41 protein-coding genes are annotated in these 43,359 nt (G+C 46.3%); 12 read left to right on the top strand and 29 right to left on the bottom strand.

What is annotated here, in order from left to right; translation table 11 throughout:
• From QZZ36_RS10210 to QZZ36_RS10250, 9 genes are all read left to right on the top strand, one after another.
• Positions 1-777: SH3 domain-containing protein (locus QZZ36_RS10210; protein ID WP_295081057.1), on the top strand; the 777-nt coding region annotated here is incomplete at its 5' end.
• Positions 778-1,937: 1,160 nt separating this feature from the next.
• Complete coding sequence (locus QZZ36_RS10215) at positions 1,938-3,212, top strand: DUF4143 domain-containing protein (protein WP_295081061.1); 1,275 nt, start codon at positions 1,938-1,940, stop codon at positions 3,210-3,212.
• A gap of 360 nt (positions 3,213-3,572) precedes the next feature.
• Positions 3,573-4,367, top strand: coding sequence for a hypothetical protein (locus QZZ36_RS10220; RefSeq protein WP_295081064.1), 795 nt, complete (start codon positions 3,573-3,575; stop codon positions 4,365-4,367).
• A 221-nt stretch (positions 4,368-4,588) separates the two neighbouring features.
• On the top strand, positions 4,589-5,836 hold the full coding sequence (locus QZZ36_RS10225; RefSeq protein ID WP_295081068.1) for a hypothetical protein: 1,248 nt from the start codon (positions 4,589-4,591) through the stop codon (positions 5,834-5,836).
• A 445-nt stretch (positions 5,837-6,281) separates the two neighbouring features.
• A complete protein-coding gene (locus QZZ36_RS10230; protein WP_295081071.1) occupies positions 6,282-6,485 on the top strand; it encodes an excisionase in 204 nt (67 codons plus the stop codon).
• Positions 6,486-6,570: 85 nt separating this feature from the next.
• A complete protein-coding gene (locus tag QZZ36_RS10235) occupies positions 6,571-7,776 on the top strand; it encodes a site-specific integrase (RefSeq protein WP_295081074.1) in 1,206 nt (401 codons plus the stop codon).
• A gap of 238 nt (positions 7,777-8,014) precedes the next feature.
• Positions 8,015-8,476 carry a low molecular weight protein-tyrosine-phosphatase gene (locus QZZ36_RS10240; protein ID WP_295081077.1) on the top strand — a complete coding sequence of 154 codons (462 nt, stop codon included), beginning with the start codon at positions 8,015-8,017 and terminating at the stop codon, positions 8,474-8,476.
• Positions 8,473-8,664, top strand: a complete 192-nt coding sequence (locus tag QZZ36_RS10245) for a hypothetical protein (RefSeq protein WP_295081080.1) — start codon at positions 8,473-8,475, stop codon at positions 8,662-8,664. The genes QZZ36_RS10240 and QZZ36_RS10245 overlap by 4 nt, the downstream gene beginning before the upstream one ends.
• Positions 8,665-8,666: 2 nt before the next feature.
• Positions 8,667-9,032, top strand: coding sequence for a C-GCAxxG-C-C family protein (locus QZZ36_RS10250; protein ID WP_295081083.1), 366 nt, complete (start codon positions 8,667-8,669; stop codon positions 9,030-9,032).
• A 38-nt stretch (positions 9,033-9,070) separates the two neighbouring features.
• Here QZZ36_RS10250 and QZZ36_RS10255 read toward each other — a convergent pair whose 3' ends face one another.
• The 7 genes from QZZ36_RS10255 to QZZ36_RS10285 form a co-directional block, all read right to left on the bottom strand.
• Positions 9,071-10,741, bottom strand: coding sequence for a bifunctional diguanylate cyclase/phosphodiesterase (locus QZZ36_RS10255; protein WP_295081087.1), 1,671 nt, complete (start codon positions 10,739-10,741; stop codon positions 9,071-9,073).
• Between the two features lie 268 nt (positions 10,742-11,009).
• Positions 11,010-11,507 (bottom strand): preQ(1) synthase, encoded by a 498-nt coding sequence (gene queF / locus QZZ36_RS10260; RefSeq protein ID WP_295081090.1) that lies wholly within the window; start codon positions 11,505-11,507, stop codon positions 11,010-11,012.
• A gap of 1 nt (position 11,508) precedes the next feature.
• A complete protein-coding gene (gene queC, locus QZZ36_RS10265) occupies positions 11,509-12,198 on the bottom strand; it encodes a 7-cyano-7-deazaguanine synthase QueC (protein WP_295081093.1) in 690 nt (229 codons plus the stop codon).
• A 13-nt stretch (positions 12,199-12,211) separates the two neighbouring features.
• Entirely contained in the window at positions 12,212-12,766 is a 555-nt protein-coding gene (gene folE / locus QZZ36_RS10270) for a GTP cyclohydrolase I (protein WP_295081096.1), read from the bottom strand.
• Between the two features lie 11 nt (positions 12,767-12,777).
• Entirely contained in the window at positions 12,778-13,440 is a 663-nt protein-coding gene (gene queE, locus QZZ36_RS10275) for a putative 7-carboxy-7-deazaguanine synthase QueE (protein WP_295081099.1), read from the bottom strand.
• The gene (queD, locus tag QZZ36_RS10280) at positions 13,437-13,862 is read right to left on the bottom strand and encodes a 6-carboxytetrahydropterin synthase QueD (protein ID WP_295081102.1); all 426 of its coding nucleotides are present in this window, start codon (positions 13,860-13,862) and stop codon (positions 13,437-13,439) included. The genes queE and queD overlap by 4 nt, the downstream gene beginning before the upstream one ends.
• 198 nt (positions 13,863-14,060) lie before the next feature.
• Positions 14,061-14,330 carry an acylphosphatase gene (locus tag QZZ36_RS10285; RefSeq protein ID WP_295081105.1) on the bottom strand — a complete coding sequence of 90 codons (270 nt, stop codon included), beginning with the start codon at positions 14,328-14,330 and terminating at the stop codon, positions 14,061-14,063.
• 227 nt (positions 14,331-14,557) lie between these two features.
• Between QZZ36_RS10285 and QZZ36_RS10290 the strand changes: the two genes are divergently transcribed.
• A complete protein-coding gene (locus tag QZZ36_RS10290) occupies positions 14,558-15,652 on the top strand; it encodes a TraB/GumN family protein (RefSeq protein WP_295081108.1) in 1,095 nt (364 codons plus the stop codon).
• A 140-nt stretch (positions 15,653-15,792) separates the two neighbouring features.
• Here QZZ36_RS10290 and fba read toward each other — a convergent pair whose 3' ends face one another.
• The 9 genes from fba to QZZ36_RS10335 all read right to left on the bottom strand — a co-directional run bounded on the left by fba (position 15,793) and on the right by QZZ36_RS10335 (position 26,685).
• On the bottom strand, positions 15,793-16,656 hold the full coding sequence (fba, locus tag QZZ36_RS10295; protein WP_295081111.1) for a class II fructose-1,6-bisphosphate aldolase: 864 nt from the start codon (positions 16,654-16,656) through the stop codon (positions 15,793-15,795).
• Positions 16,657-17,232: 576 nt separating this feature from the next.
• Entirely contained in the window at positions 17,233-17,544 is a 312-nt protein-coding gene (locus tag QZZ36_RS10300) for a hypothetical protein (RefSeq protein WP_295081114.1), read from the bottom strand.
• Between the two features lie 238 nt (positions 17,545-17,782).
• Positions 17,783-19,138, bottom strand: a complete 1,356-nt coding sequence (gene murD, locus QZZ36_RS10305; RefSeq protein WP_295081117.1) for a UDP-N-acetylmuramoyl-L-alanine--D-glutamate ligase — start codon at positions 19,136-19,138, stop codon at positions 17,783-17,785.
• Positions 19,135-20,517, bottom strand: a complete 1,383-nt coding sequence (locus tag QZZ36_RS10310) for a hypothetical protein (RefSeq protein WP_295081121.1) — start codon at positions 20,515-20,517, stop codon at positions 19,135-19,137. Before QZZ36_RS10310 ends, murD begins: the two co-directional genes overlap by 4 nt.
• Positions 20,518-20,550: 33 nt before the next feature.
• Complete coding sequence (locus QZZ36_RS10315; protein WP_295081124.1) at positions 20,551-20,928, bottom strand: metal-dependent transcriptional regulator; 378 nt, start codon at positions 20,926-20,928, stop codon at positions 20,551-20,553.
• 126 nt (positions 20,929-21,054) lie between these two features.
• Entirely contained in the window at positions 21,055-23,112 is a 2,058-nt protein-coding gene (locus tag QZZ36_RS10320; RefSeq protein WP_295081127.1) for an N-6 DNA methylase, read from the bottom strand.
• 49 nt (positions 23,113-23,161) lie between these two features.
• The gene (locus tag QZZ36_RS10325) at positions 23,162-23,662 is read right to left on the bottom strand and encodes a GNAT family N-acetyltransferase (RefSeq protein WP_295081130.1); all 501 of its coding nucleotides are present in this window, start codon (positions 23,660-23,662) and stop codon (positions 23,162-23,164) included.
• A complete protein-coding gene (gene xylB / locus QZZ36_RS10330) occupies positions 23,659-25,182 on the bottom strand; it encodes a xylulokinase (protein ID WP_295081133.1) in 1,524 nt (507 codons plus the stop codon). The genes QZZ36_RS10325 and xylB overlap by 4 nt, the downstream gene beginning before the upstream one ends.
• A 162-nt stretch (positions 25,183-25,344) precedes the next feature.
• Positions 25,345-26,685 carry a hypothetical protein gene (locus tag QZZ36_RS10335; protein WP_295081137.1) on the bottom strand — a complete coding sequence of 447 codons (1,341 nt, stop codon included), beginning with the start codon at positions 26,683-26,685 and terminating at the stop codon, positions 25,345-25,347.
• A 186-nt stretch (positions 26,686-26,871) separates the two neighbouring features.
• Here QZZ36_RS10335 and QZZ36_RS10340 point away from each other — a divergent pair, with 186 nt between their 5' ends.
• Positions 26,872-27,384, top strand: a complete 513-nt coding sequence (locus tag QZZ36_RS10340) for a VanZ family protein (protein WP_295081140.1) — start codon at positions 26,872-26,874, stop codon at positions 27,382-27,384.
• A gap of 51 nt (positions 27,385-27,435) precedes the next feature.
• On the opposite strand, the gene QZZ36_RS10345 is transcribed toward QZZ36_RS10340, so the two are convergent.
• From QZZ36_RS10345 to QZZ36_RS10400, 12 genes are all read right to left on the bottom strand, one after another.
• Positions 27,436-28,656 (bottom strand): winged helix-turn-helix transcriptional regulator, encoded by a 1,221-nt coding sequence (locus QZZ36_RS10345; protein ID WP_295081145.1) that lies wholly within the window; start codon positions 28,654-28,656, stop codon positions 27,436-27,438.
• Between the two features lie 234 nt (positions 28,657-28,890).
• Entirely contained in the window at positions 28,891-29,820 is a 930-nt protein-coding gene (locus QZZ36_RS10350) for an AEC family transporter (RefSeq protein WP_295081149.1), read from the bottom strand.
• Between the two features lies 1 nt (position 29,821).
• Positions 29,822-32,485, bottom strand: a complete 2,664-nt coding sequence (locus QZZ36_RS10355; protein WP_295081152.1) for a YfhO family protein — start codon at positions 32,483-32,485, stop codon at positions 29,822-29,824.
• Between the two features lie 109 nt (positions 32,486-32,594).
• A complete protein-coding gene (locus tag QZZ36_RS10360; RefSeq protein ID WP_295081155.1) occupies positions 32,595-33,521 on the bottom strand; it encodes a hypothetical protein in 927 nt (308 codons plus the stop codon).
• Positions 33,522-33,682: 161 nt separating this feature from the next.
• The gene (locus QZZ36_RS10365; RefSeq protein WP_295081158.1) at positions 33,683-34,168 is read right to left on the bottom strand and encodes a hypothetical protein; all 486 of its coding nucleotides are present in this window, start codon (positions 34,166-34,168) and stop codon (positions 33,683-33,685) included.
• A gap of 161 nt (positions 34,169-34,329) precedes the next feature.
• Complete coding sequence (locus QZZ36_RS10370; protein WP_295081162.1) at positions 34,330-34,746, bottom strand: Fur family transcriptional regulator; 417 nt, start codon at positions 34,744-34,746, stop codon at positions 34,330-34,332.
• 11 nt (positions 34,747-34,757) lie between these two features.
• Complete coding sequence (locus tag QZZ36_RS10375) at positions 34,758-35,312, bottom strand: hypothetical protein (RefSeq protein WP_295081165.1); 555 nt, start codon at positions 35,310-35,312, stop codon at positions 34,758-34,760.
• A 108-nt stretch (positions 35,313-35,420) separates the two neighbouring features.
• On the bottom strand, positions 35,421-36,062 hold the full coding sequence (locus QZZ36_RS10380) for a hypothetical protein (protein WP_295081168.1): 642 nt from the start codon (positions 36,060-36,062) through the stop codon (positions 35,421-35,423).
• A 10-nt stretch (positions 36,063-36,072) separates the two neighbouring features.
• Complete coding sequence (locus QZZ36_RS10385; protein ID WP_295081171.1) at positions 36,073-38,352, bottom strand: Tex family protein; 2,280 nt, start codon at positions 38,350-38,352, stop codon at positions 36,073-36,075.
• 47 nt (positions 38,353-38,399) lie between these two features.
• The gene (locus QZZ36_RS10390) at positions 38,400-39,404 is read right to left on the bottom strand and encodes an alpha/beta fold hydrolase (protein WP_295081173.1); all 1,005 of its coding nucleotides are present in this window, start codon (positions 39,402-39,404) and stop codon (positions 38,400-38,402) included.
• Positions 39,405-39,490: 86 nt separating this feature from the next.
• On the bottom strand, positions 39,491-40,258 hold the full coding sequence (locus QZZ36_RS10395) for an MmcQ/YjbR family DNA-binding protein (RefSeq protein ID WP_295081175.1): 768 nt from the start codon (positions 40,256-40,258) through the stop codon (positions 39,491-39,493).
• Between the two features lie 3 nt (positions 40,259-40,261).
• Positions 40,262-40,828 (bottom strand): 3'-5' exonuclease, encoded by a 567-nt coding sequence (locus QZZ36_RS10400; RefSeq protein WP_295081177.1) that lies wholly within the window; start codon positions 40,826-40,828, stop codon positions 40,262-40,264.
• Between the two features lie 288 nt (positions 40,829-41,116).
• On the opposite strand from QZZ36_RS10400, the gene QZZ36_RS10405 reads away from it, so the two are divergent.
• A complete protein-coding gene (locus QZZ36_RS10405) occupies positions 41,117-42,652 on the top strand; it encodes a dockerin type I repeat-containing protein (RefSeq protein ID WP_295081179.1) in 1,536 nt (511 codons plus the stop codon).
• A 45-nt stretch (positions 42,653-42,697) separates the two neighbouring features.
• Here QZZ36_RS10405 and QZZ36_RS10410 read toward each other — a convergent pair.
• A partial coding sequence (locus tag QZZ36_RS10410; protein WP_295081181.1) for an alpha/beta hydrolase-fold protein occupies positions 42,698-43,359 on the bottom strand: 662 nt, incomplete at its 5' end.

Genomic DNA, 43,359 nt, shown 5'->3' on the forward strand with positions numbered 1-43,359 from the left:
GGTACGCCGCTAATTGTTGTTGAAAACGGACTTGAACTTCGTCTTGGTCCTGATGAAAGCTATGAAGTTATAAATACTGTCCCTGCGCAGACACGACTTTATGAGAATGGATACAATAAGGATAACAACGATTGGCTGTTTACTTCATATAAAGGAAGGTATGGCTGGATTAGAACACATAAAAAAGACGATAATACGGCAACTATCCATTATGATGCTGTTGCGGCTAAGCCTGTTATCTACCTCTATCCCGAAGAGGAGACCGATGTTCATGTGGAGCTTGAACTGACAGAAGCAGAACTGTCAACAACTTACCCTAAGTATAATAATGGCTGGGACGTAACAGCTTCTCCCGACGGTTCGCTGACGAACAAGGCTGACGGTACACATCATAAATATCTCTTCTGGGACGCAGTAAACTGTCGTACAAGGTTTGACTTCTCCAATGGCTTCTGTGTTGCAGGCTGTGATACTGAGAGTTTTCTCAGAGAAAAACTCACCTATATGGGACTTACCGAAGAGGAGATGAACGAATTCATCGTATACTGGCTGCCTCTTATGGAGCATAACAAGTATAATCTCATATCTTTCCAAGGGGATGCCTATACTGATTCCGCAAAACTGAACATCACTCCCACACCTGACAGCCTGCTACGCATCTTCATGACATATGTTCCTCTTGAAGATGCAGTAGACATTCAGCCTCAGCAGCTTGAGACCTTTGAAAGAAAGGGTTTTACGGTTGTTGAATGGGGCGGCAGCAAGATCAAGTCATAAACATATCTGAAAAAAGAATAAAAACAAATTATTCGCCTGTATAATCAATTATATGGGCGGATTTTTTTGTTTGAAAAGCTGTTATGATATATTGTATTCGATATTTTCAACAGTACAGGCTAACGGTATGGACGGTGAAAATAGTCTGACAGACATATTTTCAAATCTGTCAGGCACGATACTTATACCGTGAAACAAACAACCTATTGAAAGAAATATAGCTGGTTAACCCTGTCTAATTCTTATTTACATTTTTCCCTCATATTCTCTGAGGCGATGATAGAAAGTGTTTGCCGAAGTCCAATTGTATTATTGATAAAGTTGTTGAAATTGAATTCAATTAGAAGAATACTATTTCATTAGTGATAAACGCATTCCACTCATTTATTCCACACGGAAATTATAAAAGGCTATAAATAGGCAAAAACAGTGCGTTACAAATATTCGAATCCCTCTCTGTCCGCTTTTCTGTTACCTACAGAAAACAGTTTCAAATGAATTTTTGAAGTTCCGTGTGCGCAAAAAACAGGTGAAATGCACATGAAATGCACACGACTGAAAGGTAGTATAACGATACGACAACAACAGCTCCCGAGTTGGGAGCTGTTGCTGTTAAATATGATAAATAAAGATTCTTTGCGCGGATTTCTTGAAATTTCAAGCCCTGAGGCACACGCACTGCTATGCGCTCGCATAGCGACCTTCGGGTTATGAGGGCAATGTGTTGATTATTATTGGGAATTACGTAGTATTATATAATACTGTTTAATCCGCATATAATCAGCAAAATTCAACCAGCCGCCGATAATCATGAAAAAATAATATAGTAACTTTATTAGGAAAATATTAGGAAATCGTCTGCTGTAGGTTTATGATTGACTTTTTCTCTTGACGGCCTGTTAGTTCTGAAAGTAGCAATCAAACAAATTATGTATATAGTAGTTTAAACATACGCATGAAAAACTATTTCTTCATATATTCTTAATCGAATACTTTGACCGTTTTAATATCATAATAATATAGCTTTGTCAAAGTATTTTTGTCAAAATGTGTCGGATTGAATTATAGAAATCTCTCGGATTGTATTTTGAAAATCTTTCGGATTGTACTTGCAAAATCTCACGGGTTGTGATATAATAATACCAAACGGAGGTGCTGTAATGAAAAACGAAAAATATATGCCGCGACTGATCGACAAAATAATAGATGAGTACCTTTCCGCTTTCGGAGCACTTTGCATAGAAGGTGCAAAATGGTGCGGAAAGACTTGCAGCTCGGCTTACCACTCCAACAGTGAGATACTGATAGGTGATCCTGCTAACAATTTTCAGAATCGCAAGCTTGCTGAAATGTCTCCGAGTATCGTACTGGAGGGAGAGGTTCCAAGACTTATCGACGAATGGCAGGAAGTTCCTCCACTATGGGACGCAGTAAGATTTGAAGTAGACAAGCGTTCATCAAAAGGACAATTCATTCTAACAGGCTCCGCTACACCAAACCACAAAGGAATAATGCACAGCGGTGCAGGCAGGATAGCAAGGCTCCGAATGAGGCCGATGTCACTTTACGAATCAAAGGACTCATCGGGCTTGGTCTCACTGAAAGATATGATAGACGGAAAATTTACTCCGCGTATGACGGGAGAAGTTGACCTGAGAAAGCTTATGCAGCTGATCGTTCGCGGCGGCTGGCCTGGCAATCTTGATACTCCTGAATCACAGGCACATCTTCTGCCGACACAGTATATTGATGCAGTTGTTGAAGATGATATCTTCAGACTCGACGGAATCAAACGCGACAGCAGAAAACTTAGGCTGCTGCTTCGTTCTCTTGCAAGAAATGAAAGCACAACAGTCACAAACAAAACCTTTAAAAAAGATATTAAAGAAATCGACGATGACGACATCAATATTGATACAGTAACTGAGTATCTTGATATCTTCAAAAGACTTTTTATAACTGATAATCTTCCCCCATTTTCTTCTAATATCCGTTCATCGGTAAGGCTCAAACAGTCGGAAAAGCGCCACTTTGCAGATCCGTCGCTTGCTTGTGCATTGCTCGGGGCAAATGCCGAGAGACTTATCGGTGATCTTGAGACAGCAGGTTTCATGTTTGAAGCGCTCTGCGAACGTGATCTCCGTATATATGCCGAGGCAAATGGTCTGAACGCATTTCATTATCAGGATTATAAGGATAAAGAGATCGACACCGTTCTTGAAGCTCCCGACGGCGAGTGGTACGCCTTTGAAATAAAACTCGGCGCAAATCAAATTGATGAAGCAGCGAACAATCTTATTGAAATAAGCCGCAGCATAGAAGCCGACAACGGACGTCCACCAAAGCTTTTGTGTGTTATATGCGGACTATCAAATGCAGCATACCAACGTGAAGACGGCGTTTTTGTCGTACCGATAACTGCACTGCGAAACTGAATATTTTTATCAAACACAGTATCACCAACTATCGCAAAATTTGCGATAGTTGAGCTGTTGCAATATTCGCAACAACTGAAAACAGCTCCGCCTGAATTATCCTCAGACGGAGCTTTCTCTTTGTGTATGTGTTACAATTCAGATACTGCTTCATGCGTGGAAAACAAATTCGCGCCCCAGTTTTACTGAGGCACGAATCTGGCTACGGGCACTCCCCGCTGGCGGTCGTACTGAAACTTGAACTCAGACATCGGAGTATTCCGATTACTCACAGTTTAGCAAACTGTTCTTTAATAATATACCTCCATTAAACTTTAAATTTCCTTCTTCATCTCAAATATTAATAAGATTTACTCTGCTTTGGGCGTAGAAGCTTGTGCCCCGTCAGTTGAGACAAAGAGTACGAATGCCAGACTTGACAAAATTGAAAGCGTTCTTGTAGATATCTCAAAGCAGCGTATAGAACATTCCGAGCGGCAGTCGGAAAAATCAACTGTGAAACGCACTATTATTCATGAAGAAATCACAAATACATCTGAGCAAGAGAGCACTACCACGATGGAAACTGAAACTGCTTCGTACAGGAGTCAGTTTGTCAAGTCGTTCGGAAACCGTATTTTTGAAGCCCATAAAGCTGCCGAAAAAGATACAAAAGAATTCCGATGTATCAAGGATTTACTTAGACTGCTCAATTCATATGTGTACCACCGCTTCAGAAAACAGTCCCCTCAAATAGGGTTTTACACGTATGGCATAGAGCAAATGGAGCAATTCACAACTATTATTATCTTAAAGTATGCGACTGAGTACAGCAAAAGCCCATACAATGCAAAGTCATTTGTAAAAGAAATGCAGGAATGGATTTCAAAGATCGGGGTAGACGAACAAGTCACGTTACACGAATCGCTGCCTAAATGTCTGCATAAGTTTGAGATTGAACGTGATGTGCAGATCACTCCAACTGTCATGTACATATGCTGGCTGATAACAGATAAATTAAGAAACGCTAAACGTACACAAAATGAAACTATAAATTTCGATGAACTTTTTAACTATGACTATTTCGATGACCTTGCAGAGAGAATCAATCCTGATGTGTATGACAGTTGTTCGTATCCAATAAACCATGATAAACTATTAAATTATTTAAGCTGAGGTGATAACTTATGTATTTTAGCGATATTGCAGATGAATTAAAATATCCTGCAAAATATAAACAGCGTATGCGAGCGGAGCATACGAAAATCATAGAATATGTCACAGCTCATTTTAAGCTCAGTCGTCAATGGCAAAGAAATGTCTTAAAGTTAATGAATACTGTTACCTGTCTTATACTGCAAAATGAAAGTATAACAATAGACTATAAGCAAGACGATATGATAAGTCAAACTGCTCCTATGTTTATAGACAGTGACGAGATCGAACAAATTCTGAGCAGATATCATTGTGAGCAACTATTAATTACATGGAATAAAACAGAATGGGATATTGATGAAGCGGCACCTGCTGTATCAGATACAGTTTCTGCTCCGCTCCCGGTAAAGTCTCCTTCTGCTACTCCGTCGGAAACTCCAAAAGAAGACTTATACCTAAGAGCGCCGCAGTATCCGAGATACGATGTCCAGAAATACTGGCTTAATGAAATAATCGGCTCAGAGCATTTCTATATGCATAGCTCTTTGCCGATAATTCCTGAAAAGCAGAATGATATATCCTGCACAACAGATGTGTCAATGATGACAGATAAGGACTTATTGAAGCTATACCCAAATCATCTTATACGCACGAGACACGCTGTCATGTATGAACCTATTGATGGTATCGATTATGATGAGGATTTAGGTCTTATACTGCCGATAAAAGGATACACGAAGAAAATGCTGAGAGACAATATCTTACAGTATCCTCATTTCTATCAGCTTACCCGTATAGTAGGCGGTGAAGAGATAAGTTTCTACAGGCATATAGAGATAGACGGGGAACTGCATGATACGCTGAATGTCTGGGATACACTGCCTGATGCAAAAAAGCTTCCCAAGACAGCTGAGTTTATCAAAGAATACATCATCAGGCGGTACCTGCTCGAAAGAGATAAGGGCGTAGAACATAAGTACCCGTTGAGAGGCAGCTTACAGCCATACTTAACTTTATTCGCACCTGCTGAGTTTTATACCAAACATAAATGTGGTGAGCCTGTGGAGCTGGCAAGGCAGTGTGTGAACGCCAGAGTTGATTTCTTTAAGACACGGAATCCCTATCTCGTCAGATATCGCAATGCGTTAGGGGGACAGCCGACTTATAATACGATAGACTGTCCGTTCAAACCTTATTGCCGAAAATCTTTCTGCAATGCTTCGTGTCCTGATAATGCTGAATTTTCATTTTTACTGGAACGCAATAATATCAGTCACGACGATGCTGTATTCGCCTCTGACATCAGAACGCTCTCAGACGTTTCAGAATGGCTCACAGCGGCTTCCAACTCGTATAAGGTAGTTATATCCCGCAACAGCTCAGAGACGGCTTCTGCGTTATCCTACGCAGCGATATGCAACAGCTGGTACGGTAATCTTTTCAAAAATGACCTCCAAAAATTATATACATATAATCCTAGGTTAGGATGACCAAAGTCAAAAAATACTTTCAAAGTTTAAAAGAATTTAATGACGTGGTTTGTATAAATTTATTTAAGGTTTTTATTTAAGGTGGGTTTTCAACATCATAAAAAATGAATGTAGCAAAGAATTATCATATCAAAGAGGAGGTGAGATGATTGGCAAAAAAGAATGAAAGGAGCGCATTGTACAAGTGTATCTGATGCAAGGTACGCTACTGGCAGAGCCTATGTGACATACCCGATGAAGAGCTTGCAGCGTACCTGCAGGTCGGAATTCACACACTTCACGAGTATGACAAGTCGGCAGAAAATGTCACACTCGGCAAAGTTGATAATCTACTCTACGTTACGGGTATGGAGCTTAGCGACCTAATTGCGCTGTAAAAAACTTTAAGTGCTTAATAAGTGTACTTCGGAACTGGAATGAAAATGGAAAGGACGGATTACAAACTATGAAAGAAATAATGATCCCCGTATGGGAAAGATATGCTTTAACTGTAAATGAAGCTGCTGAATATTATCATATCGGAGAATCCAAACTTCGAAGAATTGCAGAAGAAAATCCTGACGCTGATTTTATAATAATGAACGGCAACAGAGTGCTGTTCAAAAGAATCAAATTTGAAAGATTCTTAGATCAGGCAACAGCGTTATAGTTATTTAAGCTATTGAAATAGACCCGTACTTGTGTTATAATTAACCTGCAAGTTCGGGTCTCTTTTCAGAAAGGAGCAGTTTATCATGAGCGAGAAGAGAAGAGACCACAAAGGCCGTATCCTGAGAGACGGAGAAAGCCAACGTTCTGACCTCAAATACCGTTTCGCCTATATTGATAATTCAGGGAAACGTAAGGAAGTAACCAGCTGGCGTTTGGATGATGCTGATCCTACTCCGGCTAATAAACGCAAAGGTCCGTCGTTAAGGGAAATGGAGAGGCAAATCGAAAAAGATAAGTATAATCACATTCTCTCAAACGGCGGAGAGTACACCGTTCTTTCCTTAGCAGAAAAATACATCTCCCTCAAAACAGGTGTCAGAATCAACACTGAGACAGGTTACAAGACCGTGCTCAACATCATCAGGAACGATCCCTTCGGAAGCAGGAGGATCGATACTGTCCGGATATCTGATGCCAAGGCATGGCTGATAAAGTTACAGCGTGAGGACGGTAAAGGATACAGCTCGATACATACCATCAGAGGCGTTCTAAGGCCAGCGTTTCAAATGGCTGAGGATGATGATCTGATACGAAAGAATCCATTTCAGTTTCCTCTGTCAACAGTGATCATCAACGACAGCGTCACTAGAGAGGCTATAACAGAAAAACAGCAGGCCGACTATCTTGAATTTATTAAGCAGGATAAGATCTATAGCAAATACTATGAAGCAATTTTCATCCTGTTTAACACTGGACTGCGTATTTCCGAATTCTGTGGGCTGACTGTATCCGATATTGATTTTGAGAAGAATCGTATCAAGGTAGACCACCAGCTCATACGAGCCAGTAATATGAAGTATATCCTTCAGGCTCCCAAAACGGAGAAGGGCATCAGGTACATACCTATGACCGTTGAAGTCGCTGATTGCTTCAGAAGAATAATCAACAGGCGCAAAAGAGTCAGAACAGAGCCAGTTATAGGAGGCCGCGTAGGATTTCTGTTTCTGGACAAGAATTCAAAGCCGACTGTGGCACAGCACTGGGAAAAGTATATGCAGCGCATCAGGGAGAAGTATAACAACGACATCGGCCGTCTACCGCTGCCTGCTATCACTCCGCATATCTGCAGGCATACCTTCTGCACTAACATGGCTAAGAACGGTATGAACCCCAAGATGCTTCAGTACATAATGGGACATGCAGACATAACCGTTACATTGAATACGTATACTCATGTCCAGTATGAAGATGCGGAGAAAGAGATGAAGCGCTTATACGGTATCGTTTAGCATTAAACATTCATTTTACCATTTTATCGTAGTAAAAATTCACAAAAAACACTGGTGTAGCCCAATATATGGTCGAACTTTTTTCCACAGTTTTTCCACGCTTGCAATGAAAAACATGAGAAAATACGAAAAAATATGCAGAATTATAAGAAAATATTCATTTTTATTCATGTTGTGTCAAAACGAGCTTTTAGGCTATTTTACGAAGATTATCAAACATTTAAGGAGATTTGAGAAGATGTATAAAATCATGTTTGTTTGCCACGGCAATATATGCCGTTCGCCTATGGCAGAATTCATAATGAAAAAGCTCGTTGCAGACGCAGGTCTGAGCGACAGATTCTTAATTGCTTCAAGCGCTACAAGCACAGAGGAACTTGGCAATCCCGTCTATCCCCCTGCACGTTCGGAGCTTGCAAAACACGGTATCGGATGTTCCGGAAAAACTGCGGTACAGCTCAGAAAGTCGGACTACGACCGGTATGATTACTTCATAGGCATGGACACCGCAAACATACGCAACATGAACCGTATCTTCAGCAGCGACAAGGACGGCAGGATATACAAGCTGATGACATTCGCAGGCAGCGGCAGAGATGTTTCCGACCCTTGGTACAGCCGCAACTTCGCTGCTGCATACACCGATATAGAAAACGGCTGCAAAGGGCTTCTTAAAAAGCTAATGGAGGAAACGCAATGAAATATGAGATAATAAACATCTTTGAAGAGGACTACGGCTGCGAGGGTATCCCCGATAATGAGGAACTTATGTGCATAGTCGCTCTCAGGGACGAAAACGGCATTGAAAAACACGTCAGTCTTTCAGACAGCTTCATTACTGAAAATGATCTTAAAAAAGGCGGATTTGTACTGCTTGAGGAGGTATAAAAATGGCAGAAAAAGCAAATAAGGCAATTGAGAATCACAAGCATTTCTACAGCTGTTCAGCCGCGGTAATGTGCGCATTTGCCGACGAGATAGGTATCAGCGCTGATGAAGCAAAAAGCATTGCAGCTCCGTTCGCAGGAGGAAAAATGATAAAATGCGGAGCCGTACTTGCTGCCGAGTATATTCTTTCAAAGAAATATCCCGACAAAGCACCTGAGCTCATAAGCGATTTTGAAAACCGTTTCATCGAAATGAACCGTTCGGCTGTATGCCGTGAGCTGAAAGGCGCTCTTACCGGTGAACCGCTTCGCTCATGCAGGGGCTGCGTCACCGACGCTGCGGAAATACTTGAAGATATGTGCGTATAAACAAAAACTCGTCTGTACTGAACAGACGAGTTTTTATGTTATTCAACATCGTATCTGCCTTTGCGGAGACGTTCCTCGAACTCCTCAACAGGCAGCGGCTTGTCGAACAGGAACCCCTGTGCAAGATCGCATTTGTTCCTGCGCAGCGCCTTTACCTGTGCCTGAGTTTCTACTCCCTCGGCAATACATTCAAGTCCCATAGCCCTTGCCATTCCCACAACGTAATGGAACATGATATCCCTTGCGCTTTCCTCACCGTCTTCGTGCTCAGGAATAAAATTCTTGTCTACCTTCATGACGTCCCATGGGATCTCTTTTATAAGGTTCAGTGAAGAATAACCCATTCCGAAATCATCAACAGAGGTGCATATCCCTGCGTTCTGCAGACCGCTTACGACGCGCTTCAGGTCGCGGAACTCAACGTCCGTAGTAGTTTCCGTAAGCTCTATCTCGATATACTCGTGAGGTACATTATTGCTGTCAACGATCTCAAGGATATGTTCAAGCAGATCCATATCGACCATGTGTTTACGGGAGAGATTTACCGATATTCTCACCACATTCCTGCCCTCATTGAGCCAGCGTTTTATATCCTTGCAGACATGGTCAAGCATATAAAAATCCAGCTTGCATATCTCCAGTCCGTGCTCAAGTATAGGTATAAACTCCAGAGGAGGGATTATCTTTCCTTCCCTGAACCAGCGGCAGAGAGCCTCGGCTCCTACTATCTCCCCTGTATTTATATTCACCTTAGGCTGATAAAAAACATGATATTCTTCATTCAGCACAGCCTCCGGGAAAAGATGCTGTATACGCATGACCTTGTCTTTTTCAGCGACCATCTCATCACTGAAAAATACTATATTCTGCTTGTCGCTTACCTTTGCCGCACTTGAAGCCGATATTATCTTATCGAGGATATCTCCGATATCGTCCATAACGAAGTCATCAGGGATAAGGAACACGCCAACTGAAGCGGATACCATTATCCTGTCGCCTGAACGTACATCATATACAACAGCCGCCCCGCTCAGATAGCCAAGTACATTATTCAGGCATTCCCGCTCGCAGACAAGAGCAAAATTATCACCGCCCACGCGGCATATCTCACCTTTGCCGTTTATCATCTCAGCAATGGAATTGAAAAAGCTGTGCATTACCATACTTCCGAGATTTCTGCCTATCTGCTGATTTACAAGCGCAAAATGCTTGAGATTGAAATGAATTGCGGCTTTTCCGGCAATAGTGCCTTCCTGCGCAGACTTCTGTATATATCGTATGAGATAGCGGAAATTATGGTATCCGTCATCGTCGAAGAAAGCAAATCTGCAAGCGGCGTCCTGTATCCTGCTCCTGCTGACATACACACTGACAGTATTCAGGAAAAAGCTGACATTTCTTTCTTCCTCTTTATTCCACGGCTCCGCGTCCTCTCTGATATAGACCTCGCAAACGATAACACTCATCAGATCTGTGACTATACGCTCTGACAAGCCGACTCTTCCCTTTTCACCGTTGTCATAGGATATAAGTATATCGCCTTTGCCAAGCTCTTCACATTTGACGTTCTGATATGTTTTTGTAGCGATCTTTGTTATACGGAACATTCCGCATATTTCACCAAGCTCAGCACGGACCTTTGAAAAGTCTATTTTATTCATGCTGTTCAGTTTTTCAAGGAATCTTTCCAATGCAATATGAAAATCCATTTTCTCACTTCCCATCCTAAAAACTATACAGTGGCAAGTATGGTCCAAACCATATATATTAACGAATTAAAGGCACATATATATCTTTTGCCAATAAAATTCTTTTTATCGTTGTTGAATCAACATATAATTTGCTATTATAGTATAACACATTATAGTCAATTTGTCAATCTCAAATACTGTGCTAAAACATTTATTGTAATAGCGAAATATTTATACATAAAATAAAAAGCGCATACCACAGTATGTGATACGCGCTTATGAGCTTTTATCTGTTGTTTACTGTCTCCGGGTACATATCGTGATTTGCAAGTCTGTCCCAGGCAAGCTGTTCCCATTTTGTACCGGGCAGCCCGTAATTGCAGTAGGGGTCTATGGAAATTCCGCCGCGGGGCAGGAATTTTCCCCATACTTCGATATATTTCGGCTCCATGAGCTTTATGAGGTCCTTCATGATTATATTCACGCAGTCCTCGTGGAAATCCCCGTGATTGCGGAAGCTGAAAAGGTACAGCTTCAGCGACTTGCTCTCCACCATTTTCTCAGCAGGTATGTAGGATATATATATGGTCGCAAAGTCCGGCTGCCCCGTGATAGGACAAAGACTTGTAAACTCCGGACAGTTGAACTTTACAAAATAATCGTTGTCCGGGTGCTTGTTGGGAAAGGTCTCCAGCACCGAGGGATCATAGTCCGATGAATAAGAGGTCCTGTTATTGCCGAGGAGAGATATGCTCCCCTTTTCGTTTTCGTTTCTTCCTGTCATATTATACTCCTTTCGCAAGGGCAGGGTCTTCCACTCCGTTAGCCGCGAAAGCAGCAGCTCTGTCGATACAGGTGCCGCACTTTCCGCAGGGTCTGCTGCCGCCCTCATAGCAGCTCCATGTGAGCTCGTAGGGCACGTTGAGTTCAAGTCCCTTTTTCACTACCTGAGCCTTAGTAAGTCCGATAAAGGGCGCCTCAACTCTCAGCTGACAGCCGCTTCCGAGGTATATCGCACGGTTTATAGCATCGTTGAAATCGCTGCTGCAATCGGGATAGGCATTGCCTGCCGCGTCGTCGCTGTGGGCTCCGTAGTATATCACCTCACAGCCGTGAGAAAGAGCGATACTCGCAGCCGATGACAGGAAAAGACCGTTCCTGAACGGAACATAGGTCGATACGGGAGCTCCGCCCGTTTCCCTGAGCTGCTCCGAATATGACTCCATAGGTATCTCCTTATCTGAGCCCGCAAGGAGAGAGCAGTCGGAATCCGCAAATATAAGGGCAAGATCAAGCTTTTTCAGCTGCACACCGTAATGAGCGGCTATCTTTTCCGCAGCCTCAAGCTCCCTGCTGTGCTTCTGACCGTAATATACAGACAGCGCAAGGACTTCCTCCGCGCCGTACTCCTTAACAGCGATACCGAGACAGGTGGTACTGTCAACACCGCCGCTGAATAAAACCAGTGCTTTCATAGTATTCTCCTTATCAGTCAAGCAGTTTCCTGAGCTCAGGGTCGTTCCTGAACTCACCCCGCCATGTCTTTGTGACCGTCTTTGCGGAAGCGTTGCGTATGCCCCGTGCGGTCATGCAGCTGTGGCAGCCCTTTATCACAACTCCCACATCGGGAGAGCCTGAGGCTTCCGAGATTATCTCGGCGATATCGCTTCCCAGTCTTTCCTGAAGCTGCAGGCGCTTTGCAGCCATATCGCATATCCTTGCTATCTTGCTGAGACCGAGGACTCTTCCCCTGGGGATATAAGCCACGTCCACAGTCATATCGTACATAAGAGCCATGTGATGCTCGCAGTAGCTGAAAACTGTTATATCCTTCATAACTACTGCCGTGCTGTCGTCGGCAGCTTCAAAGGTCTTGCCGAACATCTGCGCTATATCGTGGTTTGAGTATGCTATGCCCTCAAAGACCTCCTCCATCATTCTCGCAACGCGCTGAGGAGTTTCACGAAGTCCCTCACGCTCAGGATCCTCGCCGAGAGCTTCAAGAATGCCTTTTATATGCATTTCAATTGCTTTAGTATCCATAAATTCTCCTTTCAGACGCCGCGCTTTTCCGGATCCCATATAAACTTGTGGAGCTGCAATTGCAGCCTTACGCCGTTAAGACGGTGTGCGAGCATGAAATCAACTATATCCGCAGGCTCTATCCTGCCGAAAACAGGGCCTATATACACTCTGCACCTGTTTATCAGGTCATACTCCTTTATTACAGCGGCAGCCCTTTCAAGGTCCCGGAGGCTTCCGGAAACGAACTTGACCGTATCGCTGCCTGTGATGTATATGTAGTTATCGGTGAGCATACTGCTCTCCATGCCGCTGTCAGGCAGCTTGTAATCGAGAGTAAAGGAGGGACGGAGCTGCCTTGCCGCAAGCTCCCCGATGAGTATACTGCCGTTGGTCTCTATCTCAACACTGTGTCCGGACTTTATAAGCAGGTCAGTCAGTACGCCTAAATCCGGCTGCAAAAGCGGCTCTCCCCCTGTGAGAGTAACATTCGTTATTCCTGTGGAATCCGCATAAGCCGCTATCTCCTCAGCTGTGAGGAGCTCTGCCTCAGCGTCGCTGCTGTTCGCCCATCTGGTATCGCAGTAGGTACAGTTGAGGTTGCAGCCCCTGAAACGGATAAACACCGCCGGCTCTCCTGCTTTCTGTCCCTCTCCGTTGATGCTCGTGAATTTCTCAGCTACCGGGTACTTCATGGCGTTTCCTCATATACCGCGCAGTTTTCGGGAGTTTCATACACTGCCACACTGCTTACCGGCAGTCCCTGAGCACTGAGCTGTAAGTAAAAATATTCCGCGAACCTCTCAGCCGTGGGACGGAAAGGAACAGCTATCAGCCTGAAATTCTCGGCGTTCAGAGCCGCAACAGTCTCAGCCCTGAGAGAGCCCTCCTCATATATGAGAGCATGGTCAAAGCTGTCAGCAAGAGTGCGTACAGCGCTTTTGATGTCTCCGAAATCTATGAGCATCCCCCGCTTTGTGCCGTCTTCCACCAGCTCATTCCCTGAGAATTCAGCCTCTATCTTCCAGCGGTGACCGTGTATATTAGCGCATTTTCCCTCATATCCCGCAAGGAAATGAGCGCTGTCAAAGGAGGCTGAGGTCTTTAATCTGTACATATCATCACTCCAAAATAAAAAAGCACCTGCCTTGGCAGATGCATCCATACATAATGAACTATACCGCGCAGAAAGCCGCAGTATACCGGATGCCCTGGTTTTTATTAACGACAGGATGGCGCAAACGAACTGTCGGAGCAAAGCTCGATGTTTATTATATCATCTGCAAACAGCTTTGTCAAGCTATTTCACAGGCTGTCATACTATTTCAAATACATGATCGCCCTGCACAGGGATATGCTCGGAGATCATATCGTCGATACTTCCCCATATATGACCCTTCAGAACATCTATCATGTCATTTATATCACGCTCTGTTCCCTCTGCTTCCATCTCAACTGAACCGTCGTCAAGATTGCGCACCCAGCCGGTGATACCATATTTCTGAGCGGTATGTGAAGCTCTCCAGCGGAAACCCACTCCCTGCACATAACCGTAAAAAATAATATGTCTGCGAATCCTTTCCATAAAACGACCTCTTGAAACACCGCTCATTCAGAGCTTAAAATACCATATTTTCATTATATACCCAAATATCGGAAAGGTCAAGTATTTTATACGCTTTTTATACTAATTCCTGAGGAAACTGAGTAGAAAACAGCAGGATATGTACAATGTTTTATCTTTTCCGTTGACAACCGTTTTTTTCAGTAGTATAATAAATTATATTTTGTATTGAAAGGACAAAAACAAAAATGAAAAAAATGAGAACAACCGCCTTTATTATGGCACTTGCTATGGTGCTTACAGCAGCATCATGCAACAAATCATCATCAACAAGCAATTACAATGACGCTTCAAATGAAGCTTCAACAGAGGCTTCCACCGTCACTACAGCTGCTGATACCACAGAAGCAACAACAGAGAATACTTCAGACGCCGACAGTGAAGCCAACCCGCTCGGTTCAACAGCTGATATAGAAAACTATATCAAGACCACTGACATCAATCCTCCACTTTGGAAGGTAACTGATACAGAAAGCGGAAACTCTATCTATCTCCTCGGTACTATGCACGTTCTTCCCGAAAAAGCGGGAAATTACCCCGATCAGCTCATGGACATCTACAAGAACTGCGATTCTATCGCCGTTGAGTACGACACAGTAGCTCTCATGGAGGACGCTTCAGCTATGCTCGAATTCCAGCAGGGCTTCATCTACAGCGACGGAACCACCATAAAGGACCATATCTCAGAGGAGACATACAAGAAGCTTACAGACTACTTTGATTCAGTAGGCGGCTATAACGCAATGCTCGATCAGTACAACACCGGCTTCTTCCTCAATCAGCTCAATTCAGTTATGCTCCTCAGACTTGAGAACCTCGTGACAGAGGGCACTGACACATACTTCATGAATCTCGCAAAGGACGACAACAAGGAAGTTATCAGCATTGAGACACTTGATACTCAGGTAAAGGCTCTTTCCGCATATTCTGACGATCTTGCGGATTATCTGCTTAACGATTCTCTCAACGACATTGACGATATCGAAGAATACGCTGAGTGTATCGCCGAGATCTATGAGCTCTGGGCAAACGGCAGCGGCGACATCATGTTCGATATGGACATGGATATCGACGAGATACCCGAAGAGCTCAAGGGAGATTACGACGAATACAAGAAGACTATGCTCGACGACCGCAACAAGGGTATGGCTGACAAGGCTGAAGAGCTCCTGAAGGAAGGCAAGAACTGCCTCTTCATGGTAGGCGCTCTCCACTACTCTGAAGATGTCGGAGTAGATAACCTTCTTGAAGCAAAGGGCTACAAGGTAGAAAAGATAGCTTGACCGGTCCTGTGACCAATTGAATATATACCTCGCTGAACGGTCTGCCACTGCGGCAGACCGTTTTTACTGCATATGCGGGACAATAAAAAGAGCCTGAGTACCATTGTACTCAGGCATCATTTTTATGTAATGTAAGCCGATCAAGCCTTGTTTACGCTGCCGAAGAGCTCCATCTTTTCCTTTACCTTAGCCTTGATTGCGTCAACACCGGGTGCCAGGAGCTTTCTTGGATCGAAGCCCTTGCCCTGCTTATCCTTGCCAGCCTCAACATAGCCTCTTACAGCCTCAGCAAATACGAGCTGACACTCTGTATTTACGTTGATCTTAGCAACGCCCAGTGAGATAGCCTTTGTTATCATATCGTCAGGGATACCTGTACCGCCGTGGAGAACGAGAGGCATCTCGCCTACAGCCTTGTTTACAGCCTCAAGAGTCTCAAAGCTGAGTCCCTCCCAGTTTGCGGGATATACGCCGTGGATATTGCCGATACCTGCTGCAAGGAAGTCAACGCCGAGATCAGCGATCATCTTGCACTCTGCGGGATCCGCACACTCGCCTCTGCCGATAACGCCGTCCTCTTCACCGCCGATAGCGCCTACCTCAGCCTCGATGGAAAGACCGAGATTGTGAGAAGCGTTTACGAGCTCCGTTGTCTTTGCAACATTCTCAGCGATCGGGAAGTGTGAGCCGTCGAACATGATAGATGTGAAACCAGCCTTAATGCACTTGTAGCAAGCCTCATATGAGCCGTGGTCAAGGTGAAGCGCAACAGGTACTGTGATACCGAGTGACTTGTCCATAGCCGCTACCATGTCAGCAACTGTATTGAAGCCGCACATATACTTGCCTGCGCCCTCTGATACGCCGAGGATAACCGGAGAATTGCACTCCTGAGCAGTCTGAAGGATAGCCTTAGTCCACTCAAGGTTATTGATATTGAACTGACCTACTGCGTATTTGCCTGCTCTTGCTTTTCTGAGCATTTCTGTAGCTGAAGTTAACATAGATATAATTCCTCCTGAGAATTCATTTACGGGGGGATCTGACCCCATCGTTAATATTATATCATAGCTTGCTGTGAATTGCAAGAGTTAATTATAAATTTAGCAATAATAGCCCAGTAGGGGCGGATATTATACGCACAAGCCTTTAGCTGACAGCCGTTAGCCTGTAAATTCGGAATTAAACCAACTCTCAGCTCTCCAAACCGGTACGAACCTACAATATTATATACGGCAAATTGTTCATTACGCTGAATTTCAAAAAACCTTTTTCAATATTCAATGGTTTTACTTTGAATAGAGCTCCTGACAGAAAAGGCGAAGGAGATAGGATTGAGTATTGATTCATTGAGAAGAGTAAAAAACGAACTGGAAATCAGAACTTACAAAAAAGATTCTGCATGGTACTGGCGTATAAAATAAATGCTGTCTTCCATATCTTGCATATCTTACCGGGCAATGTAATTTAGCGAGTTAATGCATAAAATGAAGATAGGCAAGGAAGGCAAGGCAGCAAGTTGGATTGTGTGTAACAAATATAAAAGGGCGGATAATATCCGCCCCTGCTTATATCTGTTATTATCTCCAGCGTCCGACCACAACGACGTCACTTAAACGTCCTGATGTGGGAGCGCCGCAGTCCTTGCAGCATTTATAGTAATAATAATGTTTATATATTTTACCGTCTGATTCTTTGGTTGTCCATGAATAAGCGTTCACTCTCTTGCAGCCATGTGTATGCTTGCAGGCTTTACTTGGGATATATGCCTGAGCTGATGCAACGGTAGTGTTTGACTTCTGTGGTGCAATAGACTTTGTTGCGGCTGTACCTGCTCCGAGGAGAGTGAAAGCCATAGCGGCAGCTGCGATTTTTCTGATTGCGTTTTTCATAAGTATTACTCCTTTTAAAATAAATTTTCTGAGGCTGAAACACCAGCCTTCACTTATAGTAACGCATATCATTTAAAAAGTGTAACAGAAAACAAAAATTTTTTTTCATAAAGCGCATTAGTGTTGCATTATCCGTGAGGTTCGCTCCGTAGGGGACGCCGTCCCCTACGGAGCGTTCATGTTATATTATCCGTGAGGATAACAAAAAGGGCGGATATCATCCGCCCCTACTTAGTTCTTAATTCTTAGCTCTTAGTTCTGAAACAAGCGCTTTGAATGCGTCGCCTCGCTCCTCGAAGTTCTTGAAGATACCGTAGCTTGCAGCTGCCGGCGACATAACGCAGCTCATGCCCTCAGGAGTTATCTCAGCGGCGAGCTTCACGGCACCGTCAAGGTGGTCCGCATAGTGTACCCTGTCCTTATCCCTGAAAGAGCCGCTCGACTGTATCATATCATACACACGCTTTCCCGAAGCCTCCATGCAGATAACTCTTACATCAAAGTCCGAAAGGAAGTCCACAAGGGGCTGATAGTCTATACCCCTGTCCATGCCGCCTATGAGTATGGTACCTACTTTGGGCACGCTCTGCAGTGCGGATATCGCTGTAGCGCAGGCGGTTGAGATAGAATCGTCATACCAGCGTATACCTCTCACCGTGTCCACGAATTCAAGGCGGTGAGCAAGAGGGTCGAAGCTGCAAAGAGCCCTTGTGAAGTCCTCTTCCTCCACAATATCCTTGCAGACGTCCCACGCAATGGCTATATTATAATGATTGTGGGTTCCAAGGAGCTTGATATCACTGACAGGTATCTCGTACTCCTCATCGTCGGAATCGTAAACTATGCCGTTCTCGACGAAAACATCCGCCGCCTTATCGCTGTTCGAGACAGTCACCGCGATAGACGGTATATCGTCCGTTCTTATATCGTAATTGCACCAAAGCACGTCGCATACGTCCTGATGCAGATAGATGTTCTTCTTGGCGCTGTAGTAGTTCTCCATAGAGCCGTAGTGGTCAAGGTGCTCCTCATAGAGATTGAGGAATATGGCAGACCTGGGTGAGACCGTCATATATTCCAGCTGGTGGCAGGAGAGCTCGCAGACCACAACTGTATCGTCCTTCATGCCCTCGGCTATGTCGAATACGGGGATACCGATATTTCCGGCGATACGGCAGTCAACTCCGCTCTCACGGAGAACATGATATATCAGGGAAGTGACTGTGCTCTTGCCTTTAGTGCCGGTTATACCGATTATCTGTTCCCGGTACACCTCAAAGAACACCTGTGTTTCGCAGGTTATCCTGCATTTAAGCTCCGAGGGGCTCTTTCCGAGAACTATTCCCGGACTTTTGAAGACCAGGTCGAAGCGGTCAAGACAGTCCTGATAACCCTCTCCGCAGACAAGCTCAACACTTTCCGGGAGCCCGTTCCCTTCACGGTCAACGGGATTCAGGTCGGCTATGACTACAGCCTTTGGCGAGCAATACTTCTCCAGTATCTTATACGTGGACTTTCCCTCGCGTCCGAAGCCGAGTATGCAGACAGTCTTTCCCTCTGTATACTTATTTATATATTCGCAGAATCTATTCAAAGCAGACGCTCCATTTCCTTAGTCAGTATATTCTTGAATTCGTCGGGCAGCAGGTTCTGCTCATCGAATGAACCGCAGCACTCGGCATTGAGGGTATCGATATGTTCAGGGTGATAGAGTCCCCGTTTTTTATATTCCTCAAACAGCAGCGGAAGCCTCTCCCCCTCCTGTTCAAGTCTGCGTACCGCAAGGGATACGGCCAGATTGACCTCGTCTATACTTCCCACGCACTCAAAGGGCTTATGCTCCGACTGACCGATGAGCTCGATGAAATATTCCATCATTTTCCCATCGTTCAGCATATCCCTGGCGAATATCTTCTTCAGCTCGGCAAGGCTGAGAAATGGTGAGAGTATCAGGCATACGAAAAGGCACTTGGGACACTCTCCGCACCATATATCTGGAGATACCTTGCTTCCCAGGTTGCAGCTCCTGAATACGGGAAGGTATTTCCTGTAGGAAACGAACATCTTCGCTATCTGGAATTCAGCGAGGGGACGCAGGAAGCTGAAATAATACTGTCCTGTGCGGAGGTACTTCTCCTCATATTCATGGAAGTCCTTTTCAAACTCAAAGCTCTTTGAATACTGATGATTGACGTCCTGTCCGGCAACTGTGCTCTCATTCGCGCTTGATTCATTGGACAGCACGATATATTTGAGACCGTTTAGGTAGGCTGTTATCTCCGCGGAAAAGGCAACTATGGCAGAAAAGGGCGTATGCCCGTTTATATAGCCCTTATCGTTGAGAGCTATGAGGGAGCGGTCGAAATGACGGTGAGAAGTTATAAGAGCTTCCTCCGGGAGACCTGCGGCAGCTACTGTATCGCTTATGGAACGGCGCTTGTTTATGGAATAGCACAGGCACTTCTTTCCTGCCCTGAGAAGAGTCTCCAGCGTCAGAGCCGAGTCCTTGCCTCCGCCTATAGGAACAAGACAGCCCTCAGGACTGCGGTATGTCTCCTTCAGTGAGCTGTCAAAATGTCCTGTGGGAACTATCCTTACAAAAGTATCGAAATCCGCTGAGATACCATTCACAAAGAAGAGTTCTCCCAGTCCCATGTACCACAGCTTCTTCCACCACCTGATCTGCTCCTCGTCGAGTTCTCCGCACATAACGCGGAATTCAGGGGAGCATACGGCTTTCCAGTAGCTGACAGCCTCAGCCATACCGAGAGAGAAAGCCAGTCTGTCAAAATTGAGATCGCCGTTTACAGTGAAGCCCTCAGGTTTATGGAAACTCCAGCTCGGACGGAACTCCGCAAGACCGGGTATTGAAAACTCATAGCCTATCTCAACACTGTCACGGGTCTCGTTCACATAATATGCTTTATATACAAAAACGGGATGTTTTTCCCTAAGTTCTTCATATTTTCCCATTGAGTGCCTCCGAAAAAAGATTATATTACAACGTCACTTTCCTTCAGAAATCTTTTTATAGTGAGCCTTTATGCAATCAAATGTCTCGTCTGATATATCGTGTTCTACCATGCAGGCGTCCTCAGCCGCCACGTCCCGGTTCACGCCGATATGTATGAAGAAATCCGTAAGTACAGTATGCCGGCAGTAGATCCGGTCTGCAACTATCCTGCCCGCGTCGGTAAGTCTGATATGGTTCTCGTCATCAACGGTAACAAGGCCCTCGTCCTTCATTTTTTTCAGTATAATGGATACTGTAGGTCTTGAATACCCAAGATAGGAACATATATCGATAGCGTGGACATCAGGCTGCTTCTGTGAAAGTATCAGTATCGTTTCAAGGTAATTTTCAACTGCTTCCGTAATAGCCATTCTGATCCTCCTTTACAAAAAGTTATTATTTCCGAATACACCATATACGAATACATAGTATATTATATCATAAAACCGTGAAGATTACAACACTTATTTTCAAGTCTTCCGCTAAAAAGCCGCAGCTCAGACAAGAGGGTGTCTGCTGAACCCGTAAGAGGTCTCGAAGCTGTCCCAGTCATCACGGCACAAAGAGATATTCTCCCGTACAAGCTCCTCTGCCTCCGGACAGTCAGCCGGAAAGTCAGGGAGAGGCAGTCTCGCAAGGTCGCCGGGGTTCATGTTGAGCGTGGGATTGAGCACAGCCGCAAGCTCCGAAGCCGCCTTGCTGTTGAGAAGTCCCAGCAGCAGAAGGAGCTGCTTTTCACTTTCCGGGAAAGCGCTTGTTCCCGCCACATTGAACATGAAGCTCCCGTCGAAATAACGCACGGATATCTTTCCGCTGGTTATCTGTGACAGACTTACCGAGGGTCTGAAATTGTAGTCAAGACTCTGAGGACGTGAGCGAAGTCTGCCGCTGCCGTCACGGAAGCTCTTTATCTCAGCGCCGTCATTCTCCCAGTTTACGACGTACTCCCTGTTGCCGTACCACTTGCGGTACTCGCCGCCCTTATTGAGAAGGCACCACTTCTTTTTATGACTGACCATAAAATCAATACTGTCATTGCTGACCTCATACCATCTCCGCAAAAAACGGTCATTATCTCCGGTTATAAGTCCTTCCCTGACCGGAACAGTTTCTCCAAGGGTCACGCCATCAAACGCCTTCAAAGCCTCTTTGCCCAGCCAGTAAGCCACCGGAGCAGTCGGTATGTGCAGGAAATCAGCAGTATCCGCTTCAAACCTGAAATCACAGTCATCGCCGCTTACCCCTTCAAGACATTTCTGCCGCTGGAGCTCCATATCGCCCCTGAATCCGGAGAGGCGCAGATAGCTCCCCCTGCCGCCCTTCGCCATTTTCAGCGTGAACGCGCAGAGAGGCACTGTAGCGTCACCAAAGGCTGAATACTCAAAGTGAAGCATTGTCTGTATACTGCATTCCTCGTAGATAAGCCGTCTCAGCTTCTCATAGGACTGTAAGAAGAGCCATGTGGAGGGTGTGAGGAAGCCAAGATAACCATTTTTTGCGCACATTTTGATACATCGCGCTATGAAAACCGAGAAAAGATCAGCGCTGTAATCCTTGTAATTCTCATTGACAAACTCCGAAAGCTTCCGATCCATAGCAGATTTTCCAAGGTAGGGAGGGTTTGTAACGATAATGTCGTATTTGTCTCTCAATATCTGACCGATAGCTGCGGCCTTATCACTGACTTTTTCAAGCTCATCGCTGTTTATGAGTGATCCGATACTTCCGGAAGTATCGGAAAAATCATACACCTCAGGTTTTACTGCTGCGCCGTATTCACCGGCTTTCAGCCTTAAAGCGGTCTCAGCCACCGCACAGGCACGTTCGTCCAGTTCCAGTCCGAAAAGGTTGTACTTCAGTATTTTTTCCGCTGCTGTCCGGCCTGACCAGCCGTTTTTACGATACAGCTCCATAAATACGTCAAAAGCATACAGAAGAATGTTTCCGCAGCCCATGCAGGGGTCTATCAGTTTTATTTTCTCAGGACTGATAACATTATCACTGCCCGCGTCATCACCGAAATAGTATCCGCCGCCGTCAGTATCATATCCGTGACTGCGCAAAAAACGTATCAGCGTGTTCTGCACCATGTACTTCACTATCCAGTCCGGTGTAAACAGCTGCGTTGCCGCCGCTATCCTGTCAGCGCTGAGGCGCTTGCTGCTTTTATGTCCTGCGGACAGCTCGTTCCTGTACGGCTCGTTATAATACTGGTGCAGCCACCCCAGTACCACTGTATCACTGAACATTTCACGCCCAAGCCCAAGGAGTTCCGCTGTTGTTCCGCCGTCAGCCAAAAGCTGCGGCGGAACAGGCAGCTCGCCGTACAAGCTGAAAATACCTCCATATTCTGCCGCGAGCTGCCCGCACTTTTCCCTGAAAAGTGCACAGCGGAACTCCTCTGGCGAAGCGCTGATCTCTTCCACCGCTGACCAATCCGCAGCGGCAAGAGCACATAGCCGCATAAATCCGCAGTATGCCGATCTTTCATCACATTCAGCAAGCAGGAGTCCCCTCTGTCTTGCAGCAAATTTCTTCAGCAGTGAATAGTCCATAACACCCTCACAATTTCCAAAGGCGGACAGGAAGTCCGCCTTTGTTGTTTTATTCAATATGAAGCCTTACAAACAATGCTTCAAAAACTTTTTTCCCGTTTTCACGCGAATACTGACCTGTATACTCCTTTACGAATCCGCATTTTTCAAGAACTCTGCCTGAAGCAACGTTGTCCTTGGCATAAAATGCCGTAAAATCATGAGCTCCGAGCTTGGCTGCCGCCCAGTCAAGAAGTCCGTGTACTGCCTCTGTAGCGTATCCTCTGCCCCAGAAGCCGCGGTTTATATTATAGCCTATCTCATAAGCCCTGTCCTTTCCGGACCATTCAAGGCTTATATCGCCAATGACCTTATCTGTTGCTTTCAGAACGATCGCATACTTGTCATTATCCGCTATCCATTCCTCTATGCGCTGCCGAACCTCTCCGACACTTTCATCGCATGGATAAGGCATGAACCTGTTGACCTCAGGATCGGAACGCCATTCAAAGACGTCCTCCGCGTCGCTCAGTCTGAACGGACGGATAAAAAGTCTTTCAGTATTTATCACAGTGTAGCAAGCTTTGCGTACTGAGCCTTGAGTGCGGGATAGATCTCTCTGTAAAGCTGATAATACTTCTCATACTCCGGAACATTCTCAGCCTTTGGAGCCTGTACCTTGTCAGTCTTGATGATAGCGCCGCAAGCCTCCGGAACGCTGCTGTAGATCCCTGCGCCAACGCTTGCAAGAATAGCAACACCAAGCGCGGGACCTTCCTTTGAAGCAACAGTCTTTACGTTGCAGTTGTAGAGGTCAGCCAGCATACTTCTCCAGAGGGGTGATGAACCGCCGCCGCCGCAAGCCATCATATCGCTTACGTTTACGTTCATCTCACGGAACACCTCAACGCAGTCGCGGAGAGAATAAGTAACGCCTTCCATAACGGCACGGAGCATATCCTTTCTGGTATGGATAGCTGAAAGTCCGAAGAACACGCCTCTTGCATCAGGATCAAGGTGAGGAGTTCTCTCGCCCATGAGGTATGGGAGGTAAAGAAGTCTGTTTGCGCCTACGGGAACTGTCTCAGCCTGCTTGTCCATGAGGTAGTATTCGTCAACGCCCATGAGCTTTGCTGTTTCCTTCTCAGTCATGCAGAAATTGTCTCTGAACCACTTGAGTGAAAGACCCGCGCCCTGAGTAACGCCCATAACGTGCCATGTATTCGGTACGGCAGCACAGCAGGTATGAACTCTGCCCTTCTTGTCGATAGATATATTTGAGGTATGAGCGAATACAACGCCCGATGTACCGATAGTTGTGAAAGCCTTTCCGTCCTCGACAACACCTGTACCTACAGCAGCAGCAGCATTGTCACCAGCGCCGCCTACTACGATAGTACCCTCGCAGAGACCAAGTGTCTCAGCCATTTTCTTTGTGAGAGTACCTGTTACCTCACAGCTCTCATGTACCTTGCCCAGCCAGCTCTTGTCGATGCCGAATGCGCTGAGGAGCTCGTCCGACCACTTGCGGTTCGGAACGTCAAGGAGCTGCATACCTGAAGCGTCCGATACTTCTGTTGCGTACTCTCCTGTGAGGATAAATCTGAGATAATCCTTAGGGAGAAGGATATGAGCCACCTTTGAGTAGATCTCAGGCTCGTTGTTCTTTACCCAGAGGATCTTTGCAGCTGTCCAGCCTGTGAGGGCAGGGTTGGCAGTTATCTCAACGAGCTTGTCTCTGCCGACGATACGGTTCATTTCCTCTACCTCGGCAGCAGTTCTCTGGTCGCACCATATAATTGAACGGCGGAGCACGTTGTTATCCTTGTCGAGCATAACAAGTCCGTGCATCTGTCCGGAAATACCGATACCCTTAACGTCCTCCTTCTTGACGCCGCTCTTTGCCATAACAGCCTTTACTGTCTCGATCATTGCGTTTGCCCAGTCTGCAGGCTCCTGCTCAGCATAGCCGTTCTTAGGCTGATACATGGGGTATTCGATCGTTTTTGAAGCGATAACGCTTCCCTTCTCGTCGAAAAGGACAGTTTTTGTACCGCTCGTACCGCAGTCAACACCAATTACATATGCCATAAATTTGCACTCCTTTTGAATATTTACAGGGTGCCTCCCCTGCATTATTGTTCTCTAAATGATAATATCCCTGATAAACTTGGTGAATATATTCAAAAAGCGCCGCGGCAGCTCCTGCATACGGAGGAGTATCTGTGTCCACAGCGCCCCTGATATCCTGTTTTATTTAAGAAGGTCCAGTGAGAATTTCCTTCCGGCATTGTAATAGTCTTCAAGCTCAGCCACATAGTAACGGAAAACCACCTTGCTCTCGGTTATCTCCTTCACTTCTGTCTGATTTTCGGAAGCTTCATTCTGACTGCTGCTGTCAGCGTCCCTCTCATCCTCGTCTTTTTTCTTTCCGCCGGTATGCTTATGGATAACGATGGACATAACATCGCCGCTGTCAGAAACGCCGAGATCAGCAAGCTGAGCGTCACTGAGAGTATTGAGCATCACCGTATGGTTCTTCTGTACGTTGAAGTAGGTTATTCCCGTAGGGGGATCCACATTCTTGCTGTTGAAGTATTTCAGAGCTCTCGGCTTCATTTCATTGAAGTACATTATTTCGCCGGGCTCGCTGCCGTTTTTCTTGATGAGCTCGTCCGAGGGATCCTTGACATAGTATCTTCCGTCAGCGTCCTTGCCGATCCCGAAGAAATCCAGCTGCTCCGCATTGAGCTCGTCGATATACACAGGTCTTACGTCCGAGGCAGTCTTACCGAGGGCAAACTTACGGCTTGCCGAAAGATCTGTGAGAGTGAGCTTGTTGTCATAGGTAAAGCCCAGCTTTTCCAGCTCAGCGTCCGTGACTGTTACCTCTATCCTGTCAGAGATCGAGTTATAGTAATTTGTGATGTCCTGACGCTTCTGAACGTCCCAGCTGACGTCTATGCTGTCCACGGAGGGTCTTGAAATATAGACTATATGCTCCATATTCTTGAGTCTGAATGTGGCGAACGAATTGCTTATATCGGTATTATTGGGTTCAACATATATAGCCGTGCTGCCGTCAGAGCTGTCAGATGTATTGACTATCCTGTATCTGTAGTCGCCTGAGGGTGAAACGCCCTTTGCTATCTCGTCCTCCTCCACTGAAGCCACAAAGAATGATGTGAACATGAAATAGCCCAGTGCGGCAAAGATATACATAAGGAGTATTATTGTGGCAAGAGCGGTCTTTATTCCCTCGCCCGCGCCGGAAAGGAGAAGTATAACTATTCCTACGGCGATTATAGGGATTATCATTCCCCATTCACCGAAATAAAGAAGCACCACCGGAAGCATTGCCGGCAGTATGATGAAGCTGCATATCCTCGTGATCATCTGTTTGCGGGTATACAGCATTACGATGATCGCTGCGAGTGATAAGCCTGAAAGAACCAGGCACAGCGAAAGACGGTCCTTTATTTCAATGGTGTAAAAAATCGAAAGATAGCATAGTCTGATGACAAAGTATGTATAAACAAGACTAAGTACAGACACTACTCTCTTGGTCCAGACATTTGCAAATAAACTTTTCATTATTGCCTCCGAAAATATTATATCTATATAAAAGCTATGCGGCTTAAAGTCACACACAATATATTATATCATTTTTATTCTCATGTTACAAGATATTTTTTGAAATTTTTCCGAAAAAACTTTTTCTTTACAAAACTCCGCAATAATTGTATAATATAAGGAGCAATATTTGAAAGGAATCGGTTTATGACATCAAACAAGAAAAAGCCAGGCAGATTGCAGACAGTTTTCCTGATACTGACGATAGGGCTGATGGTTACGATATTTCTTCTGTCGGCTCAGGACGCGGACACTTCTTCAGACACCAGCAGCACTCTGACAAGGATATTCGTGAAGATATTCTTCCGTGATTATGACAGCTCATCACCTGAAAGGCAGGCAGAGCTGTGGGGAAAAGCGTCCTTCATCGTCCGCAAGCTGGCTCATTTCTCAATATATTCCGCTCTGGGCTTCTGTGCCTCCTTTACCGCCGGAAAAAGAAGGCTCTTCTCTCTGAAAAGCCTCTGTGTTGTATTATTCGGTTTTATCTACGCCTTTTCCGACGAATTCCACCAGCAGTTCGTAAAGGGACGCTCCTGCGAATTCCGTGATATGATGATCGACACAGGGGGAGTCGTCACCGGAATGGCGGCTTCATTCATCGTTATGCTCATCGCTGTATATATCTCCGGAAAGCGAGATACAGAAACCGGTCACTGACAGCAAAAAAGCCATAAAGAAGCCTGCGCTCCTTTATGGCTTTTAAATTTTTTACTGCATTCCGCCTCTTACATAGAAGTTATCCTGAATGATAAGGGCGCAGCCGCCGAGGAAATTGTTCTTTCCGTCGAGCTTGCTGAGAACCACTCTGTCCGCGATCTCCTCGCTGACAAGGCGTATCATCTCACGCTTGCAGTAGTCAAACTGCTTCTCATTGAGTTTGAAGTTATGAAGAACTATCTTCTTTGCAAAATGGCTTATAGCAAGATTGTTTATCAGTACAGTATACTTCGCGATCAGATCGTCAACCACATTCTTGACAGCTTCCTCGCCTCTCATAAGAGCCATGAACACGTTATCGGTATTGATAGCGGTCTTGTCGCCCTCTGTCAGCTCATAGAGCACAGGCGTCTTGTCCTTGGAATATATCTCATAGAATGCGTTGAGCATAGCATTTCTTGAAAGCTCAGCCTTTACGGAGCCGTTAGGATAGCCCTCGTAAGCCTTGCCGTTGGGACATACGATATACCTTTCTATAGTCGATGTATATGACACATAGTCGGCTGAAAGCTCATTCTTGTTGATTATAGCGAGATTCACCTGATTGCCATTGTGGATGAACGCCTGATTGGTCTGATATCCGTTCAGTGTTCTGAAATCGTTGCTCGCAAGAGCCATAAGACCGATAGCGTTTCCGCAGTGTATCTCAAAATCGAGACCGCCTGACAGCTTGTCGATAAAGTTTGTGAAATCAAGTACGCCGTCCTTGTAGAATATCTTGAGCTTGCCCCACATTGAAGGAACCACGCCTACGCCGAGACCGAGTATCTTGTCCTTTGTAAGAGCGCTGTTTTCTACCATCTCATTACTTGTCTTGATTATGTAATTGATGATATCCTTGCTTGTGGTCCTGTCGTCAATGACCATGCTTGCCTTGTCGAGCACCTCCGAATTAAGGTTTGTAAGACCGATGCTTACTTCCTTCTCATCAACGGTAGCGCCAAGTGCGAAACGGCTGTTAACATTTATATCAATGAGGATCTTTCTTCTGCCCTTCTGAAGCTTCTCTGTATTAACTGGAGCTTCACCGATCTCGACGAGAACGCCCTCCTCGATCATTTCATTTGTGATGATTGTTACAGCAGCTCGTGTGATCTCAAGTGCACTTGCCACATCGACTCTGGAAATAGGTCCTGATTCTCTTATTACCCTGAGAATCTGCATTCTGTTTCTTCTTTTCAGATCAAGCTTACTAATACCTCTTTTTTCCATACAACAACAACTCCATTTCTTCTTGATTAGGTGTTTTACGTGAAGTCCGTACTGTACAATCTACATATCCCCATAGATAATTAAACCATCTCTCTTGCTATAACTGACCGTATAATTTTATTCATTTATTGTCAACTCATTCTTCTTTAACTTATTTATATTATAACACATTATTATTAAAATTCAAACATTTTAGTGCGATTTTCTATAAAATCAGCGTTTTTTACAAACATTTTATAGTATTTTTGTTAAATGTTCCGTAGTTTGAACTATTAGCGGCAGGGTAACCACAGATAGTATAGTTCCTGCGGCAAAAATTTCCGATGCGTATATTGAGTTTTTTCCATAGCGCAGACTCAGGAGCGTACACATGGTAGCTGGAGGCGCTGCCGAAGCGATCAGAACAGTCATTCTTACCGTCTCGTCCACTCCTGTCAGAAGAGCCAGGGGAACGGATATGATAAACGGCACGATTAACAGCTTCAGCAGGCAGACATAGTATACGCGGTAGTTTTTCAGCATTTTCGGCACGTTTGTTCCCGCTATGGTCACACCGGAGACTATCATCGCCATAGGAGTATTGACCTCCCTGATAAGTCCCAGAGCCTCAGCAGCCGGTCCCGGCAGCCTGAAACGCAGGAAGAACGTGACCATTCCGAGAAAAATCGCAATGATAGTAGGCGAAAAGAACACCTTTATCACCTGCCTAAAGTCCTTCTCGCCGGATATGAGTATAACTCCGTGAGTCCATACTATCAGGTTGAAAACCGTTATATAGGCAGTAAGATAGAACACTCCCTCGTCCCCGTATATGGCGTTGACAAGGGGTATCCCCATGAAGCCGCAGTTGGAGTACACCGCCGAGAACCGCTCTATCTCCGACTCTCTCCCCTCCTTCCTGCGGACAAAAACGTAGGAAAGCGCTATCGCAAGCCCAATAGTACCGAGTGCGATAACAAATGTCAGCAGAAGGTTCCTGACCAGTTCGGTGCGGTAATCTGTCTGATATGACATGAATATAACAACAGGATTTATGACCTGAAGAACGAACTTTGACAGGTCCTTGTTCGAGGACTTGCTTATAAGCCCTGTTTTAGCGCACAGAATGCCCACTCCGATCAGAATGAGCATGATCGCGGTCTTATATAATATAGTTGACGCCATATTAACCTCCGAACAAAAGTTTAACGATATTTACTTCCAGCCATGCCACCGGAGCCGCGATGTAACACGCACATATTGTCACTATGCTCAGCAGATACAGTGTTTTTTCAGCTGCAGCGCCGGTCTTTCCGGGATCCCGTTCCTTTTTCAGTACTATCAGCAGCAGTATGAACAGCACAGCTCCGGCTGCGGATACAGCTGCTCCTGTTTTCATTCCCACAGGCAGAAAGCTCATTTCCACTGAACCTCCGCCCTCAGGCAGCTCCACAGCCATGAAAGCGCCAAGAGCACGTATCACCGGAGCTTTTTTCCCGTTCACCTTACAGCTCCAGCCCTCGGACCACGCAACAGGGATATACAGATATCCCCCGATTTCTGCTGATACCGTGAGCTTTCTGCCGTTTATCTCTGCCGGAGCTGTACGCGCAGAAGCCGCCAATGCCTCCGACAGATCAAGATCGTACAGCCATAGTCCGAAAGATGTGACTTCAAAGTCCTTCAGTACCTTTACGGTCACCTTGACGTCCTCGTTTTCAAATGTACCGAGGTCGATTATACCGTTGCAGGCTCCGGAAGGGTAATTACTCTGCAGAAGCCTACCATTTACAAAGATATCTGCTGAGCCGTAGTATTTTTCATCAATATTTGTGGAATAGCAGCCGAAAATGTCAAAATACAGTTCCTTTCTGCCGTCGGCGTGAAAGCTGTATTCAAGCTGCGAGACACTGTCAGACAGCCTGCTGACTCTGGTTTTTCCGTCCTTTTCACTTATGCCTGCACCCTTGAAGGAGTCCGGGGAGAGCTTCTGTACCAACCCGTGACCGCCGAAGAGCTTTTCAGCGACAAAGCCGGAAGCTTCCACACGCTCATACTTTTCAAGATCAGCCAGTTCCTCAGGTTTTACCCCGGAAACAAGGGCTCCTCCCAGCACATTCGGATCGTTATACACAGGAAGTCCGCCGCTGAGTTCATAATTCTCATAAGCCCTGCATCGTCCCTGAGGGCTGCCGATAATATACTTGTTCAGCAGCAGCTCGTCGATAATGAGAGTACCGCCTGAGGAGGTGGTATCGAGCCAGTGTGACGAATAACCGAGCCGTTTCAGTGTAAAAAGGAGATCACAGTCTGTTAGGGAGGTATAGTGACTGAGGGAATACCTGCCGAATCCCTCCGCATAGTTTGAATAATAGTATTTTTTTCCGGATTTGACACGTACAAAGCCCTCGTCGGGTATTGCCGAAAAGGCTTCAGCAGTCCTTGTAAAGCCGTAGGTGCTGTCATAGAGAGCATCAACATTGACCCCGAAGCTCAGCAGGCTCTCGCATATCATGACAGCAGCAGCCGTGCAGACAGTAAACGCACGGGATATACGTCCGGAGCAATAGTTCCTTATGCAGAGCAGATACGCAGCAGCAGCTGCTGCGCCCACAGCCGTCAGAACAAGTCCGTCGTCAGTGCTCACCCACAGGCTGTTCACATAGGAACTGAGATGGCTGCGGAAAAAGTAAGCCGTTACCGCCGCAGCCGCAGATATAAGAGCTGCTGCCGATGTCACGGCATACGCCGGCTTTTCAGCCTTTCTGCCGTCAGCGGAAGCTATGAGCTCACCGCTGAATGAAAACATCAGCAGTATAACAATAAAGCCGTACCTAAGCGGATATGCCTGATAGCTGCCGGTATGCAGCAGCTTGTTAGTGGGATCTATGAAGGCTCCCGCCAGGGATACAAGACCGCTCACTGCAAAGAGCAGCATTTTTCCGTTCTTTATGCTCCTGCGGAAAATAACGGCAAATACCGCGCCTGCCAGGACAAGACCGCTTCCTGAAAGCAGTGCCGCCTTGTCAAAAACATTCTCAAAGAACCAGCCGCCGAAATACACGCTTCCAAGGGAGTTACCGCGTCCGGACGAGCTGTACTGCATAAATGCAGGTATCCATACCACACCACTCAGAAGAGCAGCGCACACATCTCCCGCGATGAGTCTGAGCGCTCTGCTGCCTCTCTTGCCGGAGTCGCAGCAGAGATACAGGGCAGCTCCGTCGAACATCACAAGAAAAGCCGCTATCATAAAGCTTATGTAGAAGTTAAGCAGCATACACACTGCCGTGCAGACAGTATATGCTCCCCATTTTCCGGTTTCAAGCAGTCTGAACAGGGATATCAGCAGCAGAGGGAATACTGTCATCATGTCGAGCCACATATTGTTCTGATAGTACATCATGACGTAACCGCTGACCGCATACATCACCGATATTATTATTCCGAACACATCAGGGAGATCAGGTATGACTTTCCTGAAATAGAAACCGGCAGAAACAGCGCAAAGGGCTGCCTTTATGACAAGGAGGATATTCATGAACCAAATCATGTCACTGTTATCGACCACAAGCGACAGCAGTGACAGAGGCGATGAAACAAAGAACAGAAAAACGCCGTAGAAGTTCATAACACCGCCGCCTCTTCCGAGGAAAAGCGAACCGTCACCGAAAGCGGTCTTGAGCTCCATGAGCAGCGGCACGTACTGCTGGTCCATATCGCACCACACTACCGACCTCCCACCGAAGGGGTAAAAGCCGTGCAGCGCGTAGAATAACAGAAAGAGCAGAGCTGCAGCAGCTCCCGCAAACAAAGGAGAAAATGCTCCCGGTATTTTTTTAGGTCTCATGATCTCCTCCTTTCTGAACATTCATTTGAACGACAACCAGATTATTTTACCACATTTAACAGGAATAGTCAATAAAAAATCCGAAGCATTTCTGCTCCGGATCTTATTTTTAGTCTTCGTAATACGAAAGCTTGTCAGCAGGATAAGGAATGACCTTCCAGCCATCGCCCTTTACCTTTACCACGCAGATAGAACTCTTGTCGTACTTGGCGTCGCCGTCCTCGTCCTTGCACTTGGTCTTGACCTGTATCTCATAGCCCTTTGTGACTCTTATATCGTCGTCATCAGCCTTGTACTTCGCGCATAGCTTCTCAAAGAATGTCTCTGCCCTGCCGAGCTCGGAATTCTTGAGCTTTTCCTTATTTGTGATCTTATAGAACTTAGGCAGGCTCTCCTTGTCGTCGAGTTCATCGATCATATCCTCTACCATGTCGTTGTAATTGTCTATCATTTTCTCAAGCTTGTCGTCCTTCTTGAGCTCCTTTATCACGCTCTTGGGAAGTGTGAGGGAATACATGGACTTTGCGCCGTGCTTATCATAGGTAGCCTTTACATACTGCTTGACAGCGCTCTTTGCTCCGCCGCCGGAACACAGTGCTATGATAAGTACGAGAAGAAGCGCGGCAATGATCCCGGCAATTATATATACCGTACCCTTGCTGTTCTTCATGCTGCCGGGGAGCTTTTCCGCAACATCGCCGGCGATATTGTCTGCCTTCTTTGCAGCTTCTTCAGCCTTTTCCTTGACCTTTTCAGCAGCCTCAGCAGCGTCGCTTCTTGCTTCGTTTACTGCCTTTGCAGCCTTGTCCTTTACATTTTCAACAGCCTCAGCAGCGCTGTTCTTTGCGTCCTCTACCTTATCCTGAATGTTTTCAGCAGCATTCTCAGCCTTTTCCTTTATGTCCTCAACAGCGTTCTCTGTTTTTTCCTTAACTGTTTCTGCAGCCTCCTTGACCTCGCCTGCGCTCTTTGCAGCATCGCAGTCGCAGGAAGCGCCGTCAGGAATGTACTTTCCGCAGTATTTACAGTATGCCATATAAAATACCTCCAAAAACAAAAAATATTCTAATAATCATTGTATCATATCCGCACATTTTATGTCAAGCAAAATTACTTGTTTTTGATAATACCTCCCTGTTTTTTCAGCAGTTTATACAAAAGAGCATATTGCTCCTCAATGCACTTTGAAAAATGCCCTTATCCCTGTTTTTTCAATTGTCTGCCCGCAGTTATATATGATACTGCAAGCGAAGCCGCAGGGACCGCGGAAGGCGGAAGCATTGCCAGCAGCTTTCCGGCAGACAGAGCCTTTGCGGAAGTTCCAGGATCTATCAGGTTATAGTATTGCAGAAAAGGTCCGTTGATGAGCTTATGCAAGCCATAGAACTCAAAACCGCCGTTCCCTGCTGAGAAACAGAGCAGCAGCCAGCTTATCAGCGGCACAGCAGTCACAGCTGCGGCAGAAAGAGCAAGCGCTTTATTCTTTTCCGCGTTGCTCCTGTTTTTGTTACGTTCAGCCGCTTTTATGCCATAGTCAGCCATAACGGCAACAAGTATCAGCACCGTGCATACAAGGCATATGAACCTTATAATACTTTTTGCCGATACTGCAAATGTCATATTTATGAAAAGGCTGAAGAGCTCCGCAGCGGCATACCTAAAAAACGACGTTCCTGTATTCATATTCCCTCCATTGAAAAAGCAGACCGCCCTGACGGTACTGCGCTGAATAGTGAAAAATATAAAGGGCATAATATCCACGGAGGTGATATCATGCCCGAAAGACCTGAAGATGATGTTAAAATATACATTCCAAGGGATACCTCGGAAAAAGCTTCTCAGGGTCAGTCCTTGCCCCTGCAGTCGGAGCAGCGTCCGTAGAAAACAGTCTGCGAATAGTCTATGGAAAAATCATGCTCCTCTTCGATATGGCGCGTGATATCCGCAAGGTGTTCGCAGTCAAGATGTATCAGCCTGCCGCAGCCAAGACATTTCAGATGGAAATGGCTGCGGCACTGCTCTTCATTTTCGATATACTGATAGCAGGCGCAGGTCTTTCCGTCGAAAGCATACTTGCGGACAAGCCCCTGTTCAACAAGTCTGTCGAGCTGTCTGTAGATAGTTGCAACTCCCACAGAAGAGCCCTCAGCTGAGAGATAGGCGCTTATTTCCTGCACATTGGTATGCTTTTCCTTGTTTTTCATCAGATATTCCAGCAGTTTTTCCTTCTGCTTCGTATTATATCCTGAATCCCTTTTCATCTTTTCCTCCGTCAGCCGGTTATGACCTTCCAGCCTTCATCGTTGAGCTTTATCACCAGAACAGTATCTGTTCCGGCTTTTTCACCGTTGTTAAGATACGAGTAATTGACCTCATATCCCTCTTTTACATCGAACTGATCCTCAGTTATCTCCTCCACAAAAGGCGCACACATATTTTTAAGATAGCTCTTTACCGCAGTTATCTGCGTCTCGTTTATATCATGAGAATCTGTTATCTTATCAAATGTCAGCTTATCACTGTTCTCTCCGAACTGGCTTTCCTGTCCGATATTGAATTGTGTTATAAGCTTGTCATAGTCTCCCGACTCTTTCATCGCGTTGATAGCTTCATCAGGGTACATATACTCATAGAACACCTCGCCGCCTCCGAGAGAATAGGTGGCATTGAAGCACTCCTTCAGAGCTTCCTCATAGGATTCACCGTTCTGCATCTGCACCTTTGCATTGCTGTAAGACGGCTTATAAGGCTTGTTCTTGTGCTCACAGCCTGCAAAAGTGCAGAATACCGCCGTACAAATCACAAGAAGCATTGCTTTTGTTTTCATATTATTTCCTCCGTTTGTCTGTCCTTTTTTATTCCGATTATATCACTATTTATCACTGTTGTCAATGCAGGTCAGAACAAAGCCGCACTCTCAGTGCGGCGCAAAATGTTATTTCACTGATACTCCCGGAGCTTCGTCTGCCTTATGACAGCTGCTGTCCTTTTTTCCCGCAAGCTCCGCCTCATAAGCCGCAATAGCCGTCATGAGACCGGAACCCATGAATCTTTTTCCGTATTCGCTGACAACACGTTCAAAGCTTCCGCTCCTGCGCATTATATCGGCAAGGAGCAGCAGGATATCCGGCTTTTCCGAGAAATAAGCCCTGTGGCTGTCGAATATCTTTACCGCAGCCCTGCGGCACTCCACAGCCTTTTCGTCATTTTCCTCATCGTCATATGCCCATGCGGCATACAGGCAGGCTTTGAGAGCTTCATCATACACCTTGTTCTTTTCGCATACAAGGGACATTTTCATAAAGCTTCCAGAAAGGCTGTCATCGTACTTATTATAACTGCCGCTCTGAAGGTATTCCTTCGTGAACAGAACAGGTATCTCTATTGAAGCGTTGCAGTAGCCGCAGTGAGGGCACTTGCTCACCCAGTATTTTATATAGGAGCGGTGCGGCTCGCCGGGGCGCATATCAAGATCAGGAACGCTCCTGTCCGGTTCACACTCCAATATAACGGTCTGTGAGGACTTTTCTCCGCAGACCGCGCAGACAAGCTCCTGCTCCTCTGTTTTTATACTCATTTTCCGCTCCTTACTTCTGCTTTATACGGAAGCTGCTGTTATGGAGCTTTGAAGCGTCAAAGCCCTTGGGCTGACGATCCTCGCGCTTTCTGTTATTGTCATGTCTGCGTCCTGACTTCTGCTGCTTCTTCTCTTCTTCGTCGTTAAGGCGCATTGTAAGGGATATACGGTTCCTCTTGAGGTCAACGTCAAGTACCCTTACCTTTACTACCTCTCCCACCTTTACGGCTTCGAGAGGGTGCTTGATATACTTGCTGCATATCTGGGAGATATGAACAAGACCGTCCTCATGTACTCCGATATCTACAAAGCAGCCGAAATCGATAATATTGCGGACTGTTCCCACAAGCTCCATGCCGGGCTTGAGATCCTTTATCTCCATGACGTCACCGCTTCTGAGAAGAGGCGCGGGAAGCTCGTCACGAAGGTCGCGTCCCGGCTTTTTGAGCTCTCCGATGATGTCTGTGAGAGTGGGAACGCCTATTCCGAGGGACTTGCTTATATTGTCAATGCCGATGCTGTCGGCTTTTTCGTTTATGCCTGTTGCTCCGCCGCCTGCGATGTCAGCCAGTGTGAATCCGCACTCGCTGAGAAGTGATGAAGCCGCCTCGTAGCTTTCGGGGTGAACAGCAGTATTGTCAAGGGGATTCTTGCCGTCACGGACTCTCAGGAAGCCTGCGCACTGCTCGAATGCCTTCTTGCCCAGCTTAGGGACTTTGAGCAGTTCCTTGCGGTCTGTGAATCTGCCGTTCTCCTCACGGTAGGCAACGATATTCTTTGCCACGGAGGCATTGATGCCCGCGATATATGAAAGCAGTGAATGTGAAGCTGTATTGAGGTCAACTCCTACAGAGTTAACACAGTCCTCGACTACTCCGCCGAGAGCCTCGCTCATTCTTGCCTGGGGCATATCATGCTGATACTGTCCCACGCCTATAGCCTTGGGGTCTATTTTAACAAGCTCCGCAAGTGGATCCTGCAGACGGCGGGCTATAGATATAGCTCCTCTGATGGATACGTCATACTCCGGGAACTCCTCCGCAGCGACCTTTGAAGCTGAGTATACTGAAGCTCCTGCCTCGCTTACTACCATGTAACTTACGTCCTGAGGCACTTCCTTTACTATCTCTGCCGCAAAGCTCTCTGTTTCGCGTGAAGCTGTGCCGTTTCCGATAGATATCACGTTTACGTTGTATTTCTGTATGAATTCCTTGACCTTTTTCTTTGCAGCCTCAACTGCTCCGGCAGAGCCTACGGGGTAGATTATAGCAGTATCGAGTACCTTGCCTGTGCCGTCGATTACTGCCGTCTTGCAGCCGTGTGCGTATCCGGGGTCAAGACCGAGGATAATGCTGCTCTTTAGCGGCGGCTGAAGAAGCATCTGACGGAGATTCGCAGCAAATACCTTTATGGACTCCTCTGCTGCCTTTGCGCTCATCTCGGAGCGTATCTCACGCTCGATAGACGGGAATATAAGTCTCTTGTAGCTGTCTGCCGCAGCTGCTCTCACAAGCTCTCCGCAGGCATTGTTAGCCTTGATGTACTTGCCGAAGATAACGTCAGTGGCAAGAGTTTCGTCAAGAGTAACGGATACCTTCAGGAAGTTCTCCTTCTCGCCTCTGTCAAGGGCAAGAACTCTGTGGTTCGCCACCTTCGGGATTGCCTCGGAGTATTCGTAGTAGTTCATATATACGCTATCTGCTTCGGGGTCCGCAGCCTTTGATACCAGTTCTCCCTTTTCGCCTGCAAGGGCACGGAGCTTCTTTCTGATATCAGCGTCGTCGGAGATATCCTCGGCAATGATATCCATTGCGCCCTGCAAAGCGGTCTGAGCGTCGGTTATCTTCTTTTCCTCGTCGATGAAAGCCTCTGCTTCCTTTTCAGGCTCTGTGGAGTTATCCTGCTCCATTATCATAACAGCAAGCGGCTCAAGACCGTTCTCACGGGCGATACTCGCACGTGTACGGCGCTTGGGCTTGAAGGGACGGTAGATATCCTCGACCTCCACCAGTGTAACGGCAGCGCTTATAGCCGCTTCTATCTCCGGGGTCATCTTCTCCTGCTCGGTGATAGCGGCAGTTACCTCCTCCTTGCGCTTTTCAAGGTTGCGGAGATACATGAGCCTGTCATAGAGTTCACGGAGTATCTGATCATCAAGTGAGCCTGTCAGCTCCTTACGGTAACGGGCTATGAACGGGATAGTCTTATCGTCGTCGATAAGGGCAACGGTATTGTCTACCTGTTCCTGTCTGAGTCCGAATTCCCTGGCAAGTGTTTTATTGATATCCATAATTATTCCTTTCATCGCGGGCAGCTGCCGCACTCTGTTATTCTGTATTATTCCTGTACTGCTTCCTCAGGCTGAGTTTCCGCGGGAGGCTCTGCGGCAGCAGCTGCCGAATGCTTGTCATTCCAGCGGTCAAGCCATGAAAACAGCGTCTTGGCTATATCTTTATATACGTTTATACTGTTCTTTTCCATGAGCACATCATGGCGCATACCGTCAAAAAGCCTGTGGGATATGCTCTCGTAGCCCATTTTCTCCAGCCGGTTCACCGAGCGCATGAACTTCTTCTCCGAGATCATCGCCGGGTCCTCCTTGCCGGATATAAAGCGTATCGGCAGCGTGGTATTTGTAACCTTCCAGCCCCTTGACGAGCAGGACTGCTTCACCAGCCATATCAGCTCCTCATAGCAGTTCAGGGTAGGCTTGAAATTGCACAGCGGATCTTCATTGAACGCCAGTACCGCGTCCGCGTCGCTGCATCTCCATGAATTTATGGGATCTTCAAAAAACTGTCCGAAGCCGTCGTCTACGGCGTTGAATATCTTCTCGCTCCTGAAACGGCTTCCCGGTCTCTTGGCAGAAACGGAACTGATAGTCCTTGCCACCGGCGAGAATGAGCTGTGGCAGACAGTTCCGAGAAGAACTATACCGTCGAGGTCGCTGTCATGCTCCTTCAGGAAGCACCTTGCTCCTGCGGCACCCATACCGATCGCTATCATAAATACGGGAACTCCCGGATAGGCTTCCCTTATTCTCTTGTTGAACTGGGCGATATCGCTTATAAATCCCTCGCCGCCGTTTCTGAACATGAATCCGAGGTCGTCAGCCTCAACGATACTTTTTCCGTGGCCGCGGTTATCGTGTATGACCGTAATGAATCCCTGTTCGGCAAGATAGTCCATAAACGGATAATATCGTTCCTTGTGTTCGTTCATGCCATGAACGATCTGCACAATGCCATTCACCTCACCGGACGGCACTGCAAGAACAGCCGAGATCACAAGCTCATCAAAATCTGAGATGAACTCAAATTCTTTCAGATCAGCATTCAGCATAAAGTTCCTCCTGTCAAAAGCGGAAAATCAAGTTGTTACAAATGTTATTATATCACAGAGCGCCTGAAAATGCAACCATGCCGCTCTCAGCGTCCGGCGCATAATCCTTTAAGTTCACGGCTCAGCGTACCGGGCACTCCTCTTGCGCCGCGGACAGCTGTCACGCCAAGCTCCTTCATTCTTGAAAGGGGCATATCCTCAGCGCTGAATCGGTGCGTCAGCTTCAGTCTTGCCGCCTTTCTTATATGATAGCTCCCGTTGTCGTACTTATACGGGATATTTACTTCTTCAGCGATACACCTGTACATCACCGCGGATACCGGTGAAGCCATGTATATATAGACCGTATCTCCCGCGATGAAGTTTGCGGTCTGCTTCCATAGTATTGAACCGTCACGGCGGAAGTCCTGCTCAACGTCATACATTGCAGGCGCCGCAGGTATCAGCCATTCCTTTGTCTCCGTGCGCAGCTTTTTTTCTCCTGAGCTTTTTGAGGCAAGCTCGTGGCTCATTTCCAGCAGAGCCTTTATCTGCTCCATATCCACACTGCCGTCAAGGAGTACGGATATCCAGCTCTCCTTGTTCATATGATAAGCCGGGAATATCCCTTTCATGCCACAGAGGGATCCGGTCATCAGAGGACTGCACTTGACATTCACGATATCGACCTTTCCCAGCTCTGGGTGTCCGAGCTTGGAGCCATCAACGTCCATGACTATGGCATACCATTTATCATTATTGCTGCATCTCAGCACCGCACAGTCCGGCGTCCTTTTCCACAGGTACTCCGGTCTTGTGCCGAAGCGTCCGGCAGCCAGCTCAAAGAGCCTGTCTCTCATTTTCTTCTCCGCCATTATTCACTCCAGGTCCTGCCTGCGCATCTCGTCCCGCAGGCACAGGTAACAGGCGTTGCATATCTCGCAGTCCTTTTCCGCACGGTGAGCGCCTGTTACGGATATACCGTAATGATCCGCCACAGTAGTCTGTCTGCGATCCGGAAGAAGCGGCAGCACCTTCCGCGCAAAGCGAAGAACGTCCACAAAATCATTTTCAAGCAGTATACCGTGACAGCGCAGCAGATTATCGTATAGAAAATTTATATCGAAATTGACATTGTAGCCCATAAGGATATCATTTCCGGCAAACTCATAAAAATCCATTATTGCTCCGGAAATACAGGGAGCGTCGCTCACCATTCCGTCGTCTATGCCCGTAAGCTCGGTAATGAACGGGCTTATACGGTGTTCAGGCTTAATAAGGGTGGTAAACACCGCGTCCTTCCTGCCGCCGCGGTAACGGACAGCAGCTATCTCGATTATTTCGTTCTCTGCCGGATCAAGCCCGGTAGTTTCTATATCAACTACACAGTAATCCTCCGGGAAAGCGATCCTGCTCTTTCCCTTTCTGCGTTTAATACTGCTCACGCAAATTCTCCTTCCGACAGAATTGTAAGCAGACCTCATAAATATCTGCCCGTGAAAACCATACTTATTTATTATAATATACATGACGATAATTGTCAAATCAGCAGAGGGAAAAAGTCATCATATTTTCTTATATTTATTAACCTATATCTTTAGTTAAATAAATATAATTTGTAGATTTTCTACGAAAACTATTGATTTTTATTCAAAAGTGTTGTATTATATAAGTATAAGATAATCCGTCCACTTATAACCGATTTTTATAAAAGTATGAAAGGGGTACCCGCCATGAAGAAGTTAACCGCGGCTGCAGCTGCTATAGCAACTGCTCTGAATGCCGCAGCATTATCTGCAAATGCTATGTTTGAGAATGTTCCTGCCGGAAGGATCTGGGATGAGGAAATAGAAATGTTCCCTATGATGGAGAACGGTGACCTTGTTACCGACATCGACGGAAACGGTTCCTTCGATCTCAACGACTGCGCTCTGTTATACGGATATACATTATCCTACGAAACAGACGAGGCTATTGCCGAAAATATCGTATCCACAGGAGATTACGACAATAACGGCAAAGTTGACAGGAATGATGCAGAGCACCTTATCAGATTCTATCTTCTCAGAAACGGTCTGAAGATAAACGATCTGTCATCAGAATCATATACTGGCATAAATGCTCAGTATACCTTTGAACCCGATGTTCCATGCCACTGTGACCGCCAGTTTGAGCGTTCCCTCTCTGACGACTTCACCGACGAGCTGAGCATTCAGTCAAATTACCTCATGGCGTCATATCCGGCGTTCTGCGAGGCTGAGCTCAGCGGAAATATCAGCTGCGATGTAAACGGCGACGGCACTTACGACTACGCTGACCTGAACTACTTGTGGCTTTACGGCTATAACCATCACTTCTTCATGTTCAACAGCCTGTCCGACGAGGAAAAGCCTGCCGTTCCGGAGGAGATAACCGAGCGCTGCAAAGCAGCCTACGACTATGTTACCTCCGAGCTCAGGTGCGACTGGTTCTATGAGTATGCAGAAATGTACTGCATCGAAAAGAACGGAATCACCTCACAGCAGTTCGATGAAGCCTACTTTGACAGTCTTCTTGACGGTTCAGGAAAATTCGCCCTTGCAAAATGCCTAAAGTTCAATTGCGGCGAATGGCTCTCAGACAACGAGTATACAGAATACAACGGAGCATTGTTCAACAGAGAATTCACTGAATACTGGAATATGCTTGGATCAGGCGAAGTTCAGCTTCCCGATACGGATGGTGACGGAGTTATCGGCACTGCCGATCTTTTCAATACCATCATCTACAGCGAAGACCTCCAGTCAGGTTACGGTGCTGATGATTCGGTGCTTCCGGAAAATGTTAGGAAATTCTTCTCAGAGAACTGCGATATCAACGGAAACGGATTAAGCGGTGATATCCACGATCTGAAAATTCTTGATCTTGCTTACTCACTCGGAATGAGCGAGGAAGAAGCAGATGAGCTCTACAGCAACTTCCAGTGCAGTTACTCGGCATATATTGAAATGCTCGCAGACGCAAACGGCATTTCAGCTGTCAAGTATCATCCGGAAAAGCTCAGCCCTGCTTGTACTTCAGATGTTGACGTTGAGCGTTCAGGCGACGCAAACGGCGACGGCAATGTTGATCTCTCAGATGCGGTAGCGATAATGCAGGCACTTGCAAATCCCGATAAGTACCAGCTGTCATACGCAGGAAGATTCAACGGAGATGTGTGCAATACAGGCGACGGCATAACCGTTGGCGACGCACAGGCTATACAGGCAGGCCTTCTTGATCTTGAATAAAAAATCACAGCCGGCAGTTTTTATCGACTGCCGGCTGTTTTTTTATTATTCCGTTGCCTGGAACACACCTCTTACAAAGCAGTAGAGATGTGAATGTATCGAGTCGTCACCGTGGTGTCCGTTCTGTACAACGTGCCATACATGAGGTACGTTGTTCTTTGTGAAGTTGTTATGATATCCCTCAGGAGTATTCAGTCCGACAACGTCGTCCTGTGTACCGCCGGTTATCATTATGAGATAGGGGGTATCAGCGGCGCTGTTCCACTTGAATGAGCCCTGTGTGCCCGGTGCGGGACATATAGCTCCCACATATCCGAACTTGCTGCCGTACTTCATACCGATCTGGAGAGACTCGCGTCCGCCCATTGAGAAGCCGGTTACAGCCGTATTCTCTTTGCCTGTAGCTACGCTGTACTTGCTCTCTATATGAGGCATGAGGCTGTCAACTATATCGTCAACGAAGTTGTCGTAGCCCTCGTTTGAACCCTGATCAGCAAAGCCTGTAGCGTCGTTCATCGTAGCGCTTGTGAATACGAAGGGTACGACTACGATCATATCCTTTGCCTCGCCGGAAGCGATAGCATTGCCTATGATCTGCTGAGTATACATCTGACCGTTGCCCTGTGTAATCATACGGTTCTCGTTCTCGAAGAAGCCGTGAAGCAGGTAAAGCACGGGGTACTTCTTGCTTGAATCATAGTTTGCGG

The sequence above is a fragment of the Ruminococcus sp. genome (genome assembly GCF_016287535.1).
In the GTDB taxonomy this organism is placed as follows: Bacteria; Bacillota; Clostridia; order Oscillospirales; family Ruminococcaceae; genus Ruminococcus.

What these genes read in the sequence shown, in the direction of transcription:
- QZZ36_RS10215 (WP_295081061.1), top strand. Translation starts at nt 1,938, where the DNA reads ATGAAAAACGAAAAATATATGCCGCGACTGATCGACAAAATAATAGAT.
- QZZ36_RS10225 (WP_295081068.1), top strand. Translation starts at nt 4,589, where the DNA reads ATGATAAGTCAAACTGCTCCTATGTTTATAGACAGTGACGAGATCGAA.
- QZZ36_RS10230 (WP_295081071.1), top strand. Translation starts at nt 6,282, where the DNA reads ATGAAAGAAATAATGATCCCCGTATGGGAAAGATATGCTTTAACTGTA.
- QZZ36_RS10235 (WP_295081074.1), top strand. Translation starts at nt 6,571, where the DNA reads ATGAGCGAGAAGAGAAGAGACCACAAAGGCCGTATCCTGAGAGACGGA.
- QZZ36_RS10240 (WP_295081077.1), top strand. Translation starts at nt 8,015, where the DNA reads ATGTATAAAATCATGTTTGTTTGCCACGGCAATATATGCCGTTCGCCT.
- QZZ36_RS10245 (WP_295081080.1), top strand. Translation starts at nt 8,473, where the DNA reads ATGAAATATGAGATAATAAACATCTTTGAAGAGGACTACGGCTGCGAG.
- QZZ36_RS10250 (WP_295081083.1), top strand. Translation starts at nt 8,667, where the DNA reads ATGGCAGAAAAAGCAAATAAGGCAATTGAGAATCACAAGCATTTCTAC.
- QZZ36_RS10255 (WP_295081087.1), bottom strand. Translation starts at nt 10,741, where the DNA reads ATGGATTTTCATATTGCATTGGAAAGATTCCTTGAAAAACTGAACAGC.
- queF (WP_295081090.1), bottom strand. Translation starts at nt 11,507, where the DNA reads ATGACAGGAAGAAACGAAAACGAAAAGGGGAGCATATCTCTCCTCGGC.
- queC (WP_295081093.1), bottom strand. Translation starts at nt 12,198, where the DNA reads ATGAAAGCACTGGTTTTATTCAGCGGCGGTGTTGACAGTACCACCTGT.
- folE (WP_295081096.1), bottom strand. Translation starts at nt 12,766, where the DNA reads ATGGATACTAAAGCAATTGAAATGCATATAAAAGGCATTCTTGAAGCT.
- queE (WP_295081099.1), bottom strand. Translation starts at nt 13,440, where the DNA reads ATGAAGTACCCGGTAGCTGAGAAATTCACGAGCATCAACGGAGAGGGA.
- queD (WP_295081102.1), bottom strand. Translation starts at nt 13,862, where the DNA reads ATGTACAGATTAAAGACCTCAGCCTCCTTTGACAGCGCTCATTTCCTT.
- QZZ36_RS10285 (WP_295081105.1), bottom strand. Translation starts at nt 14,330, where the DNA reads ATGGAAAGGATTCGCAGACATATTATTTTTTACGGTTATGTGCAGGGA.
- QZZ36_RS10290 (WP_295081108.1), top strand. Translation starts at nt 14,558, where the DNA reads ATGAAAAAAATGAGAACAACCGCCTTTATTATGGCACTTGCTATGGTG.
- fba (WP_295081111.1), bottom strand. Translation starts at nt 16,656, where the DNA reads ATGTTAACTTCAGCTACAGAAATGCTCAGAAAAGCAAGAGCAGGCAAA.
- QZZ36_RS10300 (WP_295081114.1), bottom strand. Translation starts at nt 17,544, where the DNA reads ATGAAAAACGCAATCAGAAAAATCGCAGCTGCCGCTATGGCTTTCACT.
- QZZ36_RS10310 (WP_295081121.1), bottom strand. Translation starts at nt 20,517, where the DNA reads ATGGGAAAATATGAAGAACTTAGGGAAAAACATCCCGTTTTTGTATAT.
- QZZ36_RS10315 (WP_295081124.1), bottom strand. Translation starts at nt 20,928, where the DNA reads ATGGCTATTACGGAAGCAGTTGAAAATTACCTTGAAACGATACTGATA.
- QZZ36_RS10320 (WP_295081127.1), bottom strand. Translation starts at nt 23,112, where the DNA reads ATGGACTATTCACTGCTGAAGAAATTTGCTGCAAGACAGAGGGGACTC.
- xylB (WP_295081133.1), bottom strand. Translation starts at nt 25,182, where the DNA reads ATGGCATATGTAATTGGTGTTGACTGCGGTACGAGCGGTACAAAAACT.
- QZZ36_RS10335 (WP_295081137.1), bottom strand. Translation starts at nt 26,685, where the DNA reads ATGAAAAGTTTATTTGCAAATGTCTGGACCAAGAGAGTAGTGTCTGTA.
- QZZ36_RS10340 (WP_295081140.1), top strand. Translation starts at nt 26,872, where the DNA reads ATGACATCAAACAAGAAAAAGCCAGGCAGATTGCAGACAGTTTTCCTG.
- QZZ36_RS10345 (WP_295081145.1), bottom strand. Translation starts at nt 28,656, where the DNA reads ATGGAAAAAAGAGGTATTAGTAAGCTTGATCTGAAAAGAAGAAACAGA.
- QZZ36_RS10350 (WP_295081149.1), bottom strand. Translation starts at nt 29,820, where the DNA reads ATGGCGTCAACTATATTATATAAGACCGCGATCATGCTCATTCTGATC.
- QZZ36_RS10355 (WP_295081152.1), bottom strand. Translation starts at nt 32,485, where the DNA reads ATGAGACCTAAAAAAATACCGGGAGCATTTTCTCCTTTGTTTGCGGGA.
- QZZ36_RS10360 (WP_295081155.1), bottom strand. Translation starts at nt 33,521, where the DNA reads ATGGCATACTGTAAATACTGCGGAAAGTACATTCCTGACGGCGCTTCC.
- QZZ36_RS10365 (WP_295081158.1), bottom strand. Translation starts at nt 34,168, where the DNA reads ATGAATACAGGAACGTCGTTTTTTAGGTATGCCGCTGCGGAGCTCTTC.
- QZZ36_RS10370 (WP_295081162.1), bottom strand. Translation starts at nt 34,746, where the DNA reads ATGAAAAGGGATTCAGGATATAATACGAAGCAGAAGGAAAAACTGCTG.
- QZZ36_RS10375 (WP_295081165.1), bottom strand. Translation starts at nt 35,312, where the DNA reads ATGAAAACAAAAGCAATGCTTCTTGTGATTTGTACGGCGGTATTCTGC.
- QZZ36_RS10380 (WP_295081168.1), bottom strand. Translation starts at nt 36,062, where the DNA reads ATGAGTATAAAAACAGAGGAGCAGGAGCTTGTCTGCGCGGTCTGCGGA.
- QZZ36_RS10385 (WP_295081171.1), bottom strand. Translation starts at nt 38,352, where the DNA reads ATGGATATCAATAAAACACTTGCCAGGGAATTCGGACTCAGACAGGAA.
- QZZ36_RS10390 (WP_295081173.1), bottom strand. Translation starts at nt 39,404, where the DNA reads ATGCTGAATGCTGATCTGAAAGAATTTGAGTTCATCTCAGATTTTGAT.
- QZZ36_RS10395 (WP_295081175.1), bottom strand. Translation starts at nt 40,258, where the DNA reads ATGGCGGAGAAGAAAATGAGAGACAGGCTCTTTGAGCTGGCTGCCGGA.
- QZZ36_RS10405 (WP_295081179.1), top strand. Translation starts at nt 41,117, where the DNA reads ATGAAGAAGTTAACCGCGGCTGCAGCTGCTATAGCAACTGCTCTGAAT.